49 protein-coding genes (2 of these 49 only partly in view) are annotated in these 57671 nt (G+C 46.1%); 19 read left to right on the top strand and 30 right to left on the bottom strand.

Going from position 1 to position 57671, the window contains the following annotated elements; all coding sequences use genetic code 11:
- The 3 genes from CXL14_RS06235 to degS all read right to left on the bottom strand — a co-directional run.
- Positions 1-244: the 5' end (the start) of a DegV family protein gene (locus CXL14_RS06235; protein WP_003151387.1), read on the bottom strand. The gene continues 605 nt to the left of window position 1, outside the view; only the first 244 of its 849 coding nucleotides appear in the window; it begins with the start codon at positions 242-244; the stop codon falls past the left edge of the window.
- Positions 245-341: 97 nt separating this feature from the next.
- Positions 342-1031 (bottom strand): two-component system response regulator DegU, encoded by a 690-nt coding sequence (degU, locus tag CXL14_RS06230; protein ID WP_003219701.1) that lies wholly within the window; start codon positions 1029-1031, stop codon positions 342-344.
- Positions 1032-1107: 76 nt separating this feature from the next.
- Positions 1108-2271 (bottom strand): two-component sensor histidine kinase DegS, encoded by a 1164-nt coding sequence (degS, locus tag CXL14_RS06225; protein ID WP_007407484.1) that lies wholly within the window; start codon positions 2269-2271, stop codon positions 1108-1110.
- Positions 2272-2493: 222 nt separating this feature from the next.
- On the opposite strand from degS, the gene CXL14_RS06220 reads away from it, so the two are divergent.
- Positions 2494-3141, top strand: coding sequence for a YigZ family protein (locus CXL14_RS06220; protein WP_007614107.1), 648 nt, complete (start codon positions 2494-2496; stop codon positions 3139-3141).
- A gap of 4 nt (positions 3142-3145) precedes the next feature.
- Positions 3146-4360, top strand: a complete 1215-nt coding sequence (locus CXL14_RS06215; protein WP_014419013.1) for an LCP family protein — start codon at positions 3146-3148, stop codon at positions 4358-4360.
- An 89-nt stretch (positions 4361-4449) separates the two neighbouring features.
- On the opposite strand, the gene CXL14_RS06210 is transcribed toward CXL14_RS06215, so the two are convergent.
- From CXL14_RS06210 to CXL14_RS06155, 12 genes are all read right to left on the bottom strand, one after another.
- Positions 4450-5526, bottom strand: coding sequence for a glycosyltransferase family 4 protein (locus CXL14_RS06210; RefSeq protein ID WP_003151382.1), 1077 nt, complete (start codon positions 5524-5526; stop codon positions 4450-4452).
- 132 nt (positions 5527-5658) lie between these two features.
- Entirely contained in the window at positions 5659-6855 is a 1197-nt protein-coding gene (tuaH, locus tag CXL14_RS06205) for a teichuronic acid biosynthesis protein TuaH (protein ID WP_014419014.1), read from the bottom strand.
- Positions 6856-6874: 19 nt separating this feature from the next.
- The gene (gene tuaG / locus CXL14_RS06200; protein ID WP_003151380.1) at positions 6875-7633 is read right to left on the bottom strand and encodes a teichuronic acid biosynthesis protein TuaG; all 759 of its coding nucleotides are present in this window, start codon (positions 7631-7633) and stop codon (positions 6875-6877) included.
- Positions 7634-7656: 23 nt separating this feature from the next.
- A complete protein-coding gene (gene tuaF / locus CXL14_RS06195; RefSeq protein WP_014419015.1) occupies positions 7657-8337 on the bottom strand; it encodes a teichuronic acid biosynthesis protein TuaF in 681 nt (226 codons plus the stop codon).
- Positions 8334-9821, bottom strand: coding sequence for a teichuronic acid biosynthesis protein TuaE (gene tuaE / locus CXL14_RS06190; RefSeq protein WP_014419016.1), 1488 nt, complete (start codon positions 9819-9821; stop codon positions 8334-8336). The genes tuaF and tuaE overlap by 4 nt, the downstream gene beginning before the upstream one ends.
- Positions 9822-9888: 67 nt before the next feature.
- Positions 9889-11229, bottom strand: a complete 1341-nt coding sequence (tuaD, locus tag CXL14_RS06185; RefSeq protein ID WP_014419017.1) for a UDP-glucose 6-dehydrogenase TuaD — start codon at positions 11227-11229, stop codon at positions 9889-9891.
- Between the two features lie 4 nt (positions 11230-11233).
- Entirely contained in the window at positions 11234-12430 is a 1197-nt protein-coding gene (tuaC, locus tag CXL14_RS06180) for a teichuronic acid biosynthesis protein TuaC (protein ID WP_014419018.1), read from the bottom strand.
- Positions 12427-13875, bottom strand: a complete 1449-nt coding sequence (gene tuaB / locus CXL14_RS06175; protein WP_014419019.1) for a teichuronic acid biosynthesis protein TuaB — start codon at positions 13873-13875, stop codon at positions 12427-12429. The genes tuaC and tuaB overlap by 4 nt, the downstream gene beginning before the upstream one ends.
- Positions 13876-13911: 36 nt before the next feature.
- On the bottom strand, positions 13912-14571 hold the full coding sequence (locus tag CXL14_RS06170; RefSeq protein ID WP_014721880.1) for an exopolysaccharide biosynthesis polyprenyl glycosylphosphotransferase: 660 nt from the start codon (positions 14569-14571) through the stop codon (positions 13912-13914).
- Positions 14572-14787: 216 nt separating this feature from the next.
- On the bottom strand, positions 14788-16278 hold the full coding sequence (locus tag CXL14_RS06165) for an N-acetylmuramoyl-L-alanine amidase (RefSeq protein ID WP_012118582.1): 1491 nt from the start codon (positions 16276-16278) through the stop codon (positions 14788-14790).
- Between the two features lie 21 nt (positions 16279-16299).
- A complete protein-coding gene (locus CXL14_RS06160) occupies positions 16300-18420 on the bottom strand; it encodes a SpoIID/LytB domain-containing protein (protein ID WP_022553874.1) in 2121 nt (706 codons plus the stop codon).
- A 32-nt stretch (positions 18421-18452) separates the two neighbouring features.
- Positions 18453-18770: a hypothetical protein gene (locus CXL14_RS06155; RefSeq protein ID WP_014419022.1), complete on the bottom strand. Its 318-nt coding sequence runs from the start codon at positions 18768-18770 to the stop codon at positions 18453-18455.
- Positions 18771-18950: 180 nt separating this feature from the next.
- Between CXL14_RS06155 and tagU the strand changes: the two genes are divergently transcribed.
- Complete coding sequence (gene tagU / locus CXL14_RS06150; protein ID WP_014419023.1) at positions 18951-19868, top strand: polyisoprenyl-teichoic acid--peptidoglycan teichoic acid transferase TagU; 918 nt, start codon at positions 18951-18953, stop codon at positions 19866-19868.
- Positions 19869-19898: 30 nt separating this feature from the next.
- Here the strand turns inward: tagU and wecB are convergent, their stop codons facing one another.
- Entirely contained in the window at positions 19899-21038 is a 1140-nt protein-coding gene (wecB, locus tag CXL14_RS06145; RefSeq protein WP_014419024.1) for a non-hydrolyzing UDP-N-acetylglucosamine 2-epimerase, read from the bottom strand.
- Between the two features lie 228 nt (positions 21039-21266).
- Between wecB and galU the strand changes: the two genes are divergently transcribed.
- Positions 21267-22151 carry a UTP--glucose-1-phosphate uridylyltransferase GalU gene (galU, locus tag CXL14_RS06140; protein ID WP_003151367.1) on the top strand — a complete coding sequence of 295 codons (885 nt, stop codon included), beginning with the start codon at positions 21267-21269 and terminating at the stop codon, positions 22149-22151.
- A gap of 38 nt (positions 22152-22189) precedes the next feature.
- Here the strand turns inward: galU and tagH are convergent, their stop codons facing one another.
- From tagH to tagD, 5 genes are all read right to left on the bottom strand, one after another.
- Positions 22190-23734, bottom strand: coding sequence for a teichoic acids export ABC transporter ATP-binding subunit TagH (gene tagH / locus CXL14_RS06135; protein ID WP_101287737.1), 1545 nt, complete (start codon positions 23732-23734; stop codon positions 22190-22192).
- Positions 23735-23754: 20 nt separating this feature from the next.
- Positions 23755-24582, bottom strand: coding sequence for an ABC transporter permease (locus tag CXL14_RS06130; protein ID WP_003151365.1), 828 nt, complete (start codon positions 24580-24582; stop codon positions 23755-23757).
- 185 nt (positions 24583-24767) lie between these two features.
- Complete coding sequence (locus CXL14_RS06125; protein WP_053285363.1) at positions 24768-26942, bottom strand: CDP-glycerol glycerophosphotransferase family protein; 2175 nt, start codon at positions 26940-26942, stop codon at positions 24768-24770.
- 49 nt (positions 26943-26991) lie between these two features.
- On the bottom strand, positions 26992-28530 hold the full coding sequence (locus tag CXL14_RS06120) for a glycosyltransferase family 2 protein (protein WP_053285362.1): 1539 nt from the start codon (positions 28528-28530) through the stop codon (positions 26992-26994).
- Between the two features lie 137 nt (positions 28531-28667).
- Positions 28668-29057 carry a glycerol-3-phosphate cytidylyltransferase gene (gene tagD, locus CXL14_RS06115; protein ID WP_003151361.1) on the bottom strand — a complete coding sequence of 130 codons (390 nt, stop codon included), beginning with the start codon at positions 29055-29057 and terminating at the stop codon, positions 28668-28670.
- Between the two features lie 355 nt (positions 29058-29412).
- Here tagD and CXL14_RS06110 point away from each other — a divergent pair, with 355 nt between their 5' ends.
- Together CXL14_RS06110 and CXL14_RS06105 are read left to right on the top strand one after the other, a co-directional pair.
- Positions 29413-30183 (top strand): WecB/TagA/CpsF family glycosyltransferase, encoded by a 771-nt coding sequence (locus tag CXL14_RS06110; RefSeq protein ID WP_014419028.1) that lies wholly within the window; start codon positions 29413-29415, stop codon positions 30181-30183.
- A 32-nt stretch (positions 30184-30215) separates the two neighbouring features.
- A complete protein-coding gene (locus CXL14_RS06105; protein ID WP_101287735.1) occupies positions 30216-31382 on the top strand; it encodes a CDP-glycerol glycerophosphotransferase family protein in 1167 nt (388 codons plus the stop codon).
- A gap of 60 nt (positions 31383-31442) precedes the next feature.
- Here CXL14_RS06105 and CXL14_RS06100 read toward each other — a convergent pair whose 3' ends face one another.
- Both CXL14_RS06100 and manA read right to left on the bottom strand, forming a co-directional pair.
- On the bottom strand, positions 31443-34088 hold the full coding sequence (locus tag CXL14_RS06100; protein ID WP_101287734.1) for an N-acetylglucosaminidase: 2646 nt from the start codon (positions 34086-34088) through the stop codon (positions 31443-31445).
- Between the two features lie 140 nt (positions 34089-34228).
- Entirely contained in the window at positions 34229-35179 is a 951-nt protein-coding gene (manA, locus tag CXL14_RS06095; protein WP_014419031.1) for a mannose-6-phosphate isomerase, class I, read from the bottom strand.
- Between the two features lie 217 nt (positions 35180-35396).
- On the opposite strand from manA, the gene CXL14_RS06090 reads away from it, so the two are divergent.
- From CXL14_RS06090 to CXL14_RS06080, 3 genes are read left to right on the top strand one after another with little or no spacing between them, the layout of a single operon-like run.
- The gene (locus CXL14_RS06090) at positions 35397-36848 is read left to right on the top strand and encodes a spore germination protein GerBA (RefSeq protein ID WP_014419032.1); all 1452 of its coding nucleotides are present in this window, start codon (positions 35397-35399) and stop codon (positions 36846-36848) included.
- Positions 36849-36853: 5 nt separating this feature from the next.
- On the top strand, positions 36854-37960 hold the full coding sequence (locus CXL14_RS06085; RefSeq protein WP_014419033.1) for a GerAB/ArcD/ProY family transporter: 1107 nt from the start codon (positions 36854-36856) through the stop codon (positions 37958-37960).
- A complete protein-coding gene (locus CXL14_RS06080; RefSeq protein ID WP_014419034.1) occupies positions 37957-39087 on the top strand; it encodes a Ger(x)C family spore germination protein in 1131 nt (376 codons plus the stop codon). The genes CXL14_RS06085 and CXL14_RS06080 overlap by 4 nt, the downstream gene beginning before the upstream one ends.
- Before the next feature lie 3 nt (positions 39088-39090).
- Here the strand turns inward: CXL14_RS06080 and CXL14_RS06075 are convergent, their stop codons facing one another.
- Both CXL14_RS06075 and CXL14_RS06070 read right to left on the bottom strand, forming a co-directional pair.
- On the bottom strand, positions 39091-40503 hold the full coding sequence (locus CXL14_RS06075) for a bifunctional glycosyltransferase family 2 protein/class I SAM-dependent methyltransferase (RefSeq protein WP_014419035.1): 1413 nt from the start codon (positions 40501-40503) through the stop codon (positions 39091-39093).
- A 93-nt stretch (positions 40504-40596) separates the two neighbouring features.
- The gene (locus CXL14_RS06070; protein ID WP_007407509.1) at positions 40597-41973 is read right to left on the bottom strand and encodes a sugar porter family MFS transporter; all 1377 of its coding nucleotides are present in this window, start codon (positions 41971-41973) and stop codon (positions 40597-40599) included.
- A 304-nt stretch (positions 41974-42277) separates the two neighbouring features.
- On the opposite strand from CXL14_RS06070, the gene CXL14_RS06065 reads away from it, so the two are divergent.
- The 3 genes from CXL14_RS06065 (at position 42278) to CXL14_RS06055 (ending at position 45107) form a co-directional block, all read left to right on the top strand.
- Positions 42278-43264 (top strand): LCP family protein, encoded by a 987-nt coding sequence (locus tag CXL14_RS06065; RefSeq protein WP_014419036.1) that lies wholly within the window; start codon positions 42278-42280, stop codon positions 43262-43264.
- Between the two features lie 154 nt (positions 43265-43418).
- Complete coding sequence (locus CXL14_RS06060) at positions 43419-44276, top strand: Cof-type HAD-IIB family hydrolase (protein WP_032876094.1); 858 nt, start codon at positions 43419-43421, stop codon at positions 44274-44276.
- A gap of 105 nt (positions 44277-44381) precedes the next feature.
- On the top strand, positions 44382-45107 hold the full coding sequence (locus CXL14_RS06055; protein WP_088056399.1) for a sunset domain-containing protein: 726 nt from the start codon (positions 44382-44384) through the stop codon (positions 45105-45107).
- Between the two features lie 38 nt (positions 45108-45145).
- Here CXL14_RS06055 and CXL14_RS06050 read toward each other — a convergent pair whose 3' ends face one another.
- The 5 genes from CXL14_RS06050 to pgsB form a co-directional block, all read right to left on the bottom strand.
- Positions 45146-46381, bottom strand: a complete 1236-nt coding sequence (locus CXL14_RS06050) for a C40 family peptidase (protein ID WP_088056398.1) — start codon at positions 46379-46381, stop codon at positions 45146-45148.
- Positions 46382-46531: 150 nt separating this feature from the next.
- Positions 46532-46693: an extrachromosomal elements maintenance protein EdmS gene (locus CXL14_RS06045; protein WP_003151344.1), complete on the bottom strand. Its 162-nt coding sequence runs from the start codon at positions 46691-46693 to the stop codon at positions 46532-46534.
- A gap of 7 nt (positions 46694-46700) precedes the next feature.
- Complete coding sequence (locus CXL14_RS06040; protein WP_101287732.1) at positions 46701-47849, bottom strand: CapA family protein; 1149 nt, start codon at positions 47847-47849, stop codon at positions 46701-46703.
- A gap of 18 nt (positions 47850-47867) precedes the next feature.
- Positions 47868-48317, bottom strand: a complete 450-nt coding sequence (gene pgsC / locus CXL14_RS06035) for a poly-gamma-glutamate biosynthesis protein PgsC (protein WP_003151340.1) — start codon at positions 48315-48317, stop codon at positions 47868-47870.
- A 14-nt stretch (positions 48318-48331) separates the two neighbouring features.
- The gene (gene pgsB, locus CXL14_RS06030) at positions 48332-49513 is read right to left on the bottom strand and encodes a poly-gamma-glutamate synthase PgsB (RefSeq protein ID WP_003151337.1); all 1182 of its coding nucleotides are present in this window, start codon (positions 49511-49513) and stop codon (positions 48332-48334) included.
- A 731-nt stretch (positions 49514-50244) separates the two neighbouring features.
- Here pgsB and CXL14_RS06020 point away from each other — a divergent pair.
- The 7 genes from CXL14_RS06020 to CXL14_RS05990 all read left to right on the top strand — a co-directional run.
- The gene (locus tag CXL14_RS06020) at positions 50245-51714 is read left to right on the top strand and encodes a spore germination protein (RefSeq protein ID WP_014419041.1); all 1470 of its coding nucleotides are present in this window, start codon (positions 50245-50247) and stop codon (positions 51712-51714) included.
- On the top strand, positions 51704-52795 hold the full coding sequence (locus tag CXL14_RS06015) for a GerAB/ArcD/ProY family transporter (RefSeq protein WP_012118599.1): 1092 nt from the start codon (positions 51704-51706) through the stop codon (positions 52793-52795). The genes CXL14_RS06020 and CXL14_RS06015 overlap by 11 nt, the downstream gene beginning before the upstream one ends.
- Positions 52785-53918: a Ger(x)C family spore germination protein gene (locus CXL14_RS06010; RefSeq protein ID WP_014419042.1), complete on the top strand. Its 1134-nt coding sequence runs from the start codon at positions 52785-52787 to the stop codon at positions 53916-53918. The genes CXL14_RS06015 and CXL14_RS06010 overlap by 11 nt, the downstream gene beginning before the upstream one ends.
- Positions 53919-54011: 93 nt before the next feature.
- The gene (locus CXL14_RS06005) at positions 54012-55001 is read left to right on the top strand and encodes a LacI family DNA-binding transcriptional regulator (RefSeq protein WP_029972843.1); all 990 of its coding nucleotides are present in this window, start codon (positions 54012-54014) and stop codon (positions 54999-55001) included.
- A complete protein-coding gene (rbsK, locus tag CXL14_RS06000) occupies positions 54994-55875 on the top strand; it encodes a ribokinase (RefSeq protein WP_014419044.1) in 882 nt (293 codons plus the stop codon). Before CXL14_RS06005 ends, rbsK begins: the two co-directional genes overlap by 8 nt.
- A complete protein-coding gene (gene rbsD, locus CXL14_RS05995) occupies positions 55872-56267 on the top strand; it encodes a D-ribose pyranase (protein WP_014419045.1) in 396 nt (131 codons plus the stop codon). The genes rbsK and rbsD overlap by 4 nt, the downstream gene beginning before the upstream one ends.
- A 16-nt stretch (positions 56268-56283) precedes the next feature.
- A protein-coding gene (locus CXL14_RS05990; protein WP_014419046.1) for a sugar ABC transporter ATP-binding protein crosses the window boundary here: on the top strand, positions 56284-57671 show its 5' portion. It continues 106 nt past the right edge of the window; 1388 of the gene's 1494 nt are visible here — the first part of the coding sequence; the start codon lies at positions 56284-56286; the stop codon falls past the right edge of the window.

Raw genomic sequence — 57671 nt, 5'->3', positions numbered from 1 at the left:
CATCATATGTTTTACCCAGTTCTTCGTACAATGCGATTAATTCACCGAAAGAAGGCTGGGACGTAGTCGGCAGCTCATCATGATTTTTTACTTCTTTATAAAAACTTCTCCAGTCGAGTTCTGTTTCTTCGCGGAATGTTTTTTCACCGAAAACCACTTGGAGAGGGATCATATGAATATGATGTTCTTCTCTCATCTCTTTCGGAATATATGCTGTACTGTCTGTTACAACTGCAATCTTCATCACTTTACCTGCCTTATTAAGTACTTAATAAGTATTTTAATAGATATGCAGCTGTAAAAAAAGACTTGCCTTAACAGGCAAGTCTTCTCACACATGACTAACGCATCTCTACCCAGCCGTTTTTAATGGCTACGACAACGGCTTGTGTCCGGTCATTAACGTTCATTTTCTGCAAAATATTACTCACGTGATTTTTCACTGTTTTCTCACTGATAAACAATGATTCACCGATTCCGCGGTTGCTTTTTCCGTCTGCAAGCATTTGCAGCACTTCACATTCCCGTCTCGTTAATATATGTAATGGTCTCCGGATTTCCGGGTAAACCTCATGCTGAGGATGAGCAGAAACTCCGCTTGTCGCAAGACGGCGGAATTCGTTGACAAGATTGTGGGTTACTTTCGGGTGAAGGTAAGAGCCTCCCTCGGCTACCACTTTCACTGCTTCGATTAAAGTATCTGCGTCCATCTCTTTCAGGAGATAGCCTCTTGCACCTGTTTTTAAAGCATGAGTCACATAGTTTTCATCATCATGGATGGAAAGGATAATCACCTTAGATTCAGGGTACAGCTCAACAAGCTGTTTAGTAGCCTCTACTCCATTTACATTCGGCATATTGATGTCCATTATGACAACATCGGGATGATAATGCTCGACGATTCGAGCCGCCTCATCTCCATCGTCACCTTCTGCTACCACTTCAAAGGTAGGTTCAAAATCCAATATTCTTTTTACACCCTCACGGAATAGTTGATGGTCGTCGATAATAACAATATTTACTTTAGTCACACGCTACGCCTCCTTATCCTATTGTTCTATATACGCCGCTGTTCGGTCAATATGTCTTTTGGCTCTATTTAACAAATTATAGGCCGAGAGATAACGGAACCTTAATCATGATAAATGTCCCAAGACCTATTTTAGAGTCTATCGTTATCGTTCCTTCAAGCAGATCTACTCTTTCTTTCATTCCCAGCAAGCCGAATGACTTGTTTTTCTTTTGTTTAGCATCCTTAATATCAAAGCCTTTTCCATTGTCCTTAATGATGAGAACGACAAAATCAGCGGTTACTTCCACTTTTACTGTAATTTCCTCTGATTCTGAATGCTTGAGTGCATTTGTGACGGCTTCCTGAGCGAGACGGAAAAGCGCCACTTCAAATTGCGGGGCAAGCCTTTGGTTCTCCGTGTCTCCGATGCACTGAAAATGTATTTTCACCTTTCCGTTGTATTCTTCAGTTGTATAAAGATATTTTCTCAGTGTCGGAATCAGCCCGAGATCGTCCAATGCCATCGGTCTTAAATCATATATAATCCTTCTGACTTCGTAAAGGGCATTCCGCACATTCTGCCGTAGATTTCTGATTTCCTGAAATCCGTCCTCCGTGCCGCGGTCGCGGAAGATCCGTTCAATTAATTCAGATCTCATCATGACATTTGCCAGCATTTGCGCGGGACCGTCATGAATTTCTCTGGAAACTCTTTTTCTTTCTTCCTCTTGGGCTTCAATGATTCTTAAACCGAAATCTTGTTTAGCCTGCGCATCGGCAAGAAGAAGCCCTACTTGGCGAAGGTCTTGATTCAGGTAATTCAGAACGACGGTTATTTGGCTGACCAACGATTCTGACCGTTCAATGATTTCCTGAAGACCTAAAAGCCGGCGTTCTAAATCATCTCTGCGCTCCCGCAGCTGCTTTTCACGCTGTTGGATCATCGTCAGTTCCACTTGAAGTTTGTGCGCCTTTTCATAGGCGTTGCGAATTTCTTCTTCGCTGAACTTATGGAAATTTCTGCTTACTTCAGACAAGCGGTTTCGTGCGTGCCGCGTATGAACTTCAAGTTTGTCGCCCAGCTCAATGACTTCGTAGACCTGCTGTTTGATCTGTTTGAGTTCTTCAACCAGCTGCTCATATTGCTGGCGCGACTGCTCTCCGATTTGAAAAACCTCGTCCTTACTCCCGTCCACGGTTTTCAGCATTTTCATAAGTATAGAATCCAAAACTTTGGAGTCCATCTTCGATTTATTCATCTGTCTCCCTCCGTAACGGTGTTGTTATGTATTTTTATTATAAATGTAATTGAACTGCAATTTATGTCGAATTATAATGAAAGAATGCGTATATTCTAGAAAAAAACATTTTTATATAGTATCTTACTCTTTCATGATACCAAAATATGCGCAAAAATTCTAAAGTCTGTTCGAATTTGTAGAAACAAGTCTTTTAATGCTTGTCAGGAGGGTCCAGCAATCATGCTGCACAGCTATTTAACAGTTAAAGAAACGGGTGAACATGAGATTGTGATTGAAAAATCGCGTTTTATCTGTCACCTGAGCCGTGCTGCTTCTGAAGAGGAAGCGCAGGAATTTATACAAAAGATAAAAAAACAGCACTGGAATGCGACTCATAACTGCTCAGCTTATCTGATCGGCGAAACCGACCATATACAAAAGGCGAATGATGACGGAGAACCAAGCGGCACAGCCGGCGTCCCCATGCTGGAAGTGCTGAAAAAACGCGGTCTGAAAGATACCTGCGCGGTGGTTACCCGGTATTTCGGCGGAATAAAGCTCGGTGCAGGCGGATTGATTCGTGCATATGGGAAGTCAGTGTCTGAAGGCTTAAATCATATAGGAGTTACGGAGCGGAAGCTGATGCGGATTATGCATACATCAGCGGATTATACGTGGCTCGGCAAGATAGAGAACGAACTGAGAGAATCAGTTTTTTTACTGAAAGATATCCATTATGCGGATCATGTCGAATTTGAAACGTACGTTGAAGAAAAAGACAAAGACGAGTTTATCAAATGGATGACAGAACTGACGAACGGCAAGAGTAAGAATACAGAGGGAGAACTGACGTATTTAGAAACAGACGTCAGCCCTAAAGGAGACTAATGTAATGGCTGAACGTGTAAGAGTGCGTGTTCGAAAGAAAAAGAAAAGCAAACGAAAGATCATATTCAAACGGATTTTGCTGCTGCTTACCCTCGTTTTGTTAGTCGCTGCCGGGTTTGGCGGATACAAAGTATACAAAACGATCAATGCGGCAGATAATGCATATGATGCCCTTTCCCGCGGAGACAAATCAAAATTGCGGGATAAAGTCATCAATATGAAGAAAAAACCGTTCTCCATTTTGTTTATGGGGATCGAAAATTATGCCACCAGCGGAAAAGGCGGACGATCAGATTCCCTTATTGTCGTTACCCTTGATCCGAGAAATAAAACAATGAAAATGCTGAGTATTCCGCGTGATACGCGGGTGACGCTTGCCGGCGACACAACCGGTAAAAAATCAAAAATCAATGCGGCTTTTGCTAAGGGCGGAGCGGATGAAACCGTGTCAACCGTAGAAGATTTATTAGACATACCGATTGATAAATATGTCACTGTCGACTTCAATGGCTTTAAGGATGTTATTGATGAGGTAGGCGGGGTCGATGTAAAAGTGCCTTTTGACTTCGACGAGATGAGTGACGTCAGTAAAAAGAAACGGATCTATTTCAAGAAAGGAAACATGCATTTGAACGGTGAGCAGGCTTTGGCTTATGCGCGGATGAGAAAACAGGATAAGCGCGGAGACTTCGGCCGGAATGACCGCCAAAAGCAAATCCTAAATGCACTGATCGACCAAATGTCCAGAGCTGGAAATATTGCTAAAATCGATAAAATCGCTGAAACAGCGAGCAACAACGTCCAAACGAATATCCGAATCACTGAAGGACTCGCTCTTCAGCAGATTTACAGCGGCTTTACCAGCAAGAAGATTGATACACTGACCATAACAGGATCAGATTTATATTTAGGCGGAACTGCAACTACGCGCGGAACATATTATTTCCAACCAGATCCGACCAATCTCGAAAAAATACGGCAGGAATTGCAGAAACATTTGGATTACCCATCCGGAAGCAGCACGGCGTCCGATCCTGCTTCTGACAGCACCGGAACGGACAGTACGACTGATTCGACTTCCGACAGCACGGGAACAGACGGCACAACCGATTCAACTTCCGGCGGCACAGGAACAGGCGGCACAACCGACTCAACCAACGGTACTGCTGGTGCAAACGGTACGGACAGCACACAGTCCGGCGGCACAACAGGCTATTAAGAGTAAACCCGATCCTTTGAGCAGGATCGGGTTTTTTTATATAATAAGAGAATAGTAAAAAAGCAGACCATTCGCATGATCTGCTCTTTTTAATTTTTCTTTACCAATCTTTTGTAAAACTTGGTAAATGGTTTAAATTGTTCATTTACTAACCCTGTGACCTCTGCTATGATTTGCATAAATACAATCAATACAAAAATAATAAACAGCGAAAGCCAAATGGTCGCGCTTTTCAGCAGGATGGCACTGACGCTGAAAATAAAGCCGATTAAATAAATGATAATGACAGCCGTGCGGTGTGACAGCCCGAAGGCCATCAGCCGGTGGTGTATATGTGACTTATCAGGCGCTGAGATCGGCTGTTTGTTTAAAATCCGCCTGATGACGGCGAATGTCGTATCAAAAATCGGCACGCCCAAAATGATGATCGGAATAATGATACTGAATAAAGTAACACTTTTATAAAGACCTAATAATGAGAGTACTGAGATGACGTATCCGAGAAAGAGCGATCCGGTATCTCCCATAAATATCTTTGCCGGGTGAAAATTATAAAATAAAAATCCGAGTGTGCTTCCTATCACGACAAGTGAAAGTGACAGAATAAGGATTTTCCCTCCGGACAACGCCATAACGGCGATAGTGGAGAGTCCGATGACCGACAGGCCGGCAGCGAGTCCGTCCAAACCGTCAATCAGGTTCATCGCGTTCGTAATACCGACGATCCATAACACAGTCAGCGGGTAAGCGACCCATCCCAATTCTAAACGTTCCGTTAAAAACGGTACGGAGAAAAAGTCCATTTTCAGTCCCGTGCTCACAATCATAATGGCCACGGCCAGCTGGACGAAAAACTTTACCTTTGCGCTTAATTGGTATTTATCATCAAGGATTCCTAAAATAACAATAATAAACGCACCCACCGTGATGGCGGTCATTTTCGTTTCATTATATATGCCGGCCGCGAGCACACCCGCCGCTACGCCGATAAAGATGGCCAAGCCGCCCATACGGGGCATTATTTTATCATGTACTTTTCGGTTGCTGGGCTGGTCAACTGCACCTATTTTGATCGCAATTTTTTTTACGATAGGAGTTAGGATTAAAACCGTTAGCAGAGAGACAAAAAACGCAACAACTATGCGAAACATGCGTTCGTCAAGCATAAAGAAGTCTCCTTTGGAATTATATGAAGTCTTTTCTGATATTGAACCGTTCCTTCCATTATAATTCTTACTAGTTATTATAACAAGCATCATCAAAAAGAAACACGCAAATCAAAAAATGCGCTTTCCCTTTTAATGGGATTGCGCATTTTTCAATATACCCGTGCATTCGAGCATTCGGCCGAATAAAACATTCCAATCCCGTCTCCGGGCCAATTCACGGCGCAAAGCCTCATATGATCCGCTGCGGTCCGCTGCCAGAAGCGCGTCGCAGGCCGCGATGAAATCTGCGGGGTCACTGCCTTCAACGTATTCATAGACGAAAGGCCTTTTGATTTTTGACGTAGAAGAAAGGTTGCAGCCGACAACCGGTTTCCCGGCGGCTAAAAATTCAAAAAGCTTAAGCGGAAATACCGCATCATTATAAGGGGAATTTTTATACGGCATGATGCCGATGTCGACAAGCTGCATATAGGACGGCACTTCATTCGGCGCGGCAGGTCCCGTCCAGATGACATTCGGACGCTCCAGAAGCGACTTGAAATCCGGATCGTCCTTAGCCGTGTTCGGGCCTACCAATAAAATCGTCCAGTCAGGCCTCACATCTGCCGTTTCCGCCATAAGCGCAAAATCGAGCTTCGGTTTGATTCCGCCGATAAAACCGAGAACCGTTCCGTTCCGTCCCCGTAAAATGTCTTCATCCGGCTGTTTATTTTCCCGTGAAAACAGGTCATATTCCACTCCGTTTTCAATGGTGAACACTTTCTGGTGCGGATTCTCCAGCTTTTTTCCGACCTCTTGGTGCAGACAGTCAGATGTACACGTAATGGAATCGGCACGCTGTATGATTCTCATTTCCGCTTGTTTAATGATGTTTCTTCTAACATTTGACAGAACTCCGGACCGGCCGCTGATCGGAGCGGCCCACAGATCACTGCAATCGTAAATCACTTCATCCCAAGGAAACAGATCTGCCAGCAGCGGAAAACCGGGGAAGGTGTACCATAAGCAGCAGCGGGCCCCTTCTCCTTCTTCCTTCAGCATGTTCAACAATGGTGAAAGCTTATGCCTGTAGCACATGTCTGTATACCTGCCGAAGCGGAAAGCTTTTTTCTGCATGAGATCCTTTACAGTGAACTGCCGGATTCCCTCGGCGATCCCGGCCATCTGACCATCATTGGCTCGCGGAGACGGGCATACCCAAATGACGCTTTTCGTTTCTTTTTGCCGGGCGAGAAATTCAGCCAGCCGGTGCCGTCTGTATCTCAGCCGGTCATGCCCCCATTCCGCCGCTCCGACGATTACGTGAATAATCGGTTCCACCTTCATCACCCAGCTCCTCTGACGCCTACAGTCTTTTCAAGACCGCGTTTTTCGCATATTGCATAAAACACCACGAAGCCTTGATAAAATGCAGGCGCTCAATTTCTCTATAAACAAACCACGTTTTTTTTGCGGCTTTCCACTTGTTGCTTGAAATCGAATTCTGAACAAGCCTGTATTCTGAAAGGCACTCATTCAGGCCGTAAGCCGTAAATCCCCTTTTCAGCAAGGAAAGCCATGTCGCTAAATCCTGCCGCGTTCTGATATCAGGCATTTGAATCTGCCCCGTCTGCTCTCTGTCAATCATGACCGTTAAACAGCCGATAATCGTGTTTTTTAAAGCTTCATCATATGACAGGCTTTCAGGGGCTTGAATGGTTTTGTCCGTCGGCGTTCCGTCCTGCTCCATGACGCTGTAGCCCGTAAATGAAAAAGCGCAGGACCGCTCTGCCATAAACGCAAGCTGTTTTTGAAGCTTTTCCTTTTTCCATCTGTCATCGCTGTCCAGAAATGCGACATAACGGCCCTTGGCATGTTTAAGGGCTGTATTTCTGGCAGCCGCGGCTCCCCCGTTTTTATCTAAATAAACGACGCGGATCCGCTCATCCTTTTGTTCATATTGCCGTAAAATATCTCTCGTTCCGTCCGTGGAACAATCATCCGCGATAATCATTTCCCAATGCGGGTGGCTTTGATGTAAAACGGACTGAATCGTGTCTTCGATATATTCACTTGCGTTATAAGACGGTGTAATGACAGATACGAAAGGTTTCCAGTTTGTCATGGTCACATCTCCATCGCAGATTTTTACAAGGACTCTCTAAAAAACTCAGGAATGACAATGAACATAAATGCAACTGCAATGCCGATTAAAACGCCCAGAACCGCTTTCTTTTTCGGCGGCATGCCTTGTCCCGCCGTTTCATTCATCGGCTCTGAATTGATGACGCCGGCCGCTTTCAGGTTCAGCTGCGTATTTTTCAATTCGTATAAAAATCGTTCCTTATCCACTTTGGCGTCCGCGCTGACGGTTTCTCCTTCAAGCGCAGCAATACTCTGCCGCACTACTTTTGCCCGTTTTTCAAACAGGTCCTGGTCATTCTTCAGAAAAGTTTTTATGACGGCTTGAAACACCGATTCGGTCTCCTGTTTGTTTTGGCCGCTGTAGCTGACCGTGATCAATGAATCTGATTGTTTTTCGACAGTCAGTTTACTTTTCACGGCCGCTCTTTCTTCGTCTGTTTGATCAGGCAAAGCCTGCTTTAAAAAGGCATCGCTCGTCAAAAGGAGCGGGATTTCTTTTGTATTGTTATAAAGCGGATGATCATAATTTCCCGCGGCGATCGCGGCTTCTGATGTAAAACTGCTGTTTCCGCTGATTTTTGACGGCAATACATATCCCGCCGCCCCTAACACAACGGGCAGCGCAATGATCCAAATGATATTCTTTTTGATACGCCGGGTTATTCTTGTCAACATATCCTTCATCTCGCATCTCCCTGTTTTTCATAGTACGCCGTGACGGCAGGCTCCTTTTGTAAACGCCTCAATATATTGACCGCCGCGATCACGAGCGAGAGAAATACCCAGTGGAAAAATAAATTTGATACGGAGCTTGGGCTGATGCTGCTTACCAAAAAACCGGCCATCGCCGTGATAAGTCCTTCTGTGATCAGTCTTGACTGATTTTCCGATTTTCTTTCATGACATTTATAAAGTGTCCAAAAAAGGAACAAATAGACTGTCAGGTAACCGAGCATCGTAAGCACGCCGAAGTTCGCCATAATCTCGACGAGCCAGTTGTGCACCTCTACTACGCCGCCCGTATCATAAACGGGCTCCGCTTTTAAATAATACGAGACGTTTCCGGCACCCACTCCGAACCCCCAAGAATCAATCACATAGTGAAAGGCGTTCTTTAAAAGGTTCGCCCTCGCGAGGTTGGAAGGAAGCGGTTGCTGTCCCGGCATCGCCTGCGGAGCTGAAAACAGATTCAAGACGGCATTGGTGATACGGCCCGCAAATAAAACCGCAAACAGCGCCGCACCCGCTCCCGCAGCGTACAGCGCGAGTTTTTTCAACAGGGAAGGCAGCAGGATGAAGACGTATACAGCCGCCCCCGCGCATATGCCCAGCAGACTCGCGCGCGAACCGGTCAAAATAATTAAATACAAAGCGCAGATCGCAAAGAGCAGGCTGACGGCCTTCACATAGCCGTTTTTCATATTTTTCACCGCCGCCGCATACAGAAAGAAACTGATGCACAAAAACGTCGCGAAATCATTTTGATTAAAGAAAACGGACGTCGGATAATGCTGTTTGTACTGCGGGCCGTTATAAAGCGTGGAGCTCGGCAGATGGTGGTGTGTAAAATGGTTGTAAAAGCCGATCGCCATCACAAAAATGGTCATCACAAGCCATATGCCGTAAAAAACCATCAGCTGATCAAAGCGCTGAATGAACATGACAATAAGATAAATCAAAAACATGCCCATTCCCATTAAAGCTAAATATTTAATCCCGTACGTCACGGATTTTGCCCACAATAACGATAGGAGACCGTATGTAAACCATAAGGCGAAAAACATCAGAACCCCTTTTACATTCACCCGATTCCATCTGTCAATATGATGACGGTTTGTCAGGATGCCGGCGATGTGAAGGGCGCCCGCTCCGATTAATAACAACCGGTATATAAATAAGCTGAAAAATCCGAGATGAACCGCAAAGAAGGCCTGGTTTAAAAATGTACACGCGATCAGTATGTAAATGAGCCCCATAAACATCTGACCGTTTGTTGTAAAGGCGGATAGCAAAGCAAGCCCGGCAATGCCGATCATGGCGGCAAGCAGCAGCACGGTGATTTTTCCGAAGCCGGCATCCGCTCTGACCGCCTCCAGCATGATGAATCCTCCTGTAATGAGAGCGGCAAGCAGCACAAGAACATGTGCCGCTGAACGTTTGATACTCACATGGCAAACCCCTTTCCAAAACCGGCAGCCGAGCCGGGCTGCCGAGAGCCTGAAGACAAATCTTTTTCTATCTTGCCAGTTCTTTTATTTGCCGATCGGCATGAACCGCCGGACGTCCGACGGAATGATAAGTGAATCCTGAAACCCTCATATACTCCAGCGGAAACATATTTCTGCCGTCAATGATGACCGGCTGTTTGAGCAGCTGCTTCACTCTCTGAAGATCCATCTCCTTGACTTCCGGCCAATCTGTTGTAATCAGGCATGCGTCCGCGTTTTTGATGGCACTGTACAGCTTTGTGTGATATTCAATACCGCCGTCTCCTAATATCGCTGACGCTTCGGGAATCGCGATCGGATCATACGCTTTCACGTGAGCGCCCTGCTCTTTAAGACTTGTGATGATATCAAGAGCCGGGGCGGAGCGGACGTCATTTGTGTGCGGTTTAAAGGCCAGCCCCAGTACGGCCACGGTTTTCCCTTTTAAGGGACCGATAGCGCGGTTCAATTTTTCCGTAATACGGACCCGCTGCTTCTGATTGGTTTCAATGACGGCTTCCATCATTTGAAACGGATAGCCGGCGGCGTTTGCGATATGCAATAAAGCCGTTGTATCCTTCGGAAAGCAGGATCCGCCGAATCCGATGCCCGCCTGCAGAAATTTATTCCCGATCCGGCTGTCAAGACCGACGCCTTCTGACACGTGGGAAATGTCCGCCCCGACACGTTCGCAAATATTGGCGATATCGTTAATAAAAGATATTTTGGCGGCTAAAAAAGCATTTGCGGCATACTTAATCATTTCCGCGCTTTCAAGATTGGTCTTTACGATCTTCGTACGGAACGGCTTATGAAGCTCTTCAATGACCGAAGCGGCATGTTCGCTTGTGGCGCCGATAACCGCCCGCTCCATCTGCATCGTATCCCGCACCGCCGAACCTTCGCGGAGGAATTCAGGATTTGACGCGACATCAAACGGATATTTTCCCTTTGACGCTTCGCTGACGATTTGGTAAACGAGCTTTCCCGTCCCGACCGGAACAGTGCTTTTGGTGACAATGATTTTGTATCCGTTCAGCTGTTCTCCGATTGTTTGCGCCGCTGCCTTAATGTAGGTCAGATCGGCTTCACCCGTCTTTGACATCGGCGTACCGACGGCGATATAGATGATATCAGCGGCTTTCACAGCCGGCTCAATATCGGCCGTAAAGGATAACCGCCCGGCACTGACATTTTTTTCGGCTAATTCCTCAAGCCCCGGTTCATATATCGGGATGACTCCGTTTTGCAAGCTTCTGATTTTCGCTTCATTGATGTCACAGCAAGTCACATGATGGCCGATTTCCGCAAAACAAGTTCCAGATACAAGACCTACATACCCTGTTCCTAATACAGCGATTTTTTTCACAGCTTCATCCCTCTTTCGAAAGGTTCTCCTCTTGCCCGGCCCGGTTCATTACGGATCGGTATTTCTCTTTCAGCGCTTTCGCGTTTTGGCTTGCGTCAAAATACGTGCGGACGGTTTGATAAAGTTCCTCGGCTGTTTGCGGCGTCCAAGCCTCTCCTCCGTCATATTGCAGAATCGATTCTGCCAGCGTCTCAGGTGAACCCGGCTTGATCAGCAACCCCCGGTGTTTCCCGAATAAAGAAGCCAATCCTCCGACATCGGTGCAGATTACCGGCACCTTCAGAGCGAGCGCCTCAATGACCACAGTCGGCATGCCTTCGCTGTAGGACGGCAGCGCCATTACATCCGAGGCCAGCAGATAGTCCTGTACCTTGTCGTTCGGCACTTGCCCCGTGATGATATGAGCGGCTTCCCGCAATGAAGATGCGGCGGGACCGTCACCGACAAAGACAGCTTTATATCTTTCATCCAATGACTGAACGGCTTTTGATAAGTCGAAAACACCTTTCTCTTTGACAAGCCTGCCGATGAACACGATCATTTTTTTATCCGGAGGAAGGCCGAGCCGTTTTCTGACGGCTTCTTTCGTCTCGTTCCTTTCTCGGAAGGCGTCAAGCGTGATGCCGATCGGAAGCACGCTGCACTCCGCTTCGATGAGCTTTTTCATTTGTTCCCGCAGACTGCCGCTCACAGCGTAAATATCGGCTGCTTCCCGCACCGCAAATGTAAATGCGCGATGAGCGCTTTTGCTGTAATGCGGATAGACATTGACATCACTGCCATGCAAGGTCAGCACATACGGAATGCCTAGAGCCTTCGACACAATGGCGGCCGCTCCGCCTGACGGCATGGCGAAATGCGCGTGAATCAGATCGGGCTTCAGGCCATGATTTCTAATCGCGGAAAGAACCGATGCCGCCATTCTTTTATGCGGCTGCGCCCATTTCAGCTGCCCGGGAACCGCCTGATAAAACGGCCGGTGGACGGACACGCCTTTCCGCCATTCATGCGCCGGCCTTATATCCTTTTGCCGATACGTCTTTTTCAGCACCCGGAATGGCGCGGCAAGTTTCGGCCGCGGACAAATGACGGTCATCTCCGCGCCAAGCTTTCTCAGTTCTTGCGCCTGTGTTTCATGAAAAACGCCTTCCCCCGGCTTTTCACTGCTCGGATAGACACTTGTCATCCACAATACCTTCATAGCAAACGTCCTTTTCTTAATTTACTTTTCATATGCGGATAAGCTTTTCCTAACAGGAATAAATAACACAACGCGCCGCAGACTACGGAGATTGCCAGACGAAGCTTGACATCAAGGCTGATCCGCTCCGTGCCGAAGCTGGCTGTAAAGGCGATGACACCCATTGCCGCCGTAAGCAGAAACGGTTTGGCCACGGCTTTGAAGTAAGCCGACAGACGCAGCTTAATGACATATGCCAACAGCCAGCGCCCGATCAGGAAATTCAGGATGCTGATGAAAGCGTACGTCCAGGCTACCGTCAAGAGATTTCCGGACAGCACGGCGGCGTACAAAGATGCACCATACAGCAGCATCACCCCGGCGTCCCAATAAAACGCCAGATCGGCCCGCCCTTTTGCGAGCAGCACAGATCCGTTCGGATTCATCAGAACCCTTAAAATCCCGACGATGGCGAGAACGTTTAAAACCGGGACAGCCGCCAGCCATTTTTCTCCGAATACCGAAGCCACGAATGCATCCGACACTGAAACCAAACCGAGCAAAAGCGGAAAGGATATCAGCGCGAGTATTTTGGTCATATTGAGAAATCCTTCTCTGATAACGCTGTTTTCATGCTTGTTTTTCGCAAAGACGGGAAACGCGACTCTCGTAATGATCGGATTAATTTTTAATACCGGAAGCGTGACAATCTGGTAGGCCAGATTGTAAATGCCGAGCGCCTCGGCGCCGATAAAACTGCCGATCAGAATCATATCAATATTCGCTCCGAGCCGGTTCACAAGCCGGGAAGACAGCTGAAAGGCCCCGAAAGAAAAGAAGCCTTTCATTCCTTTCAGATCAAAAACGAACGCCGGTCTCCATGTTTTTCTGCAGGCCATCCAGTACAGAATCCCTTTCGACGATTGCAGCAGCACCTGAGAAATCACATAGGCGAGAATCGGGTCCGTATAAAAAACCGCGGCCGCCAAATACACGAAGGACAGCACATTTGAAAAGATTTCAATCTTGCTTAACGTGTTAAATGCCAGCGCTTTTTGCAGCATATACTGGTATTGCTGACCGATCGGCGCGATTAAAAACATGACGGCCAGCACGCGGATTAAATAGACAAGCTCCTCCCGCCGATAAAAATCGGCGATGAGCGGACTGCTGAAAAACAGCAGCGCAAACAGCGCAAGCCCCGTTATGATATTCAGCCAGTACAAGGAAGACATCTGTTTATCAGTCACATGATCTTTTTGAATGAGCGCGGCGCCAAAACCCATATCAAGTGCAATTTGGGCAAACACCACTACCGTTGTGATCATGCCGACAAGACCGAATTCAGCCAGTGACATGACCCGCCCGAGCAGGGCGAATTGGATGATTTGAATGACCGTAATACACGCTGTCGAAATACTTGTCCATTTGGCGCCGCTCAAGATTTGATTTGTAATACTAGGCATCGTTTTCCCTACTTTTTTGTCTGCTGACCAGAATTTTTATCGCGCCCCGTCACCGGTCCAGATCACTTTGCACGTTTTGAGCATAATCTTCAGTTCCAATGAAAAGGTCAGGTTGCGGATATAATATAAGTCAAACATCAGTTTTTCCCTCGGTGTCATGTCATATCCCCCGTTGACCTGCGCCCAGCCGCTTAATCCCGGCTTAACGGCCAGCCGCTCCGTAAACCCCGGAATCTCAGCCTGAAACTGTTCCGTGAACACGGGACGCTCGGGACGCGGGCCGATCAGGCTCATTTCTCCCCGAAGCACATTTACCAGCTGCGGCAGCTCATCAATACGGGTCCTTCTGATAAAAGCGCCGACCTTTGTCACGCGGGGATCCTTTTTCAGCGCCCAGACCGCCCCCGATTTTTCAGCATCTATTTTCATAGAGCGGAGCTTATACAAATAAAACGGCTTCCCGTCTTTGCCTACCCGCTCCTGCTTATAAAAAGCCGGGCCGGGCGACTCCAAACGAATCAGTATGGAGAACAGGCCCATCACCGGGAGCGCCGCCAAAAGCCCCGCAAGCGCAAACACAATGTCCATGAATCGCTTAAAAGCCAAATAACGGGCCGTTCTTTCCGTAACGGCACCGGAAGTCCCCTGCCGCACTGCATAGTTATTATTTACATTCATGCTTTTCTCTGCTCCCACTGACACACACCTCACGATTTGTTGGGATGTTTGATGACCTATGCCGTGAGTTTAGCAGATGGATGTTAATTGGAAGTAAAGGAAGCGTTAATGTTTATTAGAATGTTTCGATTATTGTTTTTTTATTGTAAATCTATTCATATCCATATTTGAGACAAAGCATAATGAAAAATAAAAAAACAGACCGGTATGAACCGGTCTGTTTCCATGAAAAAATTATCGGAAATAGGAGGAAACGCCTTGGGTGATCCCCGCCGCGAGTCTGTCCTTTTTCGTTGATTGTTTTAAAATATTGGCATCAATCGGGCTTGTGACAAAACCGGTTTCTAACAAGACACTCGGCATTTTAGAATACTTAATGACGTAAAATCCGGCAGTTTTCACACTGCGGTCACGCGTGCCGAGGGCAGAAACCATTCTCGGCTGAATATTTTGGGCAAGCCTCAGACTGTTTGCGGATTGGTACGTTTTATCATAATACGTCTCCGTACCGTTTGCACTGCTGTTATCATTCGCATTTGCATGGACGCTGATGAAAATATCGGCGTTCGCCTTCGCCCCTTTGTTCACTCTCTCCTCAAGCGAATCAAAGGTGTCGCCCTTTCTTGACATTACAGTAAGCGCGCCCGCGCCGTATAATTGATTGTTAAGACGCGTAGCGATATCAAGGTTTACATTTTTCTCAAGCAAGCCGTTTCCGGTTGCACCCGAATCCTGATAGCCGTGCCCTGGATCAATAAAGACCGTTTTGCCGACAACGGGATTTTTCAGCTGCGACGCGGCATTGTTGCTTAAAGATGAAGCACTTCCTATAACGGTGAAGCTGGTGATGTTTTTACTTCCGATATACGTCCGGACGTCTTTTGACAGACTGTCTCCATTCGTCAGCAGGTGAACTCTTCCCTGTTTGGCGCTCAGCACGCCTCCGACGATGGTATCCGCCTCTTTAAAACCATTGGTAACAAACGTATAGCCTGTGCTTAAGCCTGTCTTTTTTGCAAGATTCACAGACAGGTTATAGCGGTTTTTGCCGCTGATTCTTGAAGGGTTCGGCAGTTTATTGTAAAGTGAGCTGCTGATGCTGCTTGTCCCGCCGATGACAATCGTGTTTTTAATCCCTAAGCTTTTGATCGCATTGGACGTAGAACCATTTAACGTTGAATCATTAGTGAATAAAATCGGATATTTTTTAGCAGACGCATAAGAAATCGCAGCCATTCCATCTGCATCAACAAACCCGTTGACCACAAGGGCTGTAGAAGATCTTGTCATTTCACCCGCCACTTTTGCGGCTGTGGCATATCTCGTGCTTCCTGATAATCGTTTGACACTGATGCCTAATTTAGCAATTTGATTTTCAGTATTTTTCGAAACGGCAGGTGTGCCGCCTACGATAATCACATTTTTCGTTTTTAAATCAATTAATCCCTTTTTTGTGCCGGCAGACAGCTGATCTTTATTTGTAAACAGCAGCGGTGCATTTTTTTGATATGAAAGCGGCGCAGCGGCAATTGCATCGGCATATGAAGTCCCGCCGGTGATAATGACCGTTTTCGCTTCACCCCATGATTGTTTTGCCGCCAGTACAGCCGTATCATACCGGGTGCTTCCGCCGATCCTTTTAACCGTGTTGTCAGCCAAAGCGGAAGGGACAAATAGAATGACCCCGAGAATGAAGACGGGGAGACATTTTATGATGAATTTCAATCCGATCTCCTCCACAGAAGTTTAGTAGTTTGTAAGTGCTGTATTAGGATAATAGAACGCAAGAATAGAAGTATACGGCTCTCCGGCCTCCGCTCTTTCTTTTGCTCCGTATTGACTCATTCCTACGCCGTGACCGTATCCCTTTCCTGATATCGTGATTTGCGAAGAATTACCGGACGCACTGGCGTATGTGCTTTTAAAAGATGAAGCTCCGATCATCGTCCTGAGTTCAGACGCTTTCACCTCAACAGATGCAGTCTTGTTCATGACATAGCCCTTCGACTTGTCATTCACATGGTACGTGACCTTCACCGCGGCGTCTTCCGCGCGCTGGCCTTTTGTTTTTCCGGTGAGCGAGAGATCAGAGATGCTTGCAATTTTTATGGAACTTGCATTGGTTTCTTTATTTTTCATCAGCCAATTTTTTATTCCGTTGAGCTGCGCGGCATTTGCTTCGTTTGTTTTAGACCACCAGGATGCGGGATTTTTCATATCCAGACCCGCTGGCAGCTGCTGCTTCTGCAATGTTAAAGACCAGCTGATTTCCGGATCTTTTGTATCCTTTTTGGCTACTAAATACGGCACTTTCGATCCCCACACTTCATCGCCGGCTTCCATGTAACCGCCATTGCTTGATGAGTAAGTGGCATCTATCAATCTGCCGGAATAAGTGAGCACTTTCCCTTTTGTTCCGTTAACGGCTGCGGTGGCGTTTGGATACCAGCTGTATCCCCCGTAAACCTGGAAGGCCGTTGTATCCGCGACCGTTTGTCCCATCTTGCCGATAGAGTAGGTGCGGGCGGCAACAGCCTGGGCTTTCAGCGCTTCTGTCGGCCAGCTTCCCGGCATTTCATTCGGCAGGACACCTTTCAGATAATCCTCAAAAGGAATGTTTTCATTAACAGGTCTTACATATTTTCCGGATTCCGCAGTGAAACTCATATTCCCCAGATATGGTTTCCCGTCAATGCTGATTGTGTTTGCTGTTGAATATTTTTCAGGAACCGCCTTGAAAGACGTTTTTCCGCTGTTAATGCCTGCAACGCCTAATTTGCCGCCGGACGTTTCAATACGGTACGTCTTTCCGTTTACGAGATAAAACTCTTTTGCGTAAGCAGCCTTAACTGAATCGGCAATTGAATTCGCGCTGCCTATTAATGTATAAGAATAGGTGCCTTTCGTTTTAAAAAGGCTGGCCTCGTCGGCGGGTGTTTCGCTTTTTTTGATGTATACAAGCGGCATGTGATTTGCGGCGGCAATATTTGATCCGACAACGATGTCCGCTAATTTAGTCCCATTGGCAGCCACCGTTTTGCTTGCATCCATGCCAAGCGAAGTGACTGCGTTTGCTGATATTTGATATCTGTTTGATCCGGTAATTCTTTTGGTGACCGAGGCCTTCTTTTTAATTTGATTCTCCACATCTTTGCTGACGCTTGAAGTGCCTCCCATGATGATCACTTTTTTAGGCAGATTGTAGCTCGGGAGGGAGTCTTTTTTCGTCAGGAGAATCGGATAGCCGTTTTGCGCAGCATAAGGCGCGATTGCCAGCGCATCCGTATATACATCCCCCGTTACTACGACCGCCTGGTCATAGCTGCCCATTTCGGCCGCAATATTTTTGGACAGATCATATCTGTTTTTTCCGCTGATCCGTTTCGTGCGGCCGTATTTCTTCAATGTCTTTTCCGCGGCTGACGAAATACTGTTCGTCCCGCCGATGATTAAAATATTATCCGGACTGAATTTCTTGATTTGCGCTTCTGTGCTGCTGCTCAGTTTTTTCGCTTCAGTCAGCAGAACAGGCGCTTTCAGTTTATTCGCTAAAGGAATGACGGAAAGCGTGTCCGCAAAATAAGCATCCGTATTAACGACGACTACGTTGGACGGGTTTTTCCAATACTTAGATGTCGCAGCGTTAGCCGTATCATATTTGGACGCGCCTCCCAATCTGACAACGGAGGAGACATCGCTTCCCGTCAGTTTATAAGTTCCTGAAGGTTCGATATTCAGAGTCGATTTATTACCAATATAATTCGTCAGTTTTACTGAGATATCAGAACTGGCCGCAAAAGTGCTTTCCGGTAATAAAGCCAGGCTGAATATCACAGAAAAACAGACAGCCCATATTGTTTTCTTCAATTTTTATCCCGCCTTTTGCTGATCATGGTGTATTATTTTTCTTTCTCGATTTCCTTGATCTCTTTTTGGCCTTTATCATTTGTGAAATAAGTAATGCTGACTTTGTCATTTTCGCTGAATTTATTCAGAACATCAGAGAAGTCATCAGAAAATTCAAAGCTGACGGGCTGATCATCCACTTTTACTTCAATTGTGTGCGTATCCGCCATACCGACATAATATGCCGTTTCTTTTTGAGCCTGGTTCTCCGCAGAACCGCTTCCCTTCTTTGATTGATCCGCCGTTCCGCACGCTGCCAACACAACAGAAAAAAGCAGTATTAAGAACGAAGCTGCAATAGTTTTTTTCATTTTTTTCACCTCATCTTTATGTATCGTCTTATACTAACTTTTTTTTAAGGTAATTTTAAGGTCTTTTTGTAACCTTTTTTTAAGAATTTCGTCTATTACATGGTTATAAGTAAAAATATGACTGGGTTTATAAAGATTAGTAAATTGTATCAGGAAAGTTAATAGAAAAGGTGATGACAAATGAGAGCTGAACGAAAAAGAAAGAAGAAAAAAGTTCTTCTGACAATCGTAACAATCATCGGGCTGTTAGTTTTATCATCAGGAGGCTACATCTACTACTTGTGGCACAAAGCAGCTTCAACGGTGGCAAGCATTCAGGAAGACTTGAAAAAATCGGACAAACGTGACACGGATATAGATCTCGGAAAGAAGGATCCGATTTCTGTTTTAATCATGGGCGTCGATGAGCGGAAAAATGACAAGGGGCGCGCGGATACGATGATTTATATGACCGTCAATCCTAAAACGAATACAACAGAAATGGTCAGCATTCCGCGTGATACGTATACGAAAATCTCCGGCAAAGGTACGATGGATAAAATCAACCACTCCTATGCTTTCGGCGGAACGCAGATGGCCGCGGATACCGTCGAGGACCTGCTTGACGTGCCGGTAGATTATTTTGTGAAAGTAAACATGGAGAGCTTCAAAGATACCGTGGATACACTCGGCGGGATTACGGTGAACAGCACGTTTGCCTTCAACTACGACGGGCACTCTTTCGGAACAGGGAACATCAGCCTGAACGGCGAAGAAGCACTTGCCTACACGCGTATGAGAAAAGAAGATCCCCGGGGGGATTTCGGCAGGCAGCAGCGCCAGCGCCAAGTGATTGAAGGGATTATTTCTAAAGGGGCAAACATCTCGTCTGTCACGAAATTCGGAGATATGTTTAAGGTCATTGAAAACAATATGAAAACAAACATGTCATTCGATGATATGTGGACGGTTATGACTGACTATAAAAACGCCCGCAGCAAAGTCACTCAGCATGAACTGAAGGGAACGGGAACGAGAATCAACAATATCTATTATTACAAATTAGATGAAGCAAGCCTCGCTTCAGTCAAAAAAGAATTAAAAGAAAGCCTGAAATAATAAAAAACTCTGCATATGATGCAGAGTTTTTTATTCTGTAAAAGGCTGCGGACGGGTTTTTCTATAGCCGTACCGATAAAGCAGTTCTTCCACAATCCGTTTTGAAGCCGATCCGTCACCATAAGGGTTTGACGCCTTTGACATCCGTTCATATTCAGCCTGATCGGTTAAGAGCTGTTTTGTCAGCTGATACACCGTTTCTTCATCTGTACCCGCCAGCTTTAATGTCCCGGCTTTCACTCCTTCGGGGCGCTCGGTTGTGTCCCGAAGCACCAAGACCGGCTTTCCGAGAGAAGGCGCTTCCTCCTGCACTCCGCCCGAGTCGGTCAAAATGAAATGTGCTTTCGCAGCGAAGTTATGGAAATCCACGACCTCCAGAGGTTCTATTAAATGCACCCTGTCCGAATCAGCGAAATGGGCTTCTGCGGCCTCACGAACTGCGGGATTCAAATGAACGGGATAAACGACTTGTACGTCCTCAAACTCTTCAACGATTCTTCTGACGGCCTTAAACATCTGTTCCATCGGCCTGCCTAAATTTTCACGTCTGTGCGCTGTCAAAAGAATCATCCTGCTTCCGTCCAGCTTGTCAAAAATCGGATGAGAATAGTCTTCCCGCACTGTCGTTTGAAGCGCGTCTATCGCTGTATTTCCCGTGACAAATATAGAATCCGGCTTTTTATTTTCAGCAAGCAGATTCTGTTCAGCCTGGCTTGTCGGCGCAAAATTCACATCAGCGATCACGCCCGTCATCTGCCGGTTGATTTCCTCAGGGAAAGGAGAGTATTTATTTTGCGTACGCAGACCGGCTTCCACATGGCCGACAGCGATTTGATGATAAAAGGCGGCAAGGCTTCCGGCGAACGTTGTCGTCGTATCTCCGTGGACCAACACGATATCTGGTTTTACTTCTTGGAACAGCTTGTCCAGTTTCAGCAAAGCATGAGATGTAATTTCTGAAAGCGTTTGACGCTCTTTCATAATATTCAAATCAAAATCAGGCGTAATGCTGAATGCTTCAAGCACTTGATCCAGCATCTGTCTGTGCTGTGCGGTTACAGTCACCAGCGAATCAATTTCCTGATATTTTTCAAGCTCTAATACAAGCGGAGCCATTTTAATTGCTTCAGGTCTTGTACCGAATACGGTCATTACTTTTAGTTTTTTCAACGGTTTGTCTGCACCTCGTTTTATATGTCGGATATCCCTTCATGTTAACATATTTATGCCGTTTCTAAGATATTGTAAAGCTTAATGGCAAACAAAGCAAAAACCTTTATAACACTCTTTGAAAGCGGATTAAAAGGTGTGAATTTTAATCAATTGTGGTAAAGTGGAAAAAGACTAGGTTATAGTTCTGAAAAAAAGATTTTGCAGAAACAAGGATGGTGTTATTCAGTGAAGAAAGTACGCAAAGCCATTATTCCGGCAGCAGGTTTAGGCACTCGTTTTTTGCCGGCCACTAAAGCAATGCCTAAAGAAATGCTTCCAATCGTTGATAAGCCTACAATTCAGTATATTATCGAAGAAGCTGTCGAATCCGGCATCGAAGATATTATTATCGTAACCGGAAAAGGAAAAAGAGCAATAGAAGACCATTTCGACAATGCCCCTGAACTGGAACGTAATTTAGAAGAAAAAGGGAAAATCGAACTGCTTCAAAAAGTGAAAAAATCGTCAAATATTGCGGATATCCACTATATTCGCCAAAAAGAGCCAAAAGGACTCGGTCATGCCGTTTGGTGCGCACGCAACTTCATCGGCGATGAACCTTTCGCCGTTCTTCTCGGCGATGATATTGTCCAGGCTGAAAAACCGGGACTTCGTCAGCTGATGGATGAATACGAAAAAACATTGTCTTCAATCATCGGTGTTCAGCAAGTTCCTGAAAGCGACACACACCGCTACGGAATTATCGATCCGTTAACAAATGAAGGCCGCCGTTACCAGGTCAAAAATTTTGTAGAGAAGCCTGAACCGGGCACAGCTCCTTCCAACTTGGCTATTTTAGGAAGATACGTTTTCACTCCTGAAATTTTCATGTACCTGGAACAGCAGGAAGTCGGTGCAGGAGGAGAAATTCAATTAACGGACGCCATCCAAAAGCTCAATGACATTCAGCGTGTCTTCGCTTATGATTTCGAAGGAAAACGTTACGATGTCGGTGAAAAACTCGGATTTATCGAGACGACGCTTGAATTTGCCTTACAGGATCAGGATATCCGCCATAAATTGATTCCGTTCATGAAGGATCTTCTTGAAAAAGAAGAAGCTGACGAATAGAAAAAGCTGCCGAATCCGGCAGCTTTTTTATGTGATCTTTACTTTTTAGACGTTACCGTCAGTGTTTTATCAGCATTGTTCACAGAAAAAGTATATTTCTGGTTTTTAAGCATGAGCAAATTCTGATTGATTTTGCTGCCGCCTTTTTCACTTAAAGCTGAGATGTCTGCGGGACGCGATAAATGAAAAACCACTTCGGAAACTGTATCATTGTCAATTACTACATCCGTTTTGGCATCGGATGTTTTTAATACGTTCCGTCCGTCAGCCGTTTGTCCGGCAGCTGGATTTTTCAATTTACTCTGTACATCGTCCCGGCTTTTATTGAGATATGAGAGAAACTCTTCTGCTGTTTGGCTTGATAAACTGCCGCTGAAATCATTAAGCTGAACATCCGTCTTTTTTAAAGCGTTCACTTTATACAGATCAGTCTTTTTCATAAAGTACTCTTTATCGTTTAATTTCACTTTGGCCGCCTGGTTATTTTCGGCTTCTATCTGCACCTTCGTGCCGAAACTTACACTTGCGGAGGCTTTTCCTTTTATATCTTTTTCAGTATAAAGGTCCGCCTTTTCAGCTTTTACCAAAGCAGGTTTATTCACAGACTCATAAAGGCCGGCATCGCTCTGTTTGACGTCACCGAAAGATGCGATCGCACGCAGAGGCTTGTCTGAAAACATCGAAGCGCCTGCGCCGACAGCCAGCAATGCAAGCAGCGTAATCTGTATCGTATTGGCAATGAATTTAGGCTTCGCTTTCTTTTGCTGCGCCTGAGTGATTTTCTGTTCCTCGGCTGCCCGCGTTCTGCCTTCAATCTGCTCGTTTTGATATTTCTTTTTTTCTTTCTTTGAAAGCTTGTTGAACCAATCCACAAAAGCTTTATATTCTTTCACAACGGCTTTCGTTTCGTCGAACATGCGCATTTCGCCGTAATGCATCCAAGCCACCCGATCACACATTTTCTCAATCTGTCCGATGGAATGACTGACGAAAAAGATCGTTTTGCCGCGTTCTTTAAATTCCGTAATGCGGTCCACACATTTCTGATAGAAAGTCTGGTCCCCTACTGAGAGCGCCTCATCAATAATGAGGATGTCAGGGTCCATATGCGCCGATATGGCAAAACCGAGACGGGATTTCATACCGCTTGAATAGCTTTTAACAGGCTGATCTATAAAGTCGCCGATATCCGCGAATTCAACGATTTTTTCATAAAGCTCGTCTATCTGCCGATTGTTGAGACCCATCATCAAGCATTTTAAACGAATGTTGTCTTTACCGCTTAATTGATTGTTTAATCCGGCAGAAATCGCGATTAAAGACGGCTGCCCGTTCATATCAATCTCACCGCTTGTCGGCGGAATGATCTTTGCAAGCAAATTGGACATCGTTGATTTTCCCGAGCCGTTGATCCCTACGAATCCGATCGTTTCCCCTTCATAGACGTCAAAAGAAACATTTCGGACAGCGAAAAAACCTTTTTGATTTCTGTTTGGGAAAAACAGTCCTTTAATTTTGTCAGACTGTTTTTTATATAGAAAATACTGTTTTGAAACATTTCTGAACGAAACTTTTAGTTTCATCGTATAATCTCCTTACTATATTAAAGAAAGTCAACAAACTTATCTCTGAATTTCATATGAAGAAGTGAACCGACTGTTAACAACAGCAGTGTGACGAACCAGAAATACAGCGTGTATTTCACATCGTGGAAAAACCACTGCCCTTCCATAAAGCTGTCTCTAAAGCCCTCGATAATATAGAAAAGAGGGTTTAACTTCAAGATGGTCAAAACTTCAGGTCTGTTTCCAAATTTCTCCGCAATGTCCCAGAAAATCGGCAGAAGAAAAAAGAGCAGCCTTGTGACGGCCTGAAGCAAAAACTGGTAGTCCCTGATTAATACGCTGATGGTTGAATTAAACAGGCCGAAAGCAAACATAAAACTAATCATGCAAAACAAGTAATAAATATATTGCAGCCAGTGAAGCGTCGGAAACAGTCCGTTGCTCAGCAGCACAATAATGTAAATCGCCATCATCACAAAGTAACTGAATAAATTGGATGCTATCACTACAGAAGGCAGTGAACTGATCGGAAAGTTCATTTTCGACACTAAATTTATCCGTTTAAAAACGCTGTTAGATGCATCCAGTATCGTCGGACTGATAAAGAACCAAGGAATTAAGCCGGCCAGCATCCAGACGATGAACGGTACGCTGTCTCCATTTCCAAGCACCATATCATGTCCGCCGCGAATCCCGAGACCAAATACGAACCAGTAAGCCAGCATTTGAATCATAGGGTTGAGAAACTGCCACAATATACCCAAATAGTTCACTTGATACTTTGATTTCGTTTCGTACACTGCAAGCCGCATAATCAGCGGAAATGAGTTGAATTGCTCTTTCAGAATTTTTACCAATGCATTCATTCTAATCTTCCTTAGTCGTAAGTTTTAGGTAATAGCTTTGACTTACAAAAGCACCGCTCATAATTGTAACAGATTACGATGTATTTTTCACTTCATAACAAGCCTGAGCCCCATGAGCGCAACATGCCGTCACTTAAGCAAAAAAGCATAATTAACGTGGTTAAATTATGCTTTTTTGCACTTATTTACTTGTCCCCGAAAATCACTTTTACGGCTTTTTCAGACGATTCTCCGGTTTCTAAATAACAGAACTTCTCGTAAAAAGGCCCGAACGAATCCGGAAGCTTATAATCATCTGATTCCGTTTCATTGACCCATTTGATAACGTCACCTGTTTCTTTGACAAGCGGGCCGGGCGCTTCTTTTTCAAAGTCAAAGTAAAACCCTCTGAGTTTATCCCGATACGTTTCGATATCAGGCACATAAAACAGCATCGGTCTTTTCAGATTTGCATAGTCAAAAAAGACAGAGGAATAGTCCGTTATGAGTAAATCAGAGACCATATACAGCTCACGGATATCTTCGTAGCTGGAGAAATCATAAGCAAATCCTTCATACGGTCCGAGATCAAAGTTTTCCGCCACGAGATAATGCATCCGTAAAATAATGACATAACGATCGCCGATCGCTTCTCTCAATTGATGAAGGTCTAAATCAAGGTCAAACTTGTATTTTCCCTTCTTATAAAATTGGTCATCCCGCCATGTCGGTGCGTAGATAATCACTTTTTTATCTTGCGGAAGATTCATTTTTTCTTTCAGCGCTTTGATGACAGAAGGGCTGTTATCCGTTTGAAGGAAGTCATTCCGCGGATATCCCGATTCAATCATGGTTTTACTAAACTGAAACGCCCGGGCGAATATTTCGGTTGAATATGCGTTCGGTGAAATCAGGTAATCCCACTTTGAAGCCTCTGTCGTAAAGTTGCGCTTGTATTTTTCAGTGTTTGTTCCCGGCATATGCACTTCATCCATATCTACTGCAAGGCGCTTTAAAGGCGTGCCATGCCATGTCTGGACATATGTCGTATGCTCAGGTTTCGGAATCCACAGCGGCATACGGCTGTTGACAACCCAGTACTCGGCTCTTGCCATGGCAAACAGCCATTTGAACGTAAAGCGTTCGATATAAGGAATTCCTTTATCTTTAAATGTCTGTGAGTAAGCGGGGTTTACACTCCAGCAGAGACGGTATTCCGGCATCTCTTTGCTCATGTATTCATAAATCGCCCGCGGATTGCAGCTGTACTGTTTTCCGGCAAAACTTTCAAACATGACAAATTTCTGTTTGACAGGCAGTTTCCCCGCAACCCTGAATCCCGCTTTATAAGTGTTTTGTATTCTTTTCTCAATGAACTTTTTCAGCTTATTCTTTCTCTTGCGTACAAAGGAAGCGCCTCGTTTCAGCTTTCCTTTCACAAAATACTCCACGCGGGTGCTGAAGCTGTAATCGTTCATTCTCAGGTGGAGATTTTTCGTTTTCTTTTTCGTGAAAACGTGAAATCTGGCAGGCCCTTTCTCCGTTTTCAGGATCGTGAATTGGTTAGGGTTTACTTGTTCAGATTTCAGAACCTTTAACGGTTTGCTGTTGGTGATAATCTCTTCACCTGTCCCGGCATCTTCAAAAATGAATTGAATATGGAATTGAAAGATTAGCTGCTGATTCAATTCTTTATAAATGGCATTCAAATCAATTTTTGTATCAAAGCCTATCGTGTCAAGCATCGTTGTGTCCTGAACATATTCATCAAGGTCGTGTCTCGGCACGTCGTGAAGCGGATACTTCAGAATGAGAGGCTCCTCTTCTTTTCCTTTTTTCATTTTCAGAATCAGGTTTTTTTCTTTTATCTTTAAGGTTTCTGCCGCATTCAGCCGGAATGCAAAACCTTTCAGATGTAAGCTGCCGTCAGATTCGAGCTCCATTTCATCAATCCGCGTGACGAACTTTTTCTGCAGCAGCTTTAAGGAGAAATTCCCTTTCTTCGTCGTGTAAGGGAAAAAGAACATATGATGAGCCTCATCTTTATAAGAAGACAGTTCAATAGGTTCAAGGCTGGATTTTAACCGTTTTTTACTGATATCACTGTCATCATTGATAAAGGAGACATAGAAATCCAGACATCCTTTGCCGTCCGTATGGTCAGAAAGCAGATCCGTGCTCATGACAGCATGGTACTCCCCGCCTTCTCCGGCCAACCGTTTCAGAGGGACGGAAAGTTCCGCTTTTGTCTTACGATTTATAATCTGAAGAGAAGGCTCTTCCCCTGCAGTGACATTTTCACAGGATATCGTAATGCTGAATGTCTCTTCCTTTATGTTAAGATGTTTTAACTTGTATCTGACAGGATTTTCTATACCCATAAAATAAGTCTACTCCTCTGTTTCAATTAAACATATCCAATCACAATCATCATTTTGTTACTTTCAGTGAAAGGTTCTCCTTCACCGTCCGGTAGAATTGATATTGCAGTCCGTTCGCTTCTGCCGTCACCTTTTCACCGTCTTCTCTGTTTAACATGACACGTTCATAATCGTTATAAATGACATACATAATATAACCGCCAAGTCCGACTTTTTCAATGTCACGTAACGGGATTTCAAGGACGTACCGCCCGTCTCCCAGTGACTGAACCGGAAACTGGTGGAATACTTTCATGTTATCTCTGTGCTGAAACTGAATATATTGGGCATTATTTCTGTCCTGTCCGAACAAGCGGAACGTAACGGTGAATTTATGATCGGCGAACACCGCGTTTTCCGTTTCTCCGTGCATGCGAAGTTCGACCAGTTTATTTTCTTCATCCGTCAGCGGGCTTTCTAAATAAGCCAGCCCGTCTTGCGTCACGATGTTTTTATCGGGCTCTTTTTTGGACCAGCGGAACAGCTTTTCGACCTCGTCATACCGTTTTTGAGTCAGCAGACGGTAGGCTGTTTTATGAATCGGATGAAAAAATGTCTCGGAAATATCGTATTTCGTCTTCTTTAACACATTCAGAATTTCATTGAATTTATTGTAGTAGGCTTCTTTGTTTTCGCTTTTCAGGAAGTGCATCCGATCGAAAAGCCGCGTAATGGAATCGAATTCGATCAGGCGGTTCATCGCCATCTTCTCTTTTTCAGTATCTAATTTTTTGTTCAGAATATACTTCATTACGGCTATGTTCGTGTCGGTTTTTTCCATTATATTAGTCTGCTTTGTCAGCGACTCATTATTGTCCATTCTGTTCAGATAATAGACCGGTTCGGTTGACGTTGAAATATCTCCGCACGCCAAAAGAACATCCATAAAAAATTGCTTATCTTCAGCAAATTTCATTTCCGGATATCTGATATCATTATCTTTTAGAAATTGTAAGTTCATCATTCTTGCCCGCGGGCCCAGATGATAGAAAATATGCCGGATTGAAAAAGGCGATACCTTCGCTCTGTTCAGCGAAGACTCATGTTTCCCGATCGTTTTTTGACCGTTCACCTGCATTTCGATCGTTTTTCCGACTGCATAATTTACCTGATCTCTTTCGAGCATGTCGAATAAGATTTTAACTCCGTTCGGCGCAAACCAATCATCCGCATCCAAAAATGTAATGTACTTCGCATTTGCCAGCTCAATTCCCAAGTTTCTCGGATAAGCCGGGGTTCCCGTGTTGTCTTTCAAAAAGACGACTGTAATATTTTCATACAATTCGGCGTACTCAGTCAGGATGTTTCTGGAATCATCAGTAGAGCAATCATCGACCAGAATTAAAGAAATATGCTGAAAGCCGATGTTTTGAAGGATCACTGAATCAACTGTTTTCCTTACATATTCTTCTGCATTATAAACAGGAACGACTACCGCTACCTTCTTCTCTTCCGCCAATGCTTCTTTGTTTAAAATGGTATATTCGCGTTCTTCTATGGACGGCTTGGACTCTTTTTTATTCAACTTAAAAAAGTTACTAAGATTCATCTTTAAATTCTCCTCTTATTGTCTAGCTTTTTTTCAAAAGCGCATAACAAATATAGCGAAAATAACCTTATATTACAAGAAGTACTCCCTATCCGGAGGGAGTACTTCTTTATCATCTGTATATCCGAATGTTTCAATTACACCCCGGCAATTTCTTTTTTAATCTGTGTGGTGGAAATGCCTTCGGTTCTAGGGAGGTAGATGACTTCGCATTGATCTTTAAGGAAATCGAATTTGCCTTCCCAATCGTCTCCCATTACGAACACGTCGATGTTGTGATCCGCTACGTCACGTACTTTTTGATCCCAGCTGTTTTCCGGAATGACTTCGTCGACATAACGGATCGTTTCCAGAATCAGCTTTCTGTGTTCATAGCTGTGGTAGGCCTTTTTTTGTTTTTGCAGGTTGAACTCGTCTGTTGAGATGGCAACAACAAGGTAATCTCCAAGCTGCTTTGCGCGCTCAAGCAGTTTAATATGACCCCAATGCAGTAAATCAAACGTTCCGTAAGTAATGACCTTCTTCATGAAACAAAAGCTCCTTTCTATCATCATACGTATAACAAGCAACTGCTCTGAAATGCTGCGCAGCTGTATCCTTAATCACTAAAGTGCCAATTTCGTACTCATGGAACCTCATTATATCACATAGCCCTGAAAAGGTTAAGCCAATGTAAAACGAAGTTAAATTCCACTTATTAACAAATGTTATTACAATAGGAGTTTAGCAGGGTTTTTGCGCGTATGATTAAAGAAATTGTTATCTTATTTATATTTTTGTAAAACTATTGTTAAGTTTATCTGAAGGTATTATGTTAAAATAAAGCTTAGCCTAAGTCACGAAAAAGTGAAAGAAAATCCCGTACAAAAAGGAGGACGGCAGATGCAGACTGAAATGGTGCACAACCTTTCTTACGTTAATGGAAATTTACAGGAGTTTATTTCATATTTAGACACTTATTATATCGCACAGAAGCAAGGAGCCGTCATTGCGACGGTCAATCCTGAGATCGGATACGCTGCGGCGAAAGACAAAGGTTATCATCAAGTCATTTCTTCCGCGGATTTCGTCCTGCCGGATGGTATCGGCGTCGTGTTAATGTCACGTTTGATGCAGCACCCGCTGAAATCAAGAATTGCGGGATTCGATGTGTTTCTTGCGCTGCTCGGCCTCGCAAACCGGCAGTCTAAAAAAATATTTTTATACGGAGCTAAACAAGACGTGCTTGACGCCGTTTTGAACCGGATCAGCAAAGAGTATCCGAATATTGAGGTTGTCGGAGCCAGCAACGGTTATGAAGCGGATAAACGCTTCGTCGCCAAACAGATTTCCCGGGCGAAACCCGATCTCGTATTTGTCGCCTTAGGATATCCCCATCAGGAACAATTTATTTATGAACACAAACATCTTTTCCCTCAGGCTGTATCGATCGGTTTGGGCGGAAGCTTTGATGTGTTCAGCGGAACGGTGAAACGCGCCCCTGAATGGATGATCAAAACGAATCTGGAATGGCTGTACAGACTGGTGACGAATCCGTGGAGATGGAAAAGGATGCTGAACATTCCGAAGTATGCTTTTACCGTTTTGAGAAATAATAAATCAAATAAAAGCCTGTATTCCAAGCAGGCAGAAGATCAAACGAAACAGCTTTAAACAAATAAAACAGCAAAAGAGATTGGTAATCTATGAACTTGCGATCTTTATTCGCCGCTTTTTATTCTATATATCTGTCTGTTCTCGGCGTTTTGTTCAAGCCTGTAAAGCCCAAGAACCATCTGACCCTGCTGGTATCTTTTGAAGAGAATGCGCAGGCTCTCATCCGTTCTTACAAAGCGCACGCTGAATCACTCTCTTATGAAGTGACGGTTTTGTATACGAGACACGCCGTCAATCTGAAAAAAGAGCTGGAAGATGTCGGCTCTTTTTATCTGAACGAAAAACATCCGCTGCATCTTTTGAAGGCTGTTTTGTTCCTTTTTAAAAGCAAAGTGGTGATAACGGATAACTATTTCCTCATGACAAGCGTCTTAAACCGCCGGCCGCAAACGACATGCATTCAGGTGTGGCATGCGAACGGCTCTTTGAAAAAGTTCGGCCTTGAGGATGTGACGAATCAAAATCGTCCGGCATCAGATATCAGCCGTTTTAAAAAAGTGTACCGCTCGTTTGACTTTGTTACCGTCGGTTCAGACGCGATGGCTGACGTTTTTAAAAAGTCGTTCGGCATACGGGACGGCCAGCTGTTAAAAACGGGTGTCCCCCTGACTGACGTCTATTATGAAGAACACAAGCCCGAACTGAAGCACAAATGGCCGAAAAAAATCATCCTGTACGCACCGACATTCAGGGATTATGATATGCAATCCTTTCGGCTGCCATTCACCGAAGAACAGCTCACAAACGCGTTAAACGGAGAGTATATGCTGCTTGTAAAGCTTCATCCTGCCGTTTTGCATCATATTTCGGCTTCGTTTGAAAGCGAACTGATCAAGAACGTGTCTGACATGCGTCTTCATGATCTCTTGAAAGCGGCTGATATTTTAATTACGGATTACTCTTCCGTGCCTTTTGAATTCGCGCTCTTAAATAAACCGATTTTCTTTTTCACGTATGATCTGGAGGAATATGATCGAAAACGCGGTTTAATCGACAATTATACGTCCGTCATTCCCGGAAAGGCTTGTCATGACAGCGAAGCCCTTCTGGAGGAAATGACGAAAAAGCCATTTCGTGCAGAAGAAATGAAGCGGTTCTCGGACAAATGGAATATGTATTCAGATGGAAATTCGAGTGAAGCGTTATTGAAATTTGCGGAAACAAAAATGAAAAATTGTGCTGAAGCACCTGCCTGAATCGACGGCGGGTGTTTTTTGCATGAAGAAAGGGCTGAAGCATACACTTCAGCCCTTTTTTTATACTTTCATATACACGGGAACATCATAGTAAAGCGTATAGTCATCCAGCAGTGAGTATAAGCCGTACATGCGGTTTACCTGCTTATACGCCCAGCCGATGTCTGTCGCATACTGATGGGCCGCGGCTGGAGACCATCTCATTTTATACAGCGTATCCTGCTCGTATGAAGGATTGTGAATATAAGACGCACCGATAAATTGGGCTCCGCCGATAATCGCGGCTTCCGGAGTAAACCAGCCTTGATTATACGCGTATTGTGCGCCGTAGTAATTCGGGTTGCTGTCATAAGCCCCGATGCCGTACATGTTGTAAACCTTTTTACCATTATACATAATGCCGTTCGCAAGCTCTGACGTGCCATTGCCCGTTTCAAGCAAAGCATGCGAAATCAAATACACTTCATTGATGCTGTATTTGCCGGCGGCTGTAATAAAGGCCTGGCCTTTCCCTGTCAGTATTCCTTTATTGACCAGCACTTTTTGATTCAGTTCCGATGCGTTCAGTCCGGCTGTCTGAGAAAGCTTCAGAAATTGAAAGTAATACTTGCTGTCTTGTGCGAAGTGAGCCGGATTGACATACTGCCCGACTTCGTCACTGCTGGCGTTTCTCCAGCCCATGCTGAGTTTGGCCCAGCCGTTTGTCTGGCCTGTGATGCTGACTTTATCGCCTTTTTTCAACTGCCCGATAATATTGCCGGAGCTGACTTCCGGGGTTGACCGGACGTTCAGGACGTCGGCTGTGACCGTTCCGGAGGCCGTATTGATGTACGAAAGCGATGCATAAGCCGCGGCATCAGTCTGCGGGCTGACTGTCATTTGTTTTTTGACCATATCTGCCAGCGAGATGTTGTAATTGGTATTCATGATTTGCGGTCCGTTTTTTATTTTCAAAATAGCCATCGTCCACCCGTACAGCTTTTTCAGCTTTTGGGAGGCGGCGTCCGCTGACTGCGCTCCCGTGAATTGATCGCGAATGCGGAGTTCATAAACCGGATGGCTTTCACTCGTATAGCCGGCCTGTAATTGTTTGGCGCTGAAAAAGCTCATGCTTTTATTTAAAACGGTTTTACTGCTGAATGTTTCGGTTTTGATGACGTACTGTGCAGACCCGGTTTTCCCCGTCTCCTTCACAGTGCCGGCCGCTTTGTTTTGCTTGAAAAAAGCAGTCACGCGGTCAATGTCTTCCTTTTTAAGCAGCGGTGCCGTTTCAATTCTGAATTGTGTATACGCCGCTTCACCTGTTTTCTGTGCGGAGGCGGATACTTTTTTCCCTTTGAAAAAGTCCAGCGAACGATTGATTTTTGCCGTATCAAGCAGTGATTCAGTTGTGACTTGGTACGTTGTGTCCGTCTGCTTGGATATCGTTTTTGTAATGGCAGTCAGTTTATATCCCGCCAGCAGATTCAATCCTTTTTTTATCTTCGACTGGTCTGCCGTCTGCTGAGAAAGCAGCTGATATTCGTTTTCTGCTGTTTTTCCCGCCGCTGTTCTTGCCGTCTTTACATGCTGCTGGCGGAAATACGCCTCCGCTTGATCTGCCTGCGCAGCGGTAAGCTGCCCTGCCGTGATCCGATAAACGGACACTGATGCTGTCTTTTTGACAGGCGATGCGTCGCAATGCCATTTTTTCTTTTTAAAGAAAGCTTGAACGCTTTTCAGCTGCTTAGCCGTCAGTCCGCTCATCCCGACCGTATAATTATTTTTCTTGCCGGCTTTTTGATAGCTTCCGCTGACACCCGTATTCTTCTTGATTTGGGTGATAGCATTTTGTACGGCGCTTACTCCGTTAAAATATCCTGACTGCACGTTGTACACGGTTGCTGTTTTGCTTTGGGCATACTTTTGAACGTTCCCTTTGACGCCCGTTTTCTGCTGCAGCTGTTTCGCTAAACCAGCCGCAGCATTTGCATTTGAGATGTCAGAGGCTGTCACGGTGATATTCGGACTGGCCTTTGCAGTGACTTTCAGCGACGCCTGCAATCCTGTTTCCTTTTGAAAATCAGTTTGGATTTGAGCGGCTTTTTGATCGCCGGAGATTGTTCCTGATTGGATCTGAAACCGGGCTGTCTCCCGTTTGATCTGACGGTATGACGCTTTCACGCCCATCTGCTTCGTCAATGCTTGCGAGAGCGCTTTTGCGTCCGCTTCGGCCGCCATCTCAGAAGTCACGACCTGCATGTACGGCTGTTTTGTCCCCGCCGTCTTGACGGCGCCGGTCACGCTCGTTTTTTTCGTCAGTTCGGCAAGAAGATTTTTCGTCTGCCGCTCGTCTGATAGAACGCCTGATGTGACGGTCACGTACGGCTGTTTGCTTCCGCTTGCGCTGTAAGTGCCGGCCACACCCGTCTGCTTCGTAAAATCTTTCAGCACGGTTTTCGCATCCGTTTCATCGTGTAAGCCTGAAGCTGAGATTTGATAAGTGAGCGGCGTATTTCCGGCTTTCTTTGCGTCAGCCTGCCACCCCGTATCCTTTTTCAATTTCGCTGCCGCTTGAAGCGCCTCGTTCTCAGAACCAAATTGCTGCTTCGTTTCCAGCTCGTAAACGGAGTAGTCGCTGTATGCGGCCTCAGCGGGCTGTGCAAGGTTGCAAAAGACAAGGAAAACGGCGGACAATAACATAGGTGCAACGAATCTCTTTTTCATTCCTTCTCCTCTTTCTGATTCAATTGGTTTCTATCAAACTAGTTTATTTATCGGCCGGCCTTCTTCATTTTTACAGAGAGAAATCACCCAATTTTCCAAATAAAAAAAACTTAATCCCAGAGCTGGGATTAAGTTTGGTTTTATATATGAGAAACGATGATCGTGCAATCTCCGTTTATCGTAAAGTCAGGCATCTGATCCGGCAGTATGAAATGCGCGCCTTTTTCAAGCTTGGCGGACTTGCCTTCACAGATGATGGAGCCGCTTCCTTCTGTGACGCTGCACAGCATAAACGGAGCGTCCTGGGTCATTTCCGCCGTCCCGCTGATATCCCATTTGTATACAGAAAAATATTCTCCCTGCACAAAGGTTTTGATGGTGACGCCTTTTCTCGTTTCAGTTGATTCATCTAAAAATCCGTCCACATGAGGAACGGTCGCGGCGTTGACGGCATCGCGGATATGCAGATCACGCGTCCCGCCGTTCTGATCTGTACGCCCGTAATCATATATCCGGTAGGCGGCCTCTGAATTCTGCTGTGTTTCAAGCACGAGCGCCCCCGCGCAAATGGCATGGATGGTTCCGCTCGGCACATAATAAAAATCGCCGGGTTTGATCTTCACGCGGCGCAGCAGGCCTTCCCAGTCACCGCTGTTAATCATGGTGACAAGTTCCGCTTTCGAACGGGCCGTGTGACCGTATATGATTTCCGCATTTTCTTTACAGTCAATAATGTACCAGCACTCAGATTTCCCCGTTTCGCCCAGTCCATGCTCCTCGGCGTCATAATCGTCAGGATGGACTTTAACAGACTGATGATGTTTGACGTCCAGTATTTTCGTCAGCAGCGGAAAACGGTCCCCTTCCGTTCCGCCGAATAATTCTCTATGCTGATCCCACAGTTCCATCAAGGTTTTCCCTTGATACGGACCGCTTTTGACCGTGCTCATTCCGTGCGGATGGGCTGATATCGCCCAGCATTCGCCGGTTGTTTCTGAAGGTATGTCGTATCCGAATCGTTCGCGTAATAACGTGCCGCCCCATAGTTTTTCTTTACATACAGGCTGTAAAAAAATCGGCTCTTGCGTCATGTTCGTTCCCCTCCCCTTAAAAAGCGGCTCATATCCCATTCCCCCTGTGTCTTTTTTAAAACACGGAGGGAGCCGCGGTTAAAAACAATATGTATAAAATGGCTGACCTGCTCATTATACCATTCGGATGGGGCGGAATGCTCAGTCATTTCCTATTCCAGAATAAAATGCCTTGTTTGTTGCAAATTAAAATAACTGATGGAAAGGGGGGAACATTATGACGATACATGCGGAGCTCGGCAAAAACCTTGAAGCGCTGAAAAAACGGTTCGGCCAAAGCGATGACATGATGTTTTATTCGTTTACGTACGGAAACGGCAAATGTGACGCCTGTCTTATATATATAGACGGACTGACCGACAATCAATTGCTTGCGGAATATATTATTTCGCCCGTGCAGGCGGCCGCCCGGCATCAAGAGGAGCCGGCTGAAACAACGCCGTCATCCATCTCTTTCGGCTATCGTCACACCCGGCTTTCTTCACTTAAGGACGCGGAGGCAGACATTTTCTCCGGCAAATCGGTTTTGTTGGCGGAGGGATGGGAGGAAGCCCTTTCGTTTGAGACGGAAACATTTAAAATGCGTGATATTGAAGAACCGGCTTCAGAAGTGCTTGAACGGGGGCCGAGGATAGGTTTTGTCGAAAAGCTCCGAACGAACACGGCGCTGTTGCGCGAGCAGTCCGGTGATCCCAACCTCCAGATCAAAGAGATCACACTCGGCGAACGGACAAAAAAGCGGATCGCCGTTGCCTACATTCGGGATATCGCGCCTGATGATGTTGTAAAAGAAGTGATGAAAAGACTGGATTCGATCACCATTGATGACATTCCGGAATCAGGAGCGATTGAACAGCTTATTGAAGATAACACGTATTCCATTTTTCCGACCGTCTTGACGACCGAACGGCCAGACCGGGTTATGGGCGCTCTTTTGGAAGGAAGGGTCTCCATTCTTGTAGACGGAACGCCTTTTACCCTTTTGGTGCCGGCGACCATTGATGAATTTATCCACTCACCGGACGATTATAATCAGCGGTGGGTTCCGGTTACCTTTCTCAGGCTGCTTCGGTACACATGCATTTTAATCACGATTTATTTACCCGGCCTTTACATATCGCTCGTTACGTTTCACACGGGGCTTTTGCCGACGAGAATGGCGGTTACGATTGCCGGGAGCAGATTGAATGTCCCGTTCCCTCCTTTTGTTGAAGCGTTCATCATGATTTTTACGATCGAGATGATCAGAGAAGCCGGACTCAGGCTGCCGAAGCCGATCGGACAGACGATCGGCCTGATCGGGGGCGTGGTGATCGGGCAGGCGGCCGTTCAGGCGAATATTGTCAGCGCGATGATGGTCATTGTCGTATCCGTTACGGCATTGGCTTCTTTTACGGCGCCCTCCTATGCGTTCAATTTTCCGCTGAGGCTCATCCGTATTTTTTCGATGATTTTGTCGGCGATATTAGGTTTATACGGACTGATCATGTGTTATCTGCTTGTCGTCGGCCATCTGATGCGTCTGAAAAGCTTCGGTCAGGACTATCTTATTCCGATCATGGCGCAGCCTGGCCAAGACTTAAAAGATACGATCGTCAGACTGCCGACGCCTCTTTTGAAAAAACGGCCGACTAGAAAAGAGACGAAAGATAAAATCAAGCAAAGGTGATCCCCATGAAAAAACCGGAAGACAAGCTGTCGTTTATGCAGACACTTCTCATGGTAAGCGGAACAATGATCGGAGCGGGCGTGTTAACACTGCCTCGCTCCGCCGCAACAGCGGACAGTCCGAGCGGATGGATCATTATTCTTGTGCAGGGTGTCGTGTTTATCGGCATCGTCCTGCTCTTTATGCCGTTTTTGCAGAAAAACAGCGGGGAAACCATATATGAGCTGAATCAAAGCATCATGGGACGCGCCATCGGTTCTCTTCTGAATTTATTCATCAGCTGTTATTTTGTCGTCACCGTCTGTTTTCAAGCCCGTTTTCTAGGTGAAGTCATCAATTACTTTTTACTGAAAAATACGCCGATGGGTGTCGTCATATTCATCTTTCTGGCGGTCGGCATCTACCATGTGACCGGCGGGGTCTATCCCATTTCAAAGCTTTATGCCTATCTGTTCCCGGTTACGATCGTCATTTTGATTATGCTGCTTATATTCAGCCTGAGACTGTTTAAGCTGGATTTCGTCCGCCCGGTCATGGAAGGAGGCTACAAAAGCTTTTTTGAGATGTTTCCGCGGACCCTTTTGTATTTTTCAGGACTTGAGGTGATTCTGTATCTGGTGCCGTTTATGAAAAATCCGAAGCAGGCGAAAAAGGCTGCTGTCTTCGGCATCGCCAGCGCAGGCTTATTTTACAGCGTTACGCTGCTTGTCGTCATCGGCTGTATGTCGGTCGCTGAAGCCAAAACGGTGACGTATCCGACCATTTCCCTGATTCACGCCTTAGAAATCCGGGGTATTTTCATTGAGCGGTTTGATATCTTTCTTTTAATCACGTGGACATGCCAGCAGTTTACCTGTATGCTCGGCTCTTTTAAAGGGGCGCATATCGGATTAAACACCATTTTCAGACTGAAAAATAAAAACAATGCCTGGCTGATGGGGAGCTTATTGGCAGTGACATTCGGCCTTTCGATGTACCCCGATGATATCAACAGCGTGTTTGCATTCGCGAATATTCTCGGGTATACGTTTTTTGCCGTCATTATGATTCCTTTTCTCATCTGGTTTGTCAGCTGGATGAAAAAAATAGCCGGGAGGAAACAGACGTCATGACACTTTTCATAAAATGGGCGGCGGCGCTTTTCATACTGATGACGCTTTCAGGATGCTGGGACGCGAAGGAAGTCGAAAAGCTATCTTTCGCCCGGGGACTGGCGATAGACGAGACGAGTGACCGCCGATATAAATTAACCTATCAAAACCTGCTGCCCCAAAGTGAAAACAGCCAGGCTTCCGGCCGGCCCGTGTTTGTCAATGTGACGACGCGGGGGGATACCATTCTTGAAGCCGTCAGTGAAGTCGCTTTAAAAGATCCGCCCGTTTACAGCGATCATTTAAAAGTGCTGATATTCAGCGACAAATTGCTGGCCGACCAAAATATACTGCAGATGATGAATCATTTTATCCGCGATGATGAATTAAGGCGGAGCAGCTATCTCTTCGCGGTAAGAGGAAAAGCGTCCGATATTCTGACGGAGCCGACGCCGAATCAGCAGCAGCCCATGCCCGCGGAAAAGCTGATCGACCTTACGAACAACGGAAACTACAACGGGAAGATTTTACAACCGCTCCGAATCGGGAGAGCTTCAATTTACTGCCATAATAAACGCAGTTTTCTCATTCAGGCCGTCAGCAATCAAAAAGGAAAAACGGTGTATGACGGAGCGGCCATTATCAAAAACGCAAAACAAAACAGATTGGCGGGCTTTCTGTCACCATACGAAATACAGAGCCTGAATTGGCTCATGGGGACGATACGGGGCGGCGTGCTGCCCGCTTTGGATAAAGGGGGGCACCCGATTACCTTCGAGATCAAAAAATCAACATCCGCCATCACTCCCAGGCTGAAAAACGGGAAGCTGTCATTTCATGTAGCGGTAAAAACAAAAGGACTTTTGTCAGAGGATCAATATGCCGGAGAAGATTCATTCGATCAGCACTATTTAAACGGGCTGGAAAAGATTTTCGAAAAAAAACTGAAAAGCGATGTGAAAGAAGTCATCGATAAGCTGCAGAATCAATATGAAACGGACCCTGTATTCTTTTCTGACAGAGTCCGCATTCAATATCCCGACTATTGGAAGAAAGTAAAGCATCATTGGGATGAGACCTTCTCCGAAGCGGCTTTTGACTATGATGTTTCCATTCAGATTACCAACTTCGGAACGATGGGACGGTAGCCTTCAGCCTGTTTTTTCGACACGGAGGAGAATTTGATAAATCCGGCTTTGTTCGGGCAGCTGTGTCACCGGAAATTGCATCGATTGCGCCATTCGTGTGATTTCCTGTAAAAACAGCTGCACCCGCTCATCCACGTGAACATACGTATAGGACTGCTTTTTCACAGCAAATGTCTCTTCCGGAAAGAGTGTGCGCACCGTCTGCGGCGTAAAAAACCGCAAGTGGGTGCGGTCGAGAATGCCGGCGTCTCTGTATGTCCAGTCACCGAGCAGAAGCGGGAACAGCGCTTCGGCGTGGGAAATATTCGGAATGCTGCAAACGATTGATCCGGCAGGCGACAAATAGGATGAGTACGTTTCAATGACGCGCCACGGGTCTTTTAAGTGCTCAAGGATGTCGGCGAAAATGATGCAATCAAAAAAGTCTTCCGGATAAGGGAGCTTCACTTCTTCGACATCTTCCTGCAGCACCGCTTCATAGTGTCCTTTTGCCGCTTGCGCCGCCAGCGGGTGCAGTTCTATTCCGTACAGTTCGCAAGGCTGTCTGTTTTGAAGTTCCAGCCCCGTAGCCCCCGCGCCGCAACCGACATCAAGTATCCGTTTCGCCTCCCGGGGCACGAGCTCCGCAATTTCCGGTCTCGGATGAGTAAAGTACGTAAAATCAGTGCCCCATTTTTCCGTAAAACGCTGGCGGTTCTCCGAATATAACTGATTGATATTGATATCCTGATTAGCCGTAAACGTCGCGTGCCCGTGGTGATGCACAAAGGCATCGAGGGCGATGTGCAGGCTGTAGCCTTTTTGCAGGGCTCGCAGACATAGGTCATCATCTTCAAAAGAACCGTATCCGAATTGCTCATCGAACGGGCCGATGTCTTCAATGACGCTTCTTTTCACCAGAAGACAGAAGCCGACAAGGCGCAGCACCCGCTTTGTATGATGCTTTTCCCGTGCGCAATACGCCTCCGCGAATGATTCCAGCTCATCAAGCGATTGATATGCGTCATGGATCATTTGCGCGCCGCTGACATAGTTGCTGACGGGCCCGACCATACCGGTTTTTTCAGAATGATACAGCACCCTCAGCATGGAGGTGAGCCAATTTTTCGTGACCATCGTATCGTTGTTCAGAAACAGCAGATTTTCTCCCCCTGCCGCTTCGATACCCTGGTTGCACCCCTTGGCGAACCCGAGGTTTTTTTCATTTAGGATGACTTTGACGTCAGGCAGATTTGATATGTATTCTCTCGTTCCGTCTGAGGAACCGTTGTCAACTATAATCAGTTCAATCTTATCTTTGTCGGTGTATCGTTCAATGCTGGCCAGACATTTTTTCGTCAGCTCAAGTTCATTATATGTAAGGATAATAATACTCGTTTTCACCGGCATCCCCGCCTTTATCGTAACTTTATACAACGTATGACATATCCCCGTCATTTATGTGACCGGGCGCCCGCTCGGCATCCGTTTTGAGGGGCCGGTGAATAACCGCCCCCCTAAAACTGAATATTACGGATGAACTGTCCGCCGATTTGATTCTGATCCCGAGCCACCGTTACGGCTTTTCAGATCCTGCTCAATTTCTTCAAGGCTTTTTCCCTTCGTCTCGGTCACTTTAAACCGGACGAACAGGAATGCCAGTATCCCGATCGCGGCATAAATGAGAAATAAATAGCTGATGCCGACTGCTTCCATTAACATCGGATAGGTTAATGAGACAATCAATGTTCCGGCATGCAGCATCAAAGTGGAGACACCCGTCCCGATACCCCGGACATGCAGTGGGAATAATTCAGGAAGCATGACCCACACGGCAGGCCCCCAGCTGACCGCAAACACAATGATAAACAGGCCTAAACAAATCACCGTTGTCCATGATGCGGCTGCTGAATGTTCAAAGAAGAGATTGACCGCGGCCAATACGAGCAGACTGATGACCATGCCCGCATTTCCGGCCAGCAGCAGCGGCTTCCGGCCGATCTTATCAATGACTTTAATAGCCGCAAGCGTCATGATGACATTGACGGCGCCGATTCCGACCGTTCCCAATATAGACGCGGAATTGCCGAACCCGACACTGGTAAATGTTTTCGGGGCGTAATAAATAATTGTATTTGTCCCGATGAATTGCTGCAAAAAGGCAAGTCCGAGGCCGGCAATCAGCGCGGGTCTCACCCACGGCTCAAACAATTCTTTCAAGCCGCCTTCGTTTTCCTTTTCCGCTTCTTTCATCTGATCAATCTCATCATCAATATTCTTCGTTCCCCGCAATGATGAAAGGATTTCTCTTGCTTTCTCTTCTTTGCCGATCGTAAACAGCCAGCGCGGGCTTTCCGGCATAAATAAGATTCCGATCAGCAGAATGACTGACGGCACAACCGCAAGTCCAAGCATCCAGCGCCAAGCGCCTGCATCGGCAAATATATAGTTCACGATATAAGAAACGAGGATTCCGACCGTAATCATCAGCTGATTCAGCGAAGAAAGCGCCCCCCGTTTATGCTTCGGAGCCAGCTCCGATAAATAGAGCGGAACGATCGTTGTAGATGTTCCGACAGCCAGTCCGAGAATGATCCGGAAAAGAACCATCACCTCTGTATTCGGGGCAAAAGCGACTCCTAAACCGCCTATACAAAACAGCAGCGCCGCTCCCATGATGGCCTTCCGCCTGCCGAACCGGTCGGTCAGTTTGCCGGCGAATCCCGATCCGAGAATCGCCCCCGCCAATAACGAACTGACGACGAGGCCTTCTGTAAAGGCGTTCAGTCCCAGTTCTTTTTTCATAAATAAAATAGCTCCGGAAATGACTCCGGTATCATATCCGTATAACGCGCCGCCGAGTGCGCCGAAAAAATAGAGCCATTTATTCGAGTGTATGCTTTTCATGTTATGTAGACTCCCTTCATCCAACGCTGTATCCGCGCGGAATTGTTCTACTGCTTCTTTTGCCTGTTTCCGTCCGTTTCAAACCTTCCGCACCGTTAATATCCATTATTTTACTAACTATTTTTTACAAAGCGACGAAACATTTCCCGCTTCCTGCCGTCCAATATAATGTGAACCTGATGCAAAAATAACAGTAGATGTTGTCGAAATAGAGAGAAAGATTTGGAATTTTCTCATTTGAAGAGTTGCTCCAAGTCAACAATTATGGTACGCTTCACAAAGAATAGAAACGAGAGGTAATGATATGGAAGAACGATCTCAACGCAGAAAAAAGAAAAGACGCCTCAGAAAATGGGTGAAATTTGTACTGGTATTCGCCGCTTTCTTATTGGTGATCGCCGGTTCCGTCGGCACCTACGCATTTGTGAAATTGAATAATGCGACCAAAGAAGCGCACGTCAGCCTTGACCGCGGCGACCAGTCCGTAAAACGGATCAAAGAATTTGACCCGAAGAAGGATTCTTTCACCGTATTGCTTTTAGGAATAGACGCCCGTGACAGTAAGGGCGAATCAGTAGATGACGCAAGAAGTGACGCCAACGTGCTCGTCACCTTCAACCGGAAAAAGAAAACAGCGACGATGCTCAGCATTCCGCGGGATTCCTATGTCAACATCCCGGGACACGGCTATGACAAATTCGCGCACGCACATGCTTACGGCGGTTATAATTTAACTTATAAAACAGTAGAAAACATGCTTGATATTCCGGTAGATTATGTGGTTGAGAGCAACTTCGACGCGTTCCGCGATGTCGTCAATGAGTTGAATGGCGTCACGGTAAATGTGAAAAGCCAGAAAATTGCCGATCGTATTAAAGTCGATACAAAAGGAAAAGTCGTGCTGAAGCCGGGCGTCCAGACGCTTGACGGTGAGCAGGCGCTGGCTTATGTAAGAACACGCAAAGCGGACACCGATCTGATGCGCGGACAAAGACAGATGGAAGTGCTGAGCGCCATTATTAAAAAATCTAAATCGTTAAGCTCGATCCCATCTTATGACGATATCGTCGACAGCTTAGGGAAAAACTTAAAAATGAACTTATCTCTTAATGACGCCATCGGTCTGTTCCCGTTCATCACATCGCTGAAATCGGTGGATTCTTTGCAGCTGACAGGTTCAGACAGCTATATTTACACTCCTCAGTACGGCAAAAATATTTATTACTTCAAGCTGAATGAGGAAAACCTTCAAGAAGTGAAAACGAAATTAAAAAATGATTTAAACGCGTAAGATGTCACGGCGGGATTAGCAAATCCCGCCGTTTTTCTGTTGAAAAAAAGGACATGAAGGTATAGCCTTTTAACTGACGGCTTTCTGCTGATTTCGCACAAAGCTGAACATACTACATGAAGCAGCTTTATTTTTAAGGAGGGCATCCATACATATGAAATTGATAGCCATTGACTTAGACGGCACATTACTGAACTCGGACAGTGTGATTTCTCCGGAAAACAGAGCGGCTTTACAAAGAGCGGATGAAGCGGGCATTCTCGTGGCCATCTGCACGGGCAGAGCCACGTTTGATGTAAAAGCGCTCTTAAAGGATTTGGATATTCCGATCATTGCGGCAAACGGCGGGACAGTCCATGACAAAGGATACCGCCTCGTCAGCCGGCTCTTAATGGATCAGCAGGCCGGGAAGGATATCGCCGCTTATTTAACGGACAAAGACATTTACTTTGAGGTCTATACAGATGATCATCTGCTGTCCCCGTTTGACGGCGAGTCCAAACTGCAGGCAGAACTGGACATTCTGAAAAGCGCCAATCCCAAGGAAGATATTCGGACATTATGGGAGGGTGCAAAGACGCAGTTCAAACAATTCGGCATTAAACCCGTGCAGGATATACAGGCGATTTTTAACGGAGACGAACATGTTTACAAGCTTCTTTGTTTCTCTTTTGATATGGAAAAACTGAGAAACGCCAAAGAAGAAATTACACATCATCCGAAATTATCCCAGACATCTTCCGGGAAACACATTATCGAAATCCTCCCTGCCGGTTCCGGAAAGGGACGTGCTCTGACGGAGCTTGCCTCACTGTACGGAATTGAAAAACAGGATATTTACGCCATCGGCGACAGCCCGAATGATTTCTCCATGTTTGAAGCGGCGGGAAACCGCATCGCCATGGGCAATGCGATTGATGAACTGAAGGAAAAAAGCACGTATATTACAAAAAGCAACGATGAAAACGGCGTCGCATATTTCATCAACCGGCTTCTCGACAACGATCAATAAAAGGAAAAAGCCAGGTCTTTCACGGCCTGGCTTTTCACGTTTCCCAAAAAAGGAATTCCCAAAAATGAAAATAAATTGTAAGATAAAGAAAAAAGGAGTTTCATGATGTCGAATGCAATCGCTATTATAGGATGTTTAGCTTTTCTCTGCGCAGTCGGATACGGAATATTCCATCTCATATGCAAAGCGGCAAAAAAAGAAAAACATTTTTCAAAAAAGCTGTTTTGGCCCCTTCTCATCGGCGGATTTATCCTGCTTCTGACCGGCGCCTCCCTCGCAGAGCCGGACGCCTCGGCCGTGAAGGCAGAGGAGAAATACAGCACCCTTGATACCGCTTATCAAAAATTGACGAAGGAACACCAGGCGCTTGAGAAAAAATATGAAAGCATCAGTGCCGCAGCCGAAAAGGAGAAATCCGAAGCCGAAGCCGGCAATGAAGAAAAACTCAGCAAACTCAGCCAAGAGATAAGCGAGCTGAAAAAAACAAACAAATCACTCAAACAAGACAATGAGAAATTAAAAAATTCACAAAAGAAGCTCGAAAAGACCGCTGAAACGCTTCAGTCAGAAAATAAATCTTTAAAGCGGCAGAAAGCAGAAACAAAAACATCCGAAAACGCGGAAACGGCGCAAAACAACGCCCCTTCCTCCGGCGGACATGCCGAGACGAAAGCAGCCGGCACCTCACAGGGATGCGACATTAAAGGCAGCCGGAACGGCATTTATCACACGCCGGGAAGTACATACTACGACCGGACGACAGATCCCGCGGAAATGTTCTGTTCCGTAGAGGATGCGGTAGCGGCCGGATACAGAGCGCCGAAACGGTAAAAGAAAAAGACGTCAGAGACACTCTCTGACGTCTTTTTTTACGGGAGCCGGATGCTGCCCGCATATTTGTCCTTCCAATAAGCGCTTGTGTTCATATTTGTTATGGTAACGCCTGCGGACACGGTGACATGAATCACTTGTCCGTTCCCGATATAAATGGCCGGATTCAGGCTTTCCGCTTTAAAGAAGACCAGATCGCCGGGCTTCAGATCTTGTTTATCGACCGGAACGCCCGCCTGCATCTGCTTGTCCGCATAACGCGGCAGGCTGATTCCTTTCACTTTTTGATAGATGTATTGAACAAATCCCGCCGTATCAAAGCCGGTTTCCGGTGAAACGCCGCCTTTCAGATAAGAAATTCCGATATGATCGGCCGCTGTGGACACAACGGGATTTTCTTTAGAAATGGCTAAATTGCTGAATCGGCGCACCCCCGTAAAATGTTTTTTCCAATAATCTTCCGACAAGTAAGAAATGGTGACTTTTGCGGAGCGGCTTGCTTGGATGAACCTTCCCTCTCCCGCATAAATGCCCGCATGGGAAATTCCTTTTTTATACGTGTCGCTGAAATAAATCACGTCCCCGGGCTTTATGCCGCTCAGTTTGATTTTCTCACCGACCAGCCACTGCTGTTCCGCAGATCTCGGCAGGTAAATGTGAAGCTTGTTTTCAAAAACATATTGAACCAGCCCCGAACAGTCGAATCCCTCCTCGGGCGTGCTTCCGCCGAATACATACGGAATGTCGAGGTAAAGGGCTGCCTCCTGAACGATCGGATCATCAGCCAGTTCCGGATCTTTTGTAATCCGCTTTGCGCCAAGATATAAATTCATCCAATAACTGCTTTTTTGAAAGCGTGTGACGGTTACGCCTTCAGACGGAGAACTGTGTATCATCTCTCCGTTTCCGATATAAAGACCGTCGTGGACGGGCGCGTTTTGTGTTGAATCCGACTTTTTGAAAAACACAAGATCTCCCGGTGAAAGGTCATTTTCTTTGACGGCGGCTCCGACTTCCCATTGATCACTGACCGTTCTCGGCAGATGGATGTTCTGCCTGCTGAAAAGATAATGGATCAATCCGGACGGATCAAAACCGTCCTCAGGCTCTTCGCCTCCGTAAACATATTTATTTCCGACAAGTTTTTGCGCGTCTGAAACGATCAGGACAGAAACTTGAGAATCCGCTTCAGCAATTTCCGTTCTCGTTACTGCGGGTGCCACAAGACAAATCATAAGGCCGGCAAGGATGTACTTCCTCCAGCTTGTGAGCATGTTTTCTATTCACTCTCCTTATTTTTGGTAGTTTTTACATCGGTAACTTTTAACAAATGTTTAGGAGAGTACACAAAAAAAGAATGCCCGATATGGGCATTCTTTACTGGATTCGGAACAAACAATATGCCGGCAAGCGGAATCATGCGCTTATTTTGCGCCCGCTGTGTCCTCTTGCTGAATTTTTTGCATTTCCGTGTCAATTTTTTGTTTTTCCTGATCTGTGAGCTGATCATTGTATTTAAACGCTGACATAAACATAAAGACCATAATGATCGCGGCAAACGGCCATCCCGCTTTAATGATTTTCATTTGTTTTTCACTCCGCTTTCTTTTTTAAGATATCGCTGTGATCCACATCAAACGTTAATTTCCCATCCTTGACGCTCCAATCGAAATTCGATTCTTTCGTCAGTTCACGTACGATCGTTTTATGATTGATGCTGCCTTTTTTAACCGGTGCAGGCGTTGCTTCATGAATATTCATCGGCGTGACTTCAAAGCGTCCCGTGCCGTTTTTCTGCAGATGATATTGAACAAGCGCCGTGTCTCTCGTTCTTGTCCACCCCTGGTCGAATACGAAGTTGCCCAGGCTGTAGAAAATAACGGTGCCGTGGTACATTTCGATCGGTTCCAGCACGTGCGGATGGTGTCCGACGATAATATTCGCTCCGGCATCTGACATTGCTCTTGCCAATTGGCGCTGTCTGTCATTCGGATCATTATCGTATTCCTGTCCCCAGTGTGTTTGAACAATGACAAGATCGGCTTTCTTTTTGGCTTTAGAAATCATCGGAATAAACAGCTCTGGATCGGCCGGAAGCACACCCGGCGCATTTCGTTTAGCTGCAAAGCCTTTTCCGGAAACATCAGTGAAACCCAGTGTTGCGATTTTGATTCCGTTTACATCTTGATACGAAATGTTCTGCTCGGCTTCCTTCAGCGTGAGGCCCGCGCCGACAAGTTCAAGATTTTGCTTTGAAAACTCTTCAACCGTATCCCGCATTCCTTGAGGGCCGTAATCCATCGCATGGTTGTTGGCTGCCGTAAGAACGGTGAAATTCATGTCCTTCAATACTTTTACGGCATCTTTGTTTGACTGAAGGTGGATATTTTTTTCTGCTTCTTTGTAGTTCTTTTTATATGTAACCGGGTTTTCAAAGTTCCCCGACACATAGTCGGATGCTTCGAAAAATGGCTTTGCGTAACGGAAGACACTCTCCGTGCCTTTATGCTTTGTCACTTTCTCGACATTCCGGCCCATCATAATATCTCCGACGAATGAGGCTGATACAAGGTCATCTGCATTCCTTTTCACACTCGGCGTTTCCGCCTTCCCTGTCAGGATGCAGACGAACATCAGGCAAAAGACGATCGGCAGCGCGATAAAAACGTGAAGATTGGTCTTCTTTTTCTGCTGTTTGGTCAGCTTCAGCAGTTTTTCTTGAAAGCTTAATTGTTTTTTCATCGTTTGACACACCTTACATTAGATTAAGTAGTAAGCAAACATAATGGCAAAAGTTGCGCCGCTTAAGAACAGCGTGCTGGCAAATGTAATCGTTAATCCCTGTTTCTGAATGGTATTGGCGATCAGACCCGGTACGATGATACCGATTCCGCGGAATTCTGATATCTCAAACGGTACGATCGGGTAAAGGAAATCAAGGGCGATTTTTAAGCAGATTCCCGTTATCAGCATAGCTGCGAATTTTCTGCGTCCGTACAAAATCATAAATCTGGATAAACCGTATTTGACGATCACGTATGTAAGAAGACTCACTAACAATACGAGTAAAATAAAGACCGGCTGGTTAAAAACGAGCCCTAAATAACCCGGCACGACTAAACCGGCAGGTACGATACCTGTTTTTTCCGCGAAAATTAAACTGATTAACACGCCTAAAATAAGTGAAATGTATAAATCTGATCCGAACATTTATCCTTTTCCTCCTAGCTAACGAGCTGTTTCACCTTATACTCTTGAATTTTTTCAATTAATGGTTCCGCTGAACCGTGGATATTGCCGACGCCATATATGACACGGTTTTGCATTCTTGTTTTCAGCACGTCCATGATTTCGTCTGTTGATTTATATTCCAGATCGTGCAGTGTATCGGCAGGAATCTTGCCTTCTTCATAAGCTCTGACGATCGGTTCTGTCGTCTCGCCGATGAGTATGAGTTCCTTCGTTTTAATGTACGGAAGCACGTCGTTTGCGAACTGAATCGTTCTGTCCACACGGTCGGCGCGGCAGTTCATGATGACGATCGGTTCATCTGTCGGGTAGCCGATTTCCTTTACACGTTTCCATATATTCAAAGTAGAAGATGCATCATTTGCGGCAAAGCCGTTTACGAAATGACCGGGCTCCTTCGTGCTGAGCAGCGGCAGGATTCTCATGGCGCCAGGATCAGGCGGCGCATTCAGCATTCCTTTAAACGCCGTTTCTTCATCTATCCCAAGAGCCTGGGCAACGCCGAGCGCAAGGGAAGCGTTATCAGGAAAGACCATATATTCAAATTTACGAAGGTATTCATCTGTAATTTTAGAGTTATCCGCAATAATGACCTCGGTATTCCGCTCTGCGGCTTTTTCTTTAAAGAAGTCTGTGTATTCACTGTCTGTAATGACAAGGTGACCGTTATACGGTATCGTCGCGGTAAAAGCTTCAGCGATTTCATCAAGCGTCGGCCCCATGACGTCCATATGGTCTTCAAGCACATTCACGATGACGCCGATGTTGGCTTGAAGGAGTTCTTCCTGAAAGATAATCTGATAATCCGGGTTTACCGCCATACATTCACTGACAATGGCATTGGCGCCCCGTTCTACGGTTTCCTTCATTACTTCTTTTTGCTCGCCGATATTCGGGCCCTGCGGTTTCCGTTTGATCGGTTTCTCCTCAGGTGTATCCCAATAGATCATCCTTGCATCTGTTCCCGTCGTTTTTCCGACTGTTTTGTAGCCCGCCTCCATCAGTATTCCGGTCGTCAGCCTCGTTACGGTTGACTTTCCGCGGATACCATTAATATTGACGCGTACTGGCAGAGCATCGATATTCTTCTGATGCCGCCTTTTTTCAATGATTCCGATGATTAGTACGGCAGCACAGGCTATAATGAGTAACCACATTGATTTTTGACATCTCCTTCTGTATTGATAAATTCATTCATCAGTATATAGCTTCACTATGAATTCTCAATCGGCATTATGTAACATAATCTTCCCGCTTTCACTGAGCCAAACTTCTCTATTAGTGACGCTATTCTTCCTATTATCGAATTGCTTTTTTTGGGAATAGGCAGGACTTCAACCTTACTTCAATTTTTCAAAAGAAAAATGAATGCGTTTACATTTCCGCACAGAAATTCATTTGGACCAATGGAACTATTCGCGTTCCGGAAGAAAAAGATGTAATGATAATCCATCTTTTCCAGCCCGTTTGTATCAGCGTTTTTCGCACTGCGCATACGTTTCGGGACTCTCTGTCCGCTGTGTGCAGACTGCCTGTTTTGTTAAGGATAAGGTCTTAAAGTCATTCATTTTTCCCCCGTATCCTGCTTTCAGTCCCATTCCAAAATAACTAGCGGAATGACTGGTACATGACAGAAAAAGACGGGTCCGGAGTGTTTACAAGAAATACACATTTTATATGCGGAAAGCCTTTCTCCTTTTAAACCATTTACAGGACGTTTATCACTCTTTTGAAATAATTTTAATAAATCTTTATATTCGTTCAAGAAATATTCATCCATAATTGTGAAGTTCTTGGTAAAACATCGAGGAACTCCTCTATTTTATAAAATGCATAAAAAAGGAATACCCGCTGAAAACTACAGATAACCAGGAAAGGAGGCGGTCTGATGTCTGCGGATAAACAAAACAAACGGATTCCCGGCGATTTTGAATCGGCTGTACGGGAAATGCAGGAGCTGATGTGTGTTTGCGGTGATTTTAAAATACGAAGGATCAAACTGCAGAACCGTCATACCGCTTTCTTTTATATTGAACAGATGATAGAAGAACAGAAGCTGAATGAGTTTCTGTTAAGCGACACCCTGCAGAACGGCCCGCTTGAGGAAACGATGAATGCCGTCAGCAGTGCGGAAACGGATGAAACCAGAAAACTCATTGACGGGATTTTGGCAGGCCAGGTTGTTTTTCTCAGCGATGCATCGAGGAAAGCGAAGCTGTTTTCCGTCGGCCAGAATCCGCTGCGTTCCATTATGGAACCAGAATCTGAAAGTATCGTCCGCGGCGCCCATGACGGGTTTGTGGAAAGTTTGGAAACGAACATTCATCAGCTGCGGTTTCACATACAGGACCGCCATCTCTCCGTTCATTATATGGATATCGGGGAAAGAGCCAAATCAAAGGTTGCGGTTATCTTTGTTGAGAATATCGCCAATCCGGAGATTGTGGAGGAAGTGAAGCGGCGCCTGTCATACCTGCGTATAGACAGCGTGCTTGCGCCCGGGATTATCGAGGAATCAATAGAAGATAATTCGTTTTCCATTTTTCCGCAGATCATTCATACGGAACGGCCGGATAAAGCAAAAGCATGCGTGATGGAAGGCTGTGTGCTGATCATGATGGATGGGAGCCCGTCGGCTTTGATTGCGCCGATCACATTCTTTTCTTTTTTTCAATCGCCGGATGACTACAGCACGAGATGGATTTCCGCCAGTTTTTTAAGAGTGCTGAGATTTTTCGCCTTTATGATCGCGATTACGCTGCCCGCTTTTTATATCGCGCTGATTGCATTTCATTTTGAAGTCATTCCCAACGATCTGATTATCACCATGAAAAATTCGATTGTTGATATTCCCTTCCCTCCGCTGATAGAAGCCATGATTATGGAGATTACGATTGAACTGATCCGCGAAGCCGGTATCAGGCTGCCGAAACCGATCAGTCAGACGATCGGCATTGTCGGCGGTCTCGTGATCGGTGACGCAGTCGTTCAGGCGGGACTCATTTCTAATATGATGATCATCGTCGTAGCCGTTACGGCCGTTTCTTCTTTTGTGCTTCCTTCATATGAAATGAGCACGTCCATCCGAACGCTCAGATTTCCGCTTATGTTTCTGGCATCTTCGTTCGGTTTTATCGGCATCGCACTCGGCTTCGGGCTTATTCTGATGAACCTGTGCAAGCTTGAATCACTCGGCGTCCCTTACTTATCATCTCTGACGCCGTTTCATTTCAGCGACTTGAAGGATGCATTTATCCGGCTGCCGGCTTGGTTTATTAAAAGAAGGCCTTTTTATTTGAGACCGCAAGACTCAAAGCAGATAAAACATGTTCGGGGGTGGAGAAAAGATGAAGCCTAAAAAAATCAGCCCGCTTCAAGGCGTGTTTTTCATCAATCAGACGCAGATCAGCATCGGCATTTTGGCGCTGCCCCATTTACTGATGATGAAATCGGGAAGCAGCGGATGGATTTCCATTCTGCTTACCGGATTGCTCGTCCAGCTTACATTCAGCCTGTATATGATATTATTTCACCGGTTTCCGAAGCTGAACCTGTACGAAATGCTGGAGGAGGTATTCGGAACACTTGCCGGCAAAGGGGTGCAGGTGCTGTATATTTTATATTTCGCGTTTCTCTGCACGCTCATTCTTTCTGTATTTACACGGATATTGGATATCTGGGTGCTCCCGCAGACTCCGAATTGGGTGGTCAGCTTAATGCTGATCCTCGGTTCTGTCTATATCGCCCAGGCCCCGCTGAATGCGATCGCCAGGTTCAGCTTTATCTTAACACCGTTTTTGCTGCTGATCTCTCTGCCGATTTTATACACGCTGGGAAAAGCCGATATCACATACATTATGCCGATTTTTCACGGAACCGCAAAAGACATGCTTACCGGGGTGCAGCAAACACTTGTCAGCATTACCGGCTTTCAGGCGGCGCTCGTGATCGGGCCCCTAATCAACTGCACCGTCAGCCAGCGCTACAAAATACTGACGATTTCAAACATCTTGATTATCCTTTATTACCTGTATATCACCCTTACTTGCTTTGTCACAATCAGCCCCGAAGAAATAAAAATGATCCCGGAGCCTGTGCTGTACCTGTTAAAAACCGTTTCATTCAGAATTATCGAACGGACGGATCTGCTCTTTTTGACGTTTTGGTTCGTGACCGTCTTTTCAACACTGGCCAACGTGTTTTACTTGGCAAGCACCGGCATCGCCAAGCTGTTCAATCAAAAAGACCACAGCCGGTTTGTTTATCCGCTGGCCCTGCTCGTCTTCCTTCTGTCTATTTGGGCCACAAGCACGGATAAAACGATACAGCAGCTGGATCAGTTTTTCCGCATTTCCGATATTGTGTTTGTGTATTTGTTTCCGTTATTTATGGTATTGATTGTCCTTGTACGCAAAAAGGGTGTCCGCCATGCGCATTAAAAAAGCGGTTCTTATCAGTCTCATGTGCGCAAGCCTGACACTTGCGGGCTGCTGGGATCAAAATTTGCTGAAAGATATTTCTCTCGTGCTGACCGCAAGCCTTGATGTTGATCATGACGGTAAAAATAAAATCGGCATCACCTATCGGAAGGTTCAGTCGTCCCAGGCGGAACAGGAAACGGGCGGCTCATTCATTACGACGGTGCTCAGCGCTTCCGGGCACACCATCCGTGAAGCGCGGTTTCAATTGGATAAGCTTGTCGATCAGCGCATTGACACGTCCAAGCAAAGAGTCTTATTAATCGGTGAGAAAATGGCGGAAAAACCGCTTTTTCCTTATCTCGATGTCTTTTACAGAGATCCGAAAAGTCCGCTTCTCGCTCATCCGGCGGTTGTAAAAGACGGCGAGGCGATTGAAGTGCTGAAGCTGATCGTCCGGCAGAAATTGATCGTCAGCAAGTATTTAACGAATTTATTAACAAGCGCTAATGCGGAATCAAATATCAGCATGGAAAATTTGCAATCCATCCGTTCAAGCATGCTGACGGCTGATAAGGATTTCGCCCTTCCTTATTTATCGATTAACGGACAGACGATAAAGGTAGAGGGTTCTGCCCTGTTCAGCGGCCAGCGGAAAGTGACTGAGGTGCTCGGTCAGGATTCGACCCTCCTGACCCTTTTAAGCGGGCAATTTAATAAATCGGCTAATATTAATCTGAAGCTGTGGGACAAATACAAAATGGATATTGAAAATTATCTTTCTCTCGGCATCACGGATGCCACGCGAAAGATTGTATTTATAGATACAGATCCGCAGCATATAAAAGTGAAAATCCGTTTAAAACTGAATGCACGCGTCTTGGAATATCCGAAGGACAAGCTGAATTCTTATACGGCAATCGACCAAATGAACAAACAAGCATCAGCAAATCTGAACGGGCAGGCCAGATCGGTGATCAGCCATATTCAGGAGCACAACTCGGATATCCTCGGCATCGGCCGGAACTATCAAACCCATTATTATGAGCGGGGCAAGCGGCTCAATTGGCGTGAGGTCTATCCTTCCATCGAGATCGTCCCTGATATCAAAGTGAATATCTCGCAAATCGGTATCGTGAATTAGTAGAGGCCCCGGCCTCTTTTTTTGTTGCCAACCGAAATTATTCGTGTTACTCTTTTTATGTAAACGGTTACATAAATGAAGGAGGAGTGTTTGTTGGCAACGATTAAAGATGTCGCAGGCGCTGCCGGCGTCTCTGTTGCCACGGTTTCGCGTGTCCTCAATGACAACGGCTACGTGCATGAAGATACACGAACGAAGGTCATGCTTGCCATGGAGAAGCTGAATTATTATCCGAATGAAGTTGCCCGCTCTCTTTATAAAAGAGAATCCAGACTGGTCGGGCTTTTGCTTCCGGATATTACGAATCCCTTTTTCCCTCAGCTTGCCCGCGGGGCTGAAGACGAGTTGCAGCGGGAAGGATACCGGCTGATCATCGGCAACAGCGATGAAGAATTGGAAAAAGAACTCGACTACCTGCAAACATTTAAACAAAATCAAGTTGCCGGTATTTTGGCGGCCACCCATTACCCCGACCTTCCCGAATACAGCGGCAGCCTTTACCCGGTCGTATTTCTGGACCGGACAAAAGAAGGCGCCCCATCCGTATTCAGTGACGGACGGGCAGGCGGAAAACGGGCGGCTGAGGAAATGCTTCGCGGCAAAAGCACAAGCATCACGCTTGTCAAAGGCCCAGCCCACCTTCCGACCGCTCAGGAACGTTTTAACGGCGCACTTGATGTGCTGCAAAAAGCGGGCGCGCAGTTCAATGTCATCTCCGCCGCTTCATTTTCCATCAAGGATGCCGCCATTTTAGCAGAAGAATTGTTTGCAGCATACCCGGAAACCGACGGAGTCATTGCCAGCAACGACATTGCGGCGGCTGCCGTCCTCCATGAGGCGCTGCGGCTCGGCAAAAAAGTTCCGGAGGAGATTCAGATCATCGGATACGACGATATTCCGCAGAGCAGGCTTTTGTTTCCGCCTCTTTCAACCATCCGCCAGCCTGCATATGAGATGGGAAAAAAAGCGGCAAACCTGCTGCTGCAATTGATAAAGAAAGAGCCGCCGAAAGAGACGGCCATTCAACTGCCCGTGACTTACATAAGAAGACAAACGACGAGAAAGGATGATCACCATGAGTGAAATTTGTGTTATCGGAAGCTGTTCTATGGACCTGGTCGTCACATCCGATCGGCGTCCGAAAGCCGGAGAAACCGTACTGGGCACAGACTTTCAAACTGTGCCCGGAGGAAAAGGCGCAAACCAGGCCGTAGCCGCTTCCCGTCTGGGCGCAAACGTATATATGGTAGGAAAAGCAGGCAATGACGGCTACGGAAAAGCGATTATTGAAAACCTGAAGGCAAACGGTGTCAATACGGACTATATGGAAACGGTTACACATAAAAAAAGCGGAACGGCTCATATTGTGCTCGCAGAAGGAGACAACAGCATCGTCGTCGTAAAAGGCGCAAACGATGACATCTCCCCCGATTATGCCAAAAGTGCGCTAGCAAAACTTCCCGGCATTGATATCGTGCTGATCCAGCAGGAGATTCCTGAAGAAACCGTTGAAGAAGTGTGCAGCTACTGCCGCGCGCAGCAAATTCCGGTTATCCTGAATCCCGCGCCGGCCCGGCCGCTGAAACAATCGACGATTGAGGATGCCGCATATCTTACGCCGAACGAACATGAAGCATCCATTTTATTTCCTGACCGGACGAAAGAAGAAGCGCTCGCCGGCTATCCCGGCAAATTGTTCATTACCGAAGGAAAACAAGGCGTGCGCTACTCAGACGGCACCGCGGAACGGCTTGTTCCCGCCTTCCCTGCAGAAGCGGTCGACACGACGGGAGCCGGCGATACCTTTAATGCGGCACTTGCCGTCGCACTCGCGGAAGGACGGGACATCGAGCAAGCGCTCCTGTTTGCCAACCGCGCCGCCTCCCTGTCCGTGCAGCACTTCGGCGCCCAAGGCGGGATGCCGGCCAGAAAAGAAGTTGAGGAGCTGCTGTCATGAAAAAACACGGAATGTTAAACAGCCACATTGCCAAAGTATTAGCTGATCTCGGGCATACAGACCTCATCGCGATCGCCGATGCGGGTCTCCCCGTCCCTGACGGCGTTCCTAAAATTGATTTGTCCTTAACGGCGGGCGTTCCCGCCTTTCGGGACGTGACCGGCCTGGTAGCCGGGGAGATGGCAGTCGAAAAGGTGATAGCCGCTTCCGAGATCAAAGACGCAAATCCTGAGAATGCAAGTTTCATAGAAAGCCATTTCTCAGTGCAGACGATCGAGTACATGTCCCACGAGGAATTCAAACGGCTCACACAGAAAGCAAAAGCCGTCATCCGAACGGGTGAAATGACACCATACGCCAACTGCATCCTGCAGGCGGGTGTGATTTTCTAGAAAGAAGGGATCCAGCATGCACATCGGCATGACAGACATTCATAAAGCATTCGGCAAAAACCAAGTGCTCTCCGGCGTCTCATTTGAGCTTCTGCCGGGAGAAATCCACGCTTTAATGGGAGAAAACGGAGCGGGCAAATCGACGTTAATGAATCTGCTCACCGGGCTCCACCGGCTCGACAAGGGAAACATTACGATAAACGGAACAAATATGAGCTTCTCCAATCCAAAGGAAGCCGAAAAGCACGGAATCGCCTTTATCCATCAGGAACTGAATATATGGCCGGACATGACTGTGCTTGAAAACCTTTTTATCGGCAAAGAGCTGACGACGGCGTTCGGCGTTTTGGAAACGAAGAAAATGAAAGCGCTAGCAAAATCACAGCTTGAAAAACTGGGAGTCTCTCTTCCTCTCGACCGGGAAGCCGGACAATGTTCCGTCGGCCAGCAGCAGATGATTGAGATTGCCAAAGCGCTGATGACAAACGCCGAAGTCATTATTATGGACGAACCGACCGCGGCGCTGACCGAACGGGAAATCAGCAAACTGTTTGACGTAATGACGGCGTTAAAGCGGGACGGCGTATCCATCGTCTATATTTCGCACCGAATGGAAGAGATATTTTCGATTTGCGACCGGATCACCATTATGAGGGACGGCCTCACTGTCGATACGGCACATATTAAAGACACTAATTTTGATGAAGTGGTCAAAAAAATGGTCGGGCGGGAGCTGACCGATCGGTATCCGACTCGCACGCCGTCACTCGGCGATAAGGTGCTCGAAGTGAAAAACGCCTCAAAAAAAGGAAGCTTTTCACAGATCAGTTTCCATGTGAGCGCCGGAGAAATCCTCGGCGTTTCCGGCTTAATGGGTGCCGGACGGACAGAAATCATGAGAGCGCTGTTCGGAATTGACAGGCTCGATTCCGGAGAGATCTGGATTTCCGGCCGAAAAACCGGCATTCGGGGTCCGTACGATGCCATCCGCAAGGGCCTCGGCCTGATTACGGAGAACCGCAAAGATGAAGGGCTGCTGCTGGATACGTCCATTCGTGAAAATATCTCATTGCCGAACCTGACCAGCTTCTCTCCGAAAGGCATCATTGACCGAAAACGCGAGGCGGAGTTCGTTGAGCTGCTCATCAAGCGTCTGACCATTAAGACCGCATCTCCGGAAACCGCCGCCCGGCATTTATCAGGAGGAAATCAGCAAAAAGTCGTCATCGCCAAATGGATCGGAATCGGCCCGAAAGTTCTCATCCTTGATGAACCGACAAGAGGCGTCGACGTAGGCGCGAAAAGGGAAATCTATTCATTAATGAATGAACTGACCGATCGCGGAGTCGCCATCATCATGGTGTCTTCCGAGCTGCCGGAAATTCTCGGCATGAGTGACAGAAT

This window comes from Bacillus sp. SJ-10, assembly GCF_002843505.1.
Lineage (GTDB): Bacteria > Bacillota > Bacilli > Bacillales > Bacillaceae > Bacillus > Bacillus velezensis.
This window is presented reverse-complemented; position numbering and strand designations above follow the sequence as displayed.

Excerpts from the sequence above, each read along its gene's own strand:
- degS (WP_007407484.1), bottom strand. The coding sequence starts at position 2,271 with ATGAATAAATCGAAGATGGACTCCAAAGTTTTGGATTCTATACTTATG.
- CXL14_RS06220 (WP_007614107.1), top strand. The coding sequence starts at position 2,494 with ATGCTGCACAGCTATTTAACAGTTAAAGAAACGGGTGAACATGAGATT.
- CXL14_RS06215 (WP_014419013.1), top strand. The coding sequence starts at position 3,146 with ATGGCTGAACGTGTAAGAGTGCGTGTTCGAAAGAAAAAGAAAAGCAAA.
- CXL14_RS06210 (WP_003151382.1), bottom strand. The coding sequence starts at position 5,526 with ATGCTTGACGAACGCATGTTTCGCATAGTTGTTGCGTTTTTTGTCTCT.
- tuaH (WP_014419014.1), bottom strand. The coding sequence starts at position 6,855 with ATGAAGGTGGAACCGATTATTCACGTAATCGTCGGAGCGGCGGAATGG.
- tuaG (WP_003151380.1), bottom strand. The coding sequence starts at position 7,633 with ATGACAAACTGGAAACCTTTCGTATCTGTCATTACACCGTCTTATAAC.
- tuaF (WP_014419015.1), bottom strand. The coding sequence starts at position 8,337 with ATGAAGGATATGTTGACAAGAATAACCCGGCGTATCAAAAAGAATATC.
- tuaC (WP_014419018.1), bottom strand. The coding sequence starts at position 12,430 with ATGAAGGTATTGTGGATGACAAGTGTCTATCCGAGCAGTGAAAAGCCG.
- tuaB (WP_014419019.1), bottom strand. The coding sequence starts at position 13,875 with ATGCCTAGTATTACAAATCAAATCTTGAGCGGCGCCAAATGGACAAGT.
- CXL14_RS06155 (WP_014419022.1), bottom strand. The coding sequence starts at position 18,770 with ATGAAAAAAACTATTGCAGCTTCGTTCTTAATACTGCTTTTTTCTGTT.
- tagU (WP_014419023.1), top strand. The coding sequence starts at position 18,951 with ATGAGAGCTGAACGAAAAAGAAAGAAGAAAAAAGTTCTTCTGACAATC.
- tagH (WP_101287737.1), bottom strand. The coding sequence starts at position 23,734 with ATGAAACTAAAAGTTTCGTTCAGAAATGTTTCAAAACAGTATTTTCTA.
- CXL14_RS06130 (WP_003151365.1), bottom strand. The coding sequence starts at position 24,582 with ATGAATGCATTGGTAAAAATTCTGAAAGAGCAATTCAACTCATTTCCG.
- CXL14_RS06125 (WP_053285363.1), bottom strand. The coding sequence starts at position 26,942 with ATGGGTATAGAAAATCCTGTCAGATACAAGTTAAAACATCTTAACATA.
- CXL14_RS06120 (WP_053285362.1), bottom strand. The coding sequence starts at position 28,530 with ATGAATCTTAGTAACTTTTTTAAGTTGAATAAAAAAGAGTCCAAGCCG.
- tagD (WP_003151361.1), bottom strand. The coding sequence starts at position 29,057 with ATGAAGAAGGTCATTACTTACGGAACGTTTGATTTACTGCATTGGGGT.
- CXL14_RS06110 (WP_014419028.1), top strand. The coding sequence starts at position 29,413 with ATGCAGACTGAAATGGTGCACAACCTTTCTTACGTTAATGGAAATTTA.
- CXL14_RS06105 (WP_101287735.1), top strand. The coding sequence starts at position 30,216 with ATGAACTTGCGATCTTTATTCGCCGCTTTTTATTCTATATATCTGTCT.
- CXL14_RS06100 (WP_101287734.1), bottom strand. The coding sequence starts at position 34,088 with ATGAAAAAGAGATTCGTTGCACCTATGTTATTGTCCGCCGTTTTCCTT.
- manA (WP_014419031.1), bottom strand. The coding sequence starts at position 35,179 with ATGACGCAAGAGCCGATTTTTTTACAGCCTGTATGTAAAGAAAAACTA.
- CXL14_RS06090 (WP_014419032.1), top strand. The coding sequence starts at position 35,397 with ATGACGATACATGCGGAGCTCGGCAAAAACCTTGAAGCGCTGAAAAAA.
- CXL14_RS06085 (WP_014419033.1), top strand. The coding sequence starts at position 36,854 with ATGAAAAAACCGGAAGACAAGCTGTCGTTTATGCAGACACTTCTCATG.
- CXL14_RS06080 (WP_014419034.1), top strand. The coding sequence starts at position 37,957 with ATGACACTTTTCATAAAATGGGCGGCGGCGCTTTTCATACTGATGACG.
- CXL14_RS06070 (WP_007407509.1), bottom strand. The coding sequence starts at position 41,973 with ATGAAAAGCATACACTCGAATAAATGGCTCTATTTTTTCGGCGCACTC.
- CXL14_RS06065 (WP_014419036.1), top strand. The coding sequence starts at position 42,278 with ATGGAAGAACGATCTCAACGCAGAAAAAAGAAAAGACGCCTCAGAAAA.
- CXL14_RS06060 (WP_032876094.1), top strand. The coding sequence starts at position 43,419 with ATGAAATTGATAGCCATTGACTTAGACGGCACATTACTGAACTCGGAC.
- CXL14_RS06055 (WP_088056399.1), top strand. The coding sequence starts at position 44,382 with ATGTCGAATGCAATCGCTATTATAGGATGTTTAGCTTTTCTCTGCGCA.
- CXL14_RS06050 (WP_088056398.1), bottom strand. The coding sequence starts at position 46,381 with ATGCTCACAAGCTGGAGGAAGTACATCCTTGCCGGCCTTATGATTTGT.
- CXL14_RS06045 (WP_003151344.1), bottom strand. The coding sequence starts at position 46,693 with ATGAAAATCATTAAAGCGGGATGGCCGTTTGCCGCGATCATTATGGTC.
- CXL14_RS06040 (WP_101287732.1), bottom strand. The coding sequence starts at position 47,849 with ATGAAAAAACAATTAAGCTTTCAAGAAAAACTGCTGAAGCTGACCAAA.
- pgsC (WP_003151340.1), bottom strand. The coding sequence starts at position 48,317 with ATGTTCGGATCAGATTTATACATTTCACTTATTTTAGGCGTGTTAATC.
- pgsB (WP_003151337.1), bottom strand. The coding sequence starts at position 49,513 with ATGTGGTTACTCATTATAGCCTGTGCTGCCGTACTAATCATCGGAATC.
- CXL14_RS06020 (WP_014419041.1), top strand. The coding sequence starts at position 50,245 with ATGTCTGCGGATAAACAAAACAAACGGATTCCCGGCGATTTTGAATCG.
- CXL14_RS06015 (WP_012118599.1), top strand. The coding sequence starts at position 51,704 with ATGAAGCCTAAAAAAATCAGCCCGCTTCAAGGCGTGTTTTTCATCAAT.
- CXL14_RS06010 (WP_014419042.1), top strand. The coding sequence starts at position 52,785 with ATGCGCATTAAAAAAGCGGTTCTTATCAGTCTCATGTGCGCAAGCCTG.
- rbsK (WP_014419044.1), top strand. The coding sequence starts at position 54,994 with ATGAGTGAAATTTGTGTTATCGGAAGCTGTTCTATGGACCTGGTCGTC.
- rbsD (WP_014419045.1), top strand. The coding sequence starts at position 55,872 with ATGAAAAAACACGGAATGTTAAACAGCCACATTGCCAAAGTATTAGCT.